Here is a 41,554-nt window from a genome sequence, read left to right as displayed (position 1 = left end):
TGGCGCGCAGGCACCAGTCGTTCTCCTCGCCGTAGCCCTTGCCGAAGGCCTCGGCGTCGAGGTCGCCGACGGCGTCGAGGGCGGCGGCGGTCATGTACATGCAGAAGCCGACGCCGGTGGGCACGGGCACGGCGCGGCCGCGGTTGACCTGCGCGGCCACGCGGTCGAGGTCGGGCCGGGCGATCTCCAGCGGCATGGTGTTGTTGGCGTTGAAGCGCGGGTAGGAGCAGATCGTGGCGTTGTTGGACAGCGGCGTGACGCTGCCCACGGGCAGCCCCGCGCCCATCCCTGCCCCGGCCTCTGCTTCCGTGCCGGACCCGGCCTGAGGGTCTGCCTGCGGTTCGGCGTGGGCGACGAGGCGGTCGAGCCAGTCGCCGAAGACTTCGGCGTCGGAGTTGAGCAGGACGACGGCGCGGCCCTGGCGCAGGCCGAGGGCGCGGTTGACCGAGCGGACGAAGCCGAGGTTGCGCTCGTTCTCGACGAGGTGGAACAGGCCGCGGCCGGCGAGGTCGGCGAGGTCTGCGGTGAGCTGCGGGTCGGGGGAGCGGTCGTTGACGGCGAGCAGGGTGAAGGGGGTGGCCTGGGGCGCCGACAGGCAGGCGTGGAGGGCGCGCAGGGTCTCGCCGCGGCCCTTGTAGACGGGGACGATGACGACGACGCGGGCCTGCGCGATGGGCAGGGCCCGGGGCAGGCGGTCCCAGTCGTCGGCCGCCGGGGCCTCCATGGGCGGGTAGGTGCCGAGATCCTCGGGGCAGCCCATCAGCCCGGCGGCCCGGCCGGTGCGCACGTAGTGCAGGAACGGCGACTCCCCGGGACCCAGCAGGTGCCCGTAGGCACGGCGGTAGAAGCGCGTCGAGAAGGTCTTGCTCGGGTCGCGGTCCTCCTCCTGGCCGTGGGACAGGAAGTGGATCGCCGGGCCGTTCTCGAAGCCGCGGGTGTCCGGGTAGCGCTTGAGGTACCAGGCCGCGTCGAAGAACGGCTCGATCAGGCGGGCCTGCTCGAACAGATCCGCGTCCTCCTCGGCGGGCGGCGCGCCGTAGCGCGGATCGACGGCGTCGCCCGCGAGGTCGTCGCCCCGCAGCAGGGCCCGGGCGAGGTAGTGGACGAAGGGCGCGAGGCCCGTCGCCTCGGCGGAGGGATGGTGCGCGCGGTAGGCCCAGCCGTTGAAGTCGGGCCTGGGGTTGCGGCCCTTCTTCCAGCCGGTGTCGCAGTAGTCGCGCACCGCGTCCTCCGCCTCGGACAGCTCGTAGCGCGCCCGGTAGAAGCCGTGGTCGAAATGCCCCGCCACCAGACGCGCCTGCAGGTCCAGGAGCGCGTCCCGGCCGAGGGTCTCCTGCCCGATCGCCCCCAGCCAGCCCGTGTCCTCGACCGGCGCCCGCGCCGGCCGCAGCCCGCAGACCCGCAGCAGCGCCGCCAGCGTCGAGCGCCCCGGGCCGGGATCGCGCAGCTCCCGCCAGCCCGCCTCGGCGAAGTGCAGGAACGGCTCGCGCCCGCCCACGTCCGGGTAGGTCGCCCGGTACCAGTCCGCGTCCACCGCCGGCAGGTTCAGCCGGTGCGGCTCCGCGAACGGCTCGGCCCCCGTCAGCCGGGTCTCGCCGACGTAGCGGAAGAACGGGTCGTCCGCGACCGCCCGGCTGCCGGACCGCGCCTGCACGTAACCGGCCGGGTCGAAGTCCGGCCGCGGACCGATCCGCGCCCGCCAGCCCTCCGCCACGTAGTGGCGCAGCAGCGCCGCGTCCGAGGCCCCGGCCAGGGCCTCGGCCTGCGGCTCGGGCAGGCGCTGCCGGTAATGGGCGGCGTCGAAGTAGGGGGCGAGCGTCTCGATCCGCAGGGCGAGCGCGGCCTCCGGGTCGGGCCGGGCGGGGCCGCCGTGGAGGACGTAGTGCACCAGCGGGTTCTGGGTGGCGAAGGTGATCCCGCGGCTGAGGCAGTAGGCCAGGGTGTCGAAGTGCGGCGCCGGCTCGCGGCCCTCGCGCCAGCCCGAGGCCATGTAGTGGTCGACCGGGTCGACGCCAGCGGCGGCGAGGTCGGGATTGCCGGCGAGATAGTAGGCACCGTCGACGAGGCGGCGGGCGAGGCGCTGGGCCTCGGCCGTGTCGGGCCTCGGCAGGGCGGCCGCCTCCCCCTCCCCGCCCGCCCTGCCGCGTCTGCGGGCGAGGGCGTGCAGGAGCGGGTTGATGCCGGCGCGGGCGAGGTGGGGGTGGCGGGCGAGGTAGGCGGCGGAGTCGAAGTCGGGGCGCGGGTCGCGGCCGGCGCGCCAGCCGTGGACGAGGTAGTCGCGCACCGGGTCGGCCGTGACCCCGTACCAGCTCGCGTAGAACGCCGTGTCGAAGTGTGGGGCCAGGACGGCGATCTGCGCGTCGGCAGCGACGACATCGTTCGCCGCCGGCAGGCCGCGGCGGGCCGCCAGCCGGATCAGCGGGTTGCCGCTCGCGCGGGCGGGCCCGGAGCGCGCCCAGCGATGGTACAGGCCGCGGATCTGCCTCAACGCGGGGCGCCCGCTCTGCGGCGCGACGGCCGCCGATCGCGGTCGGAGACCGTGCCGGACGCGGCGCTGGGGTCGAGACCTGAAGCTCGGGTGAGCATGTGTTCGCGCGGGCTGGATCGGAGGCGTGGCGGTGCGCCGGGCAAGGGGTCGCACCGACGGCCCATCGCCCTAACGGAACGCGCGCGCGGGGTAAACAACGGCGCCCCCTGCCCCACGTCCCGCGCGCCCGTCCGGCGCGGTCAGATCAGGTCGGACCGCCACGTGACGTTCTCCCGTACGATCCGCGCGGGGTTGCCGGCGGCCACGCAGTGGGCCGGCACCGTCCCGGTGACGACCGCGTGCGCGCCGACGATCGCGTTGTCGCCGATGGCCGACCCCTTGAGCAGCGTGGCCTGATTGGCGATCCAGACGTGGTTGCCGACCCGCACGGGCTTGGCCGGGTTCAGCCGCGCGCCGGTGTCCCGGGTGACGATGGAGTGGAAGTCGCTCGTCGTCATCCAGACGCCCGACGCGATCGAGCAGTCCGTGCCGATCTCGATCGCCTTCCCCTCGACGGGATTGAGGTGGACGAGCCCGGTGAAGCCGGTCCGGTCGCCGATGCGCAGCACCGAGCCGGGGCCGATATAGATGTTGGCCATCGACAGCCGGACGTCCTCGCCGACATCGAACCGGCAGTTCGACTCGATGACGATGTGCATGTCCTTGTCGGACACGCAGCCCCTGCCTATGCGGATGTAGTTGTTGTCACCGTTGACGTAGATTTTTCCCGCTTGGCTGTGCTGATCCCGCGAATCAATGTCGATGACATTATTCTCCCCTTTGTCGAAGATATTCAAAGACATAATTCGCTCTGCGGGATCTATGAACGCCCCTGGGTGCGACGCGGCCGGCGTCCCGGAGCGGACGGCCGCACATCGAACCCGCGGAAGAAAGCTCGCCTTCTGACATGACGATTGCGGTATCGGCGTGCCGAGATCGGGATCCGTCGACATTCGGCGGTCGTGCCGACGCCCCCGAGCCGGCAGCGGCGTTTCAGAAACGTCTCTAAGCCATCGGGCGCCGTCCTCACAACTCGCGCGGCGGATCGGGCGCCCGTGGCCGGGCCGGCGGCGGCTCTGCACGGCTCGGCGCGGCTCCGCGCGGCTGTTGACGCCGGAAGGCGCCTGTGACGTATGCCGTCAGCCAGCGAAATCATGGGATGAGGCCGTCCGGTGGCTGAGGACAACACCCTGACGAAGGCCCTGGTGGACGTTCGGGCGCGCAGGGCCGCGCTGCAGAGCGACTACGACCGGATCGCCGCCGAGCTGACCAAGCTCCGGGCGGCGGAGGCTGCGCTGACCTCGATCGTCGAGGGGATCCCGCTCGACGCCTCCGGTCTCCACGCGCCCGAGGGACCGCGGGCCGCCGCGGCCGACCGCGCCGCGCCCGCCTCCGGCGGACGGCGGGGCGCCCGCGGTCCCCGGGCCAACTCGGCCAAGGGGCGGCTGAAGGCGCTGCTCGGCTCGGCCGGCCCGCAGGGCCTGTCGCATGCCCAGATCGCCGAGCGGCTGCCCGACGTCGCGCCCAACACCCTCAACACCTACCTGAGCATGCTGGTGACCGGCGGCGAGGCGATCCGGAACGGCGATTTCTTCACCGCGGCCGCGCCCGACGGGGCCGAGGACGGTGACGCCGAGGCCGACGCCGATCCGGACGCGGACGAAGAGGTCCGGCACGACGCTGCCGCCGAGTGATCCCGCGAGTGATCCCGGCGCTGGAGGCGCGCGGCCCTCGGCCACTGCGCCGCGCGTGAGACCGCGGCGCTCCGGCCCGGTCAGGGCCGTCCGGCGCGGTCGGTGCCCGCCACGCCTCCGGGTCAGGCGGCCGCCGACATCCGCCGGATGATCGGCAGCATCAGCGCGCTCGGCGCGGCGGCCGGCACGGGGAAGATCGTGGCCGTCTGGTCCGTCTTCACCCGGGGCAGCCGCTCGATCACCGTCCGCAGGTTCGGGAGCGTCCGCGCCAGGATCGCGGCCAGCGTCTCGCCGGCGATCTTGGCCATGACGTATTCCAGGGTGTCGCGGGGCGCCTCGTCGATGGCGCTGGTCGACGGGTAGAAGGCCGCCACGGCGTCGCCGCGCTCCAGGCAGAACTGGCTCAGCTCGTAGAAGGCGGTGTTGTAGACGCGCATCATCTCGTCCAGGCAGGCGGGCTCGAACGGCGCGCGCTTCTGGCGGAAGATGCGGGGCGTCGCGAAATGGTAGAGCTGCGACGGGCGCATCGCCAGCGCCGCCAGCTGCGGGGCGGCCGGCTCGGCGGCGTCGTAGCGGAGGACCTGGCAGCGCCCGCCGGCGTCGCGGATCTCCCGGGCGATCGTCTCAGCCTCGGCGGCGCCGGACGCGTAGGTGATGCAGACCGCCCCGCCCCCGGCGGCGATCAGCTTGGCGGTCGCGGCGCCGAGTCCCCGCGACCCGCCGACGATCAGCGCGGACACCGCCGCGAAGGCGCCGGGCTCCACCAGCGCCGCGAGGTCCCGCAGGCTCTCCTGCTCCACCGGTCGCGGGCGGACGAAGCCCTCGACCCGGGCGACGAGGCCGGGGCCGACCGCGTCCAGCGTCACGGATTGCAGCATCGGCTGGAACCGCTTCACCGCGTAGCCGAGGCTCGAACCGGTGTCCGCCTCGGTGACGGTCACGTCGATCTTCGAGAGGATCGAGTGGAGGCCGGGCACGAACATGCCGACGAGGGTCGAGAGGCCGCCCAGGGCCGCGACCCGGCCGGGACCGAGGGCGCGGGCGAGGCGCGGCGCCAGCGCGGCGATCGCGGCCGGGTCCGGCAGCGCGAAGGCCCCGGCGAGGCCCGTCAGCGCCGACGGATCGCGGGCGACCGGCTCCGCGGGGATGGCGACGGGCGCGACCTCGACCGGTCGGGGCGGCGCCCGCTCCGCCGCGAAGGTTGCCTGGATCGTCAGGGTGCGGACGCCGGCCACCGCCACGGACAGGCGCAGCTGCCGCGCGTCCGCCTCGTGGACCGTCAGGACGGTGCGGTCCCCGACCAGCACGAACCGCTCGAACCGCATCTGCAGCGTCGCGAGCCGGTCGAGGGGATGGGCGTCCGCGCAGGCATCGAGGGCCCAGAGGGCGGCGTGGACGCCGTGGACGGCGCGCTCGCCGGCGAGCGTCCGCCGGGCCATCCGCGCGTCCATGTGCATCGGGTTCACGTCGCCGGTCGCCCGCGCGAAGGCGACCTGATGGGCCTCGGTCCAGGTCCGCGTCGTCGCGGCGGCCTCGTCCGAACCGGATCCGTTCATCGCGCAGCTCCTCCTCGGCCGGTCCCTGCCCGGTCCCCGCCTCGGCCGGGCCGGCCGCCGGATGCCCGGCCCCTTGCTTTATGGCACGCGATCTCGCAAGAGGGCGGCGCTCGCACGCACGGAAAGGGGCCGGTCGATCGCCGGAGGGCAGGCGTCCGCAGGGTGTCGCAGGGACCGGTATCGAGGATGACCACGGCTCGCGCCCTGTCGATCGGTTTCGTCGGAAACGTCGTCACCAACCCGTTCGGGAAGGTGGCGGGCCGCCTCGCGGATCTCGCCACGGTCTCGTGCGAGCATCTCCCCATCGGGCAGATCGAGCAAGTGCTGGCGGGACCCGCCGCCGCCGACGTCCTGATCGTGCATCTCGACCACCGCTGGTTCTTCGACGTCGCCCCGGACGAGGCGGCCGTGGACCGCGCGCGCGGCCTCGCCGACTTGGTCTCGGCGCGTCTCGCCCGCGCGCCGGGGACGATCATCCTCAACACCGTGCCGTTCGTGCCGGTCTCGTCCGTCGAGAGCGACCTCCACGACCAGCTTCAGGCGCTGGCGCGGGTGAACGCGGTGCTGTTCGACCTCGCCCGAGCGCAGGAGCGGGTCAGCGTCGTCGACGCCGCCGGCGCCCTGGCGCTGCTCGGCTTCGCCAACGCCTTCCGCGAGCGCAACCGGTACATGTACCAGATGCCCTACGCCCCGGCCGCCGTGGACGCGCTCAGCGAGCGCTACGCCGACGCCGTCGCGGCGCGGCTGCGGGCGCGGCGCAAGGTGGTCGTGGTCGACGCCGACAACACCCTCTGGGGCGGCGTCGTCGGCGAGGACGGCGTGGAGAACCTGGAGGTCGACAGCGACTATCCGGGGATCGTCCACACCCAGCTCCAGCGCCAGCTCCTGCGCCTGAAGGGCCTCGGGATCCTGCTCTGCGCGGTGACCAAGAACAACGAGGAGGATTTCCGCGCGGTCTTCGCCCAGCGCGCGATGCCGCTCCGCCTCGACGATTTCGTGGCCTACCGCAGCAACTGGACGGAGAAGAGCGAGAACATCCGCGACCTCGCCGCGGCCCTGAACCTCGGCCTCGACAGCTTCATCTTCCTCGACGACAACCCCTTCGAGATCGAGGAGGTCCGCGCCCGGCTCCCCGGGGTCGAGTGCCACCTGTTCGACCGGACGCGCCCCGAGCAGGCGCTCACCCTCCTCGACGGCATCGCGTCGCTGCGCGCCCGGAACGTCACCGCCGAGGACCTGGCCAAGACCGAGCAGTACCGCGGCGAGGCCCAGCGCCAGGAGCTGCAGCGCTCCGCTGCCTCGATGAACGAGTACCTCGCCTCCCTCGAGATCCGGGTGCACGTCGCCCGCAACAACCCGGGCTCCCTGCGGCGGGTCACGCAGCTGATCAACAAGACCAACCAGTTCAACCTGACGACGCGGCGCTACACCGAGGACGAGGTCGCCACCGCCATGCGGGAGGGCGGCGTCTACGCGGCCCGGGTGGTCGACCGGTTCGGCGACATGGGCATCGTCGGGGTCGCCATCGTCCGGGGCGGCGAACTCGAGACGTTCCTGATGAGCTGCCGGGCGCTCGGACGCCGCATCGAGGCCCAAATTCTGCGCCACGTCTGCCAGCAGGAGGGCGATCGGGACCTGAGGGCCCGGTATCGCCCGAGCGCGAAGAACCGGATGGTCGAGAGCTTCCTCGACGACAACGGCTTCGAACCCTTGAGCGCTGGCCCCGAGGGCAAGACGTACCGACTGACACGAGGACCGGATGACACCCCCTACATCCACATCGTCGCGGAGTGACCGCGGCGCCGTCGAGGCGGCTGCCCGCGCGACCTTCGCGCGGCTCGTCGAGACCTGGGGGCGCCCGGACCTGGAGAATCCCGGGCTCGAGGACGACGTCTACGAGCGGCTCGATTCCTTCGCGGTGGTCGAGCTCCTCCTCGAGACGGAATCCGAGATCGAGCGGACGGTCGGCCGCTACGTGCCGCTCGCCAACGAGAGCATCCTCGACAGCACGAAGTCGCCGCTCCGCCGCTTCCAGGGCTGGATCGACTACGTCGCCGAGACGGTCGAGCATGGCTGACCTGCGGTTCTCGCGCGCGACCCTCGCGGGGCTCGTCACCACGGTCGGCGCGCGCGTCCAGGCCTTCGACGACGAGGCGGCCGGCCTCGGGCTCGCCCCCGAGGAGGCGGAGCGCCTCAAGCGGGCCATGGGCTTCGCGACCCGGCACGTCGTCGCCGATCCCGCCACCACGACGGCGGATCTCTGCCTGCACTCGGCGCGCCACCTCCTGCGCGGCCTCGACCTGCAGCCCGACGCCGTCGACGGGCTGATCCTCGTCACCCAGACGCCGGATTACAGCTCCCCGTCGACCGCGATCGGGATGCAGCACCGCCTCGGCATGCGGACCGACACGCTCTGCTTCGACATCCGCCTCGGCTGCAGCGGCTTCGTCTACGGCTTGTCGGTCGCCTACAGCCTGGTCGAATCCGGCCTCGAGCGCGTTCTCCTCTGCGTCGGCGACGTCGCGAGCCGCATGGTCGCGGCCGGGGACCGGTCGATCACGCCGATCATGGGCGACGCCGGCGCCGCGGTGCTGATCGAGCGGCGCGCGAGCGAGAGCTTCTTCCAGCTCCACAGCGACGGCTCGGGCGAGAAGGCCCTGTTCATCCCGCACAGCGGCCTCCGGGCCGACGCCGAGGATGCGGGCAAGCCCGGCACCATGCACATGGACGGGGCGCAGGTCTTCAACTTCACACTCAAGCGCGTCCCGCCGCTGATCGAGGACATCCTGGCCTTCTCGGACACGCGCGCCGCGGACGTCGATTTCCTGGTCCTGCACCAGCCGAACAAGTACATCCTCAAGAACCTCCAGCGCCGCCTGGGGCTCGACGACAGCAAGCTCCCGACCGGCACTCAGTCGGTCTACGGCAACCAGAATTCGGCCTCAATCCCCGGCACGATCTCGGGCTTCCTCGCGGAAGCCTATGCGGGCCGGCAGGTGCGCTCGCTGCTCGCCGGCTTCGGGGTCGGCCTGAGCTGGGGAGCCTGCACGATCACCACCGACCGGATCTTCGCGCCCCCGGTCCTGACCTACGAGGAGACCACCCGATGACCGAGGGCGCATTCCTGGACGAACTCGGCACGATCCTCGACCAGCCGGGGCCGCTCGCCCGCGGGCAGAGCCTCGGGGAGATCGAGACCTTCGACTCGCTCGGCATCCTCAACATCATGGCGCTCTACGACACGCTGGGCCTCGAGGTGGATCCGCAGCGGATCGCCGGGGCGGCGACCACCGACGACCTGATCGCGCTGGCCGGCGCGAAGCTGCAGGCCTGAGCCGATGCCGGAGCCGATCGCAGAGTCGGGTGGGCACGTCCTCGTCGTCGGGGCCAGCAGCGGCATCGGCCGCGCCGTCGCCGAGCGCCTGCTCGCGGGTGGGGCGCGGATCACCGCCCTGGCCCGGCGGGTGGACCGGCTCGCGGAGCTGGAGGCGCTCGGCTGCGCCGCCGTCGCGGCCGACGTCACCGACCTCTCGGCGATCGGCGGCGTGCTGCAGGCGGCGGTGGCCGAGCGGGGGCTTCTGACCGGGCTCGTGTACTGCGCGGGCGTCCAGGTCATAAAGCCGATGCGCAGCCTCGGCGTGGAGGAGGTCGAGCGCCTCTATCGCACCAACCTCGTCGCGCCGACCCTGTTCGCCGCCGCCTTCGGCAGCGCCCGCGTCTCGACCCGCGACGCGGTGTTCTGCGCGGTCTCGTCCGTCGCGGCGCAGAGGCCCGAGCCGGCGATCGTGCCCTACGCCGCCTCCAAGGCGGGCCTCGACGCCCTGATCAAGGGGCTGGCCCGGGAACTCGCCCCCCGGCGCGCGGTCGGCGTCGCCCCCGGCTGGCTCGACACCGAGATGACCCAGGCCCATGCCCGCCTGTACGGCGCGGAGTTCAAGGAGGCGCTGGAGAAGCGCAGCCCCGCGGGCGCCGCGACGGTCGAGTCCGTGGTCGACGCCATCGCGTTCCTGATGTCGCCGCAGGCCCGGCACGTCACCGGCGAGATCCTGCGGGTCGACGGCGGGGCCGTGCTGTGACCGGGACGGCGCAGCGGCTCGCGCTGATCGGCGGCGGCGGCTTCTCCAAGGAGATCGCCGAGATCGCCCGCGCCCTCGGCCACACGGTCGAGGATACCTACTCGACCGCTCCGGAGGTCCAGGTCGGCCGCTACCGCGGCTATCTCGACGCGCTGCTCGCCGACCGGGCGGAGTATGACGGCGTCGTCCTGGCGGTCGGCGGCGTGAGCCGGCGCGCGATCCGGGCGCGGGCCGAGTTGATCGCGTGGCTCGACCGCCACGGCCTCCCCTGCCCCGCCCTCGTCTCGCCCCGCGCGATCGTGAGCCCGGACGTCGCAATCGGCGCCGGCGCCTTCGTGGCGCACGGCGTGATCGTCAACGCCGACGCCCGGCTCGGGCGCTTCTGCGTGCTGAACTCGGCGGCCATCGTCGGCCACGACACGGTCGTCGGCGACAACACCACGATCTCGCCGGGCGCCTTCGTCGGCGGCCGCTGCGCGATCGGCGCCGACAGCCTCGTCGGGCCGCTCGCCAAGATCCTTCAGGGCCTCACCCTCGGTCAGGGCGTCACGGTCGGCATGGGTTGCAATGTCCTGCGCGCCCTGCCCGACAACGCGACGATCTGGCCCCGGGCGGACATCGTCGCCCCGGCGCCGAAACCGGCCTGATCGGCCTCAGCTCCGCCCGATTGCTACGTCATTTCAGTCTTCCCGAATTCGATGTGTCCAGATGGTCGGTCTCGCGTCCGAACATCGCGAGGAGGTTCCATGAGCGCTGAGCCGCGATCGTTCGAGCAGCCGATCTACGTGACCCGTCCGATGCTGCCCGAACTCGCGGTCTTCACGAAGCATCTGGAGGCGATCTGGCAGTGTGCCGTTCTCTCGAATGGCGGACCGCAGCACGTGGAGTTGGAGAAGCGGCTCCACGCCCATCTGGGCGACGGCCACATCGCGCTGTTCAACAACGGCACCAACGCCCTGATGACGGCGGTCAAGGCCCTCGACCTCTCGGGCGAGGTCATCACCACCCCCTTCACGTTCGCGGCGACGCCGCACGTGCTCGCCTGGCACGGCATCCGGCCGGTCTTCGCCGACATCGAGGAGCATTCGATGACTCTCGATCCGGCCCGGATCGAGGCCGCGATCACGGAGCGCACCACCGGCATCCTCGCGGTTCACGTCTACGGTAATCCGTGCGACGTCGAGGCGATCGAGCGGATCGCGCGCAAGCATCGCCTCAAGGTGCTGTACGACGGCGCCCACGCCTTCGGGACCCGGGTCAACGGCCGGCCCATCGCGAGCTACGGCGACGCGACCATGTTCAGCTTTCACGCCACGAAGCTCTTCCACACCGCAGAGGGTGGGGCCGTGGTCACCAACGACGGCGACGTGAAGCGGCGGATGGAGCTGCTGAAGAATTTCGGAATCGCCGACGAGGTGACCGTCAAGGCTGTCGGCATCAACAGCAAGATGAACGAGATCCAGGCCGCCATGGGCCTGTGCCTGGTCGATGCGGTCGCGGCCGAGAAGGCGAAGCGGCTCGACCTCGCGCATGTGTACCGGGATCACCTCGGCGGTGTGCCCGGCATCACCGCCTCGCGGCCGCTCGACCTCGATACCGACAGCCTGCAGTATTACTGCCTTCGGATCGACCGGGCCGTCGCCGGCGTGAGCCGTGACGAGGTCTACGACCGCCTCAAGCACTACAATGTCTTCGCGCGCCGCTATTTCTATCCGCTGTGCAGCCAGTACGAGCCATACCGTCTCTTTCCCGACAGCGCGATCGACAATCTGCCGGTCGCCAACAGAGTCGGCGGCCAAGTCCTCTGCCTGCCCTTCTACGGCGAGCTCGGGACCGCCAACGCGGAGCGGATCTGCCAGATCCTCCGTCACATCGTGATCGACGGCGCCGTCGGCGCTGTGCACGCAGCCTGAGATCGGCCGGCGTCCGGACAATGAGTGTTTCCGGATCCGGCCCTTGAGCGCCCGATGCCCGGAGGGGTTGGTATGAGTGCCGTCCTCATCTCCAGTTTGCGCGCGCGCGTCAGCCTGTTTCTCGCAGGGAAACTGGTCGATGCCGAGTATTATCTGAACCGCTATCCTGACGTCCGCGCGGCCGGTGTCGATCCGGTCCGACACTTCGCCGAATGCGGTTATGCCGTCCCCATCCGCGCGGCGAACCCGTCCATGGAGCGGGCCATCATCAGGCTCTCGCCCTTCCTGGCGCTGGCGGCCGTGCTCCTGCAGATCCGGCGCGACGACTGGGTCCAGTGTTTCGTCGCCCATTATCAAGAGCTCTGGTGCGGCGACCTGGGACTGGAGTTCCGCTTCGCCCGCTGGGTTGCGCGTCTCCTGGCGGCCCGGGCTATGGGGTCCGGGCCCGACGCTGCGAATCTGGAGCGAATCGTCGGCACCACGCTCTCGATCGCCCGGATCGGCGACGAGCATCCCTGGCTCACGCTGCGGAGGATGGACCCGCCGGAGACGCATCGATTCAGCTCCCCGCGGGTGTGGGAAGGGCGCGGCGCGCTCGTCGCGCGCGAGGTCACGCTACCCCCGCTCTGGTGCGCGAGCGTCCAGAACGCCAGCGTCTTCGGAGCCATGCAGGTCGCTGCGAGCGGCCACTTCGTGAGCTACGAGCCCGCCGCCGATCCGAGTCTGTCCTTCGCGGCCGGCCAGTTCCGGCACGTCATCGCCTGCTACGCGGCACAGGACAACAAGATCGTGGCGCGCCTGCCCGACGCCGCGACAAGCCGCCTCGACGAGGCGATCCTGCTGGGCGGCCGGTGCAGCAACAACCATTTCCACTTCCTCATCGAGTATCTCTCCCGAGGCTACCTGATCGATCGCCTGGGTCTCCCCGACGACATCCCGCTGGTCATCTCGGACAATCTGTTCCCATCGCAGATGGAGGCCCTCGAGTTATTCTTTCCGGGTCGGAAGTTCGTCGCGGTATCCAGCCGTGAGCGGCTCGACGTCGGAAGGCTCCACATCCCGTCCCTCATGACGTATCTCCCGGACGCGCTTGAGGTCACCGACTGGAAGAAGGAGGGACTCCGCTTCGCGAGCCTGGACTGGCTGCAGCGGCGTGCCTACGAGGCCCTGAACCTCGAAGACGACGCACCGTCCCAGCCGTCCCGGATCTTTCTGGCCCGGCGGCGCGGCAGAAACATCGTGAACGCCGACGAGGTCGAGGCTGTCTTCGCGCGGCACGGCTTCGCGATCGTGGATCCGAGCACTCTGTCCTTCATCGAGCAGGTGAGATTGTTCGCGTCCGCAACCCATGTCGCCGGTCCTCTGGGCGCAGCGTTCTCGAACACGATCTTCTGCAGGCCCGGGACATCCGTGCTGGGTCTCGGATCACGCTACGCCGTCACCTCGTCGCTGTTCCAAAATCTAGCGGAATTGATGGGCTGTAACTGCATCCATCTCTTGAGCGACAAGAGAATGCGTGACTTTATTCGTCTGCGTGCGAACAAGATCTCGCTCCGGCAAGGAAGCTATGCCATCAACACGCGGCGCCTCGACGGCTTGCTGAGGACGTGGCTCGTGCCAGCCTGAGAGCCCGTCCGGTAAGGGTCTGAGGCGGGGTTGAGTGGCCGGGATGGCGATGATTCCAGGAGGGTGCTGAAGCCTGACCTGGAAGCGCCATGTGGACCCCGACCACCCGGCGGCAGCATAGCCGCGTGGGCCTTCGCTATGAAACCGACCTTACCGACGCCGAGTGGGCGGTGATCGAGCCACTGATGCCGAGGCCAGCGCCCTGTGGCCGGCCTCCGCTCTGGACGACACGGGAGGTCCTGAACGCCATCTTCTACGTTCTGAGGGGTGGGATCTCCTGGCGGATGATCCCCAAGGATCTACCGCCGCGCTCGACCACGTTCGGCTACTTCAGCCGCTGGCGCGACACAGGGCTGTTTGGCCGGATCAACCACCACCTGGTCATGGCCGATCGCGAGCGAGTCGGACGGGAAGCCTCACCATCTGCCGCGGTCCTCGACAGCCAAAGCATCAAGACGACGGAGAGCGGCGGCCCGCGCGGCTACGATGCCGGCAAGAGGGTCAAGGGGCGCAAGCGCCAAGCGCTGGTCGACATGGACGGGCGCGCGCTCGTCCTCGATCCTCAGCCTGCCGACGTACAGGACCGCGACGGAGCCGTGCCGGTGCTGCGCCTGTCGCGTCGGACCTTCCCGTTCATCGCCAAAGCCTTCGCCGATGCAGGCTATGCCGGCAACAGACCGGCGACCGCCACGATCATCACGGTCGAGATCGTGCGCAAGCCGTCCGATCAAGTCGGCTTTGCCGTGCATCCACGCCGCTGGGTGGTCGAACGGTTCTTCGCCTGGATCAGCCGCAATCGCCGCCTCTGGAAGGACCCAGAGGCGACTATCGCCTCGGCCAGAGCATTCCTCTACGCGGCAGCCGTCATGATCCTCGTCAGGCGACTGGCCCGCTCAGCCTGACTTCTCGGACGGACTCTGAGGCGGTTGGTTTCCGCGGAAGGTAGGTGGCTTCGCCCGCTGTACGGGTCCGGCTCAGCCCGGGTCGTTTGATGCCGGGATGCGTGACCCTCTCCGCGTCGGACCGACGGGCACACGACGTGTCGGCACCGCGGCAGACCGGCCCCGGAGCGTCGCGTGACAAGGGCCTTCGCGCGTGGCAGGACTTGCCGAAATCCGTGCGTTCGTCGCGTTCCAGCCACAGAGACGTATCCACCCCGTATGCACATGCCCATCGACCGGATCCGTGAAACGCGTCCGCTGGACAGCCGGCGGCGCTCGCATCTGCGGCTGGCTGAGCCGAGCGACGCGGCTCTGATCTACCGGTTGCGCTCCGACAACCGTCTCAGCCGTTTCCTCAACGCGCCACCCACCACGGTGGAAGAGCAGGCAGCGTGGCTTACGCGATACAAGAACGACGAGGCCGCGGGCAGACAGTACTATTTCATCATCGTTTCCGATGGTCAGGATCGCGGCACGGTCCGGATGTACGATTTTCGGATCATCGCCGGATTGAAGTCGTTCTGCTGGGGCAGCTGGATCATCGCCCCCCCTCCGGTCGTCGGCCTGGCAGGTTACTCCGCCCTCGCGATCTACGAACTGGGGTTCGAGCACCTCGGCTTCGAGCATTGTCATTTCGACGTGCGTCGTGAGAATGAGAGCGTGATCAATTTCCACCTCCGTTCGGGCGCGAAAATCGTCGACGAGGGCGAGCAAGATTATTTCTTTCACTTCAGCCGCGAAGCATATGACGCGTTCAGGTCGGCGCACGCGTCGACCATCGAGCGCCACTCTGCCTTGTCACAGGCCTCCTGATCGGAGCGGCGAGCGACTGTGCTGAGCACCCGATCTCAGCTGCACGATGCGCCGTTCGACGTCGAGGATAGATATCTCAGCGATGTTGGAGTGGCTTGCCTTACGGATCGCGCGCCGGATCGTCGACAGTGACTATTATCTGACACGAAATGCCGACGTGGCGGCGGCAGGCGTCGATCCGGTCGCCCATTTCGCGCGGCACTGGTCCGCGGCGCCATTGCGCGCGCCCAACGCGCGCATGGAGGCGCGGATCTACGCGTGGTCGCCCGTGCTCGTCGCCGTTCTGGCGATGCTCGGGCAGAGCCGTCAGGACATCACGGACTGCTTCCGCTACCGCATCAACCAACTCGCGACCCGGCGCGGTTTCGACCTGCAGCTTCGGCTCGCCCTCGCGCTCGCGCGCTTCCTCGCCGTGCGGTCCGCATCGCACGCACGTCCGAGCGGCGGAGCGGGCACCGGTCTCGGCTCGATCTACCCGGTGGTGCGGATCGGGCAGGATGCGGTGCCCTGGATCGACTGCCGCGGCATCGCGGAAGCCGGCGTGTTCGACTTCACGGATCCAGAGGTCGCTCTGTCCGCGCAGCCGCCGACCGCCCGTCGACTGCGCAGTCCGGAACTCTGGTGCGCGACGATCCGGGACGCGTCGCTCTTCGGCTTCGCTCAGATCGTCTCCCATTCCGCCTTCGTGGTCTACGAGCCGGAGGCGGACCCGGCGTTCCGCTACACGAGCCGCCAGTGCGAGTTCGTCATCACCTGTTTCGGCCCCAAGGGCGACCGGGTCCTGGCCCGTGTACCGCAGGAGGCGGATCGGGCGATCGATGCGGGCATCCTTCTGATCGGGCGATGCGGTGCGAACTATTTTCACTTCCTGATCGAGTACGCCACGAAGGGTTACATCGTCGACAATGCGTCGATACCGCAGGATGTGCCGCTCATCCTGAGCGACGATCTGTTTCCTCAGGAAATGGACGCCCTGAAGCTGCTCTTCCCGGGCCGCCCATTCACGGTCCGGCAGCACGGGCAGCGGCTGGACGTGAAGACGCTCTACGTTCCGTCTTTGATGACCTTCATTCCGGATACGCCCGACGTCGAGTTCTGGACGGTCGCCGCTGTCAATCACGCGAGCCTCTCCTGGCTGCGTGAGCGAGTGATCGAGGCCGTTCCAGCGCCCAGTACTCCGGCGGTCCGGAAGCTCTATCTCGGGCGATCCGCGGGGCGTAACATCACGAACGCCGCCGAGGTGGAGGCAGTGTTTCGCCGGCACGGTTTCGAGATCGTGAACCCGGGGCAGCTCAGCTTCGCGGAACAGATCGAGGCTTTCAGGACTGCGCGCTGCATCGCCGGGCCGATCGGTGCCGCCTTCGCCAATCTGGTTTTCGCATCCCCGGGCTCCCTCGTCCTGGGACTCGTGTCGCCGTTCGCCGTGCAGTTCTCGACGTTCGCCAGCCTCGCGAGGTTTGCCGGGTGTCGCTACTTGGCCGTCCCCGGTGAGCACGGGGCCTATCGCCCCGGGGCCGAGACGCGGCGCCGCTCGCTCGAGCTGACGCACGGCAATTACCGCATCGATCTCGATTACCTGGATACCGTGCTGCGGACCAATGTTTGAAATCTGGCTGTGCCGGCGCACGTCGTCGCGATTTGATCGACAGGGATGACAGCATGAAGACGCCATGGACCGATCTTGGCCTGCGGTTCGCTGCGCCGGGCTCGGGTCTGCTCCGGACGCACGCCATGCTGCCCACGCCGATCGTGCTGGCGGACCGTGTCCGGGTATATTTCTCGTCCTGCGATGCCGATCTGCGCGGGCGTATCTTCTCCGTTGACCTGAGCTTGGACCATCCGCACCCGGTCATTCATTTCGATCCCGCCCCCGTTCTCGATCTCGGAGCCGCGGGGTGTTTCGACGCAGACGGCGTCAATCCCTGTCATCTCGAACGCGTCGATGATATTTGGCGGCTGTATTACGTCGGCTGGCAGAGGCTGTCGGAGGACGTTCCCTATACCCTCTTGGCCGGCCTCGCGGTGAGCGAAGATCGCGGCAAAACCTTCAGGCGGTGGAAGACTGAGCCTGTCCTTCCGGCGACGCCCGACGAGGGCTACTTCCGGACTGCTCCGTTTGTCCGGCGGGTGGGGGAAGGCTTCCAGATCCTCTATATCGGCGGCAACCGCTTCGTTCGTAGCCCCTCCGGGAAGATGCTCCCGCGTTACGCCATCCGCCGGTCGAGATCCGCGGACGGGATTAACTGGGCGGCCCCGGCGGAGGATGTGCTGCTGCCGGATGAGGCGCGCGGCGAGATCGGCTTCGGCCGTCCGCGCGTCGAGACGCTCCCCGGGCAGGACCCTGTCCTGATGGTCTCGGTTCGAACCGAACAGAGCTACAGGCTGATGATGTGCCCGTGGGACGAGGGCTTGGTCGATCCGTCCCGCCTCGTTCCGGTCATCGATACCGCAGGACAGGCATGGGCGTCCGAGATGACGTGCTTCGGTGCGACCTGCCAAGTCGGCGAGCGGACCCTGCTCTTCTACAACGGCAACGGCTTCGGACGAACTGGGTTCGGTCTGGCCTACCGGGATCCGGCCGCGGCCGAGGACGGATTTCGAAGGATGTGAGGCCGGCCGCGTGTCGGGACAGGCGCTGCCGCGACCTGATCGACAACGGCTTCGGGAGCGGTGCAGGGCCCCCGACCCCGATGGCCAGGCCGTACGCGTCGGCGGGGCGATCACCGCCTCCGCGGGGCTCGGGTTGGCCAGGACCTCGGACGATTCGCCTCGCTACAATGCAATTGCGTAGGTGTCGTGCATCACGGCGCTGCCGCCGAACTCCTCCTTCTGGGTGAGAAGGCCCTGATTCAGGACGCGGCCGCCCTCCTCGGTCGAGATGCCGAAGTCGAAATAGCGCTTCGTCGGCTGGTAGGTCTTGATCAGCGTGCTGAAGAGGAGATCCAGCGCCCCCGCGTCCCGGCCCTGCCGGTTGGACGCGATGTACTGCGCATGCGCGACGTCCGCGGTCTGAAAGATCACGACGCCGCCCACCGTCTCGCCCGCCTGCTCGGCCGTGAACAGTTTGATGTTGTCCGGAAAGCGCCCCGCCAGCATCTCGATCTCCGGCAGGGTGTGAACCGGCGCGACGCCGTGGCGCTCCCGGAGCGTCTGCGCGAGGATGTCCCAGAACTCTGGCCAGCGGCTGTCGGTGCGGACGGTGAGGCCGGCCTTCTGCGCCTTGCCGACACCCCGGCGGCGGCGGGACGAGAGTTCGCCGGGCAGCCGGTAGTCGATCGTCGTGGTGACGTCCCTCCGGACCAGCTGGGCGCCGACACGGAACAAGCAGTAGAGGTCGGCCTCGGCGGGCCGGCGGTGATAGATCGACGGGACCGGCTTGTAGATCAGCTTCCTGGCGCCGGCCTGCCTGTAATGGTTGAGGCAATCCTCGAACAGCGTCAGGGTGGCGTCGGTCGATAGGCGGCCGGTCAGGAGTCCGCCGAACGTCAGGCCCTGATGGGAATGGATGGTGTCGCCGTCGACATTCGCGGGAAGCGTCGCCACCAGCGTATCGTCGCGGATGATGAGCAGCGAGGCGTCCGTGAAGCGGTCGGCGTGGTAATCCATGAAGCCGCGATCGAACAGGAAATGTCCGTTCAGAGCCGTGCCATTGTGCGCGTTCCAGGCCGAGGTTTGATCCTGGGTGAACCGCCGGACCGTCACGGTCATCGCTAGCGCGCTCGGCAGAAGCGCGTTGCGGCGATCTTGCGCGGCTCTGCCGGATTGCCTTGGTAGATCTTGTCCGGCTCCGTGGATTGCGCGAGGCTCGACGCCATGCTGATGTAGTTGTCGGGCGCGATCGTGACGCCGTGCCCGATGGCGGCGTTGACGCCGAGGAAGCTGTAGGCCCCGATCCGGCAAAAGCCCGAGATCACCACGTGTGAACTCACGAAGACATTGTCCTCGATGACCGAGCGGTGGCCGATGTGGTTGCCGCTCCAGAGTGTGACGTTGTTTCCAATCTCAACGAAGGGTTGGACGACGTTGTGCTCCAGGATAAAGCAGTTCTCGCCGATCGTGACATTGTGCCAGACGAAGGCCTTCGTGCTGACATACGACGTCAACCTGTAGCCCATGGACTTGACCTGCGCGCAGAGATCGGCACGGACGCGGTTGAGCTTCGAATCGCCGATGGCGACGAAGGCGTCGTACTCCTCGGGCGGGTAGGCCTGCTGCACCTGGGCGAGCGGGATCACCGGCAGATCGTGGTGATGCGGCTGCGTGATGTACGCCTCGCCGATCGAGAAAGCCTTCACTTCATGGCCGCTGTCGTGGGTGAAGTACTCATAGGCCATGCTGGCGATTTCGCCGTTGCCGAAGATGATCAGCGGTTTCATCGATTACGCCTTCATGATGAGGAGATCTTCGCGCCGGTTGGCCATGGGGAGATCCGGCGCCTGAGGCATGACGTAGGCGTCCGCACCGGCGGCCTGCGCCCGCTGGATGAGCGCCGTGAGAACGGCGTCGTCGATCTTGCCGGGGCTCAGCTCATTGTAGCGGACGTCCGGCTCGGAATCGGTCTGCGTGAAGGCCTTATGAAAGCGCCGGCCGGTCTCGCTCGCGAAGAAGCGGCGCCGCTTCGAGATGTTCGGGATGTCGCCGATCAGGGCTCGGCCGCCATCGGCGAGCAGTGCCACGATGCTGTCGAGGAAGGTGAAGGGATTGCCCTCCGCGAACACGTAGTGGAAGACGCTGTAGCAGAGGACGATGTCGGCTTGGCCGACCGCATTCCGGACGGCGTCCCGGTTCGCCGGGAACGCGCCGGCGATCTTCGAGGTCACGCCGGCGACGTCGGGCAGTTGCTCGAGCATCTCCGCGCTATCGACGAGGACCAGGTGGTGGTCCCGCTCGCGGCACAGATCAATGAGGCGATGCGGCAGCCCGGCGCATCCGGGCCCGATATCCACGATGGTGGCGCCGGTCCCGAGCAGGGCCGGGAGCTTGGCCGCGATGTCGCGCAGGATCGCCTCCTCGAAGCCGTCTCGATACGTCTCCGGGAAGCCGATCCGCTCGTTGGCGGAGAGGTGCGGGTTCTGCGCGAGGGCGCGGAATCCCTCGAACGTGAGGTCGACCTTGGCGAGATCGACGTCGCGGCCGGTCCGGAGCTTCTCCAAGGAACTCGGGCCGTCCTTGGGAGGCCCACCGGCGGCAGCGTTCAGGGGTGACGATGACACGGGGGCCTCCTGTTCCGTTTGGAATCGGCGTCCGAGCCCGGGCGGTCCCGGTCCCGAGACGCTCCAGCTGCCCGAACTGCGCGGCGCGGGGAACCGGCCGCGGATCTTAGGACTGCTGACGGCCCCGGGCTCAGCGGTCCGAGGCTGTAGATCTCACGCCGGGCCGTGGCGCTGGTTCGAGGCCATGGCCGCGCGGCAGGCGAGCACGACGTGCCGGATTTCCTCTTCCTGAAGATGGGGCCCGATGGGAAGGCTCAGGATCTCTCGCCCGAGGACGCGGCCCAGACGGCTCTCCCCCGCGATCGAGACGCCCGCATAGGCTTCGGCATCTGCCGGTGCGATCGGGTAATGAATCTGCGTGCCGACCCCCGCCTCGTCGAGCCGCGCTGCCAGCGCATCCCGCTGCCCGGACCGGACGACGAACAGGTGCCAGACGGGATCGGTGCGCGGATCGACCTGCGGAAGAGCGAGGTCCGTATCGGCGAGGCCGTCCCGATACGCGGCCGCGACGGCGCGGCGCCGGCTGTTCCAGTCGTCGAGATGGCGCAGCTTGATGCGAAGCAGCGCGGCCTGAAGCTCGTCGAGCCGCGAGTTCACCCCCTGCTGCCGATGCACGTATTTCTCGCGCGAGCCGTAATTGGCGAGTTCGCGGATCCGGCGCGCGACTGCGGTGTCGGACGTGGTCACGGCCCCGCCATCTCCCAGAGCGCCCAGATTCTTGCCCGGATAGAAGCTGAAAGCGGCGGCGTCGCCGAGGCTGCCCGTCCGCCGCCCGGCGAAGGTCGCGCCGTGGGCCTGCGCGGCATCCTCGATGCAGACGAGATTATGCCGGTGCGCGAGGGCGCGCAGCGCCTCCATGTCGGCCGGCTGGCCGTAGAGGTGGACCGGCATGATGGCCTTCGTCCGGCTGCTGACAGCCCGCGCGGCTCCGGCCGGGTCCATGTTGTAGGTCGACGGATCCGGATCGACGGAGACCGGCTTCGCGCCGACCTGGCTCACCGCTAGCCAGGTCGCGATGAAGGTGTTCGACGGCACGAGCACCTCGTCGCCGGGACCGATCCCGTAGGCGCGCAGGATCAGGATCAGGGCGTCCAGGCCGTTAGCGACGCCGACCGCATGCTCGGCCTCGCAATAGGCGGCGAACTCCGATTCGAAAGCTTCGACCTCCTCACCCAGGACGTATCGCGAACGGTCCAGGACGCGGTGCCACGCGGCGTCGAGGTCGGCGCGGACGGTGTCGTGGGTGCGGCCGAGATCGAGAAACGGAACCTTCATCGCGGGCCTCCCCTACCGGCTTCCCACGGCGCGCAAGAATGTGTCGTAGTCCCTGTAATAGTCGCTCTCCTCGTAATGCTGCGAGGCCAGGGAGAGACACACTGCCCCACCGGAGAACTCGTCGATATCGCGCCACACCATGCGCGGGACATAGAGGCCGATGTTGGGTCGATTGAGCAGAAACGTCTGGCGCGTGCGGCCGTCATCCAGGTGGACTTTGAAGCTGCCAGAGATCGCGATCAGGACCTGCTGCAGCTCTTTGTGGCTATGCCCCGCGCGCACCGCGCCGTGCGAGACATCGTAGATGAAATAGACGCGTCGGATGTCGAACGGCACATCCTTCTCGGCCTCGATGGGCGTCAGCGCTCCCCTGTGATCGAGGATGTGGCGAAACTCGATCAGGTGTGGCTGAGTCATCGTTCCCCCGCCGAAATGCCGGCTCTCTGACGTCGACCCTCGACCGCGAAACATACCATGGACCGTGCCGAGGCCCCTTCGCGTCCGGAGCGCGGTCCGATGTCGCGAAGCCCTCTAAGCGCAACGCGACCGATCCGCAACGGTCGGACTCTACTTCCGCGAGCCTTGTCGAACAAATGCAATTACTGATCTATTGTCCATCGGCTCGCCGCGGGAAGGGAAGAGCGCTGAGCAGCCGACCCACGACCGACCGTCCGGCGACCGCAGGCGCGACGGGCGGCACCTGCGGCGATAGGACTGGGGTTGGCTGCGCCAGAGATCGGAGGGCCGCGACCACCGCGCTCGGCGCGACGTGGTAGCTGGCGTGGAAGGCGTGGCCGTCCTCGTTCGTCGTCTGGCCGCGCAGGAACGTGATCCGCGCACCGCCGGCCTCGATGAAACTGGTATAGCCCCGGAAATTGAAGCTCAGGTTGGCGTGGATCAGGCCGAGGATCCGGCAATCCGGGCGGCAGAACAGTCCGTTGGTGAGCGCCGAACTCGACGAGCCGACGATGATGTCGGCGGCGTGGAACGCGTCGACCTGTTCGAGGAACGTCATCGTCTCCGGAGTGATGACCTCGAAGCCGTGCGGCCGGAGCGCCTCGGCGATCTCGACCTCGTTGACGAGTTGGCGCTGCGCGAAGGCCTTGCGCGAGATGAACAGCCGGCGGCCGGTGCGGCCGCTCAGGGCCCCGCGCGCGCGTGCGCTGTCGAGGATGCGGGTGCGCAGATCCACCAGGATGTCGGCGGGCCAGATCGTGTCGTAGACCGGCTGCCCCGGCCGCATCTCGAACGGGAAGAAGGCGGGCACCGGCGCGAGGCCGAGCCGGCCGAACGCCACCGGCCGGGGCGGCAGCTTGATGATCGGGCGGTCGCGCGTGTCGAGGAGCCGGACCACCTCCTCGTGGGTCGCCGGCATGTGGTCGTCGATGCAGAGCGGGATGCCGTCCGGGCAGCGAGGATCGTTGTAGGCGAGCATGCGCGGCACGAACTCGCAGAACCAGTGGCCGTAATTCCGGCTCTGGAGCCCGAACATCGACAGGCCGGCCTCGATCGACAGGCTGTCCTCCGGAATCTCGACGAGGGCCCGCCTCTCCCCGAAGGCCGCCATCACGATCTGGTCCGGGTTGACCCCGTCCTGGAGCAGCACGTCCCGCCGGCGGGGATGGGCGGCGAGGTCGTAGATCAGGTGGCCGTCCTTCACGACGAGGTTGCTGCGCGGGAAGGCGTGGCAGCCGTCGACGAACGCGAGGTACTGGCTCGGCGCCTCCAGATCCCCCGGCTCGGAGGTGAGGGGCGGCGGCGGCTCGGTGAACTTGAGCTCCGGTGCCTGGATCGGCCTGGGCGGCCGAAGCTCGGCGTAGTCGATGCCCGGCCGGCCGGCCAGGGACGCGGCGGCGACCATGTCGTAGCAGGCCAGGGGGCCGGCGCCGATCAGCCGGCGGGTCGTCTCGTGCAGGGCGACGGCCGCGTCGAATTCGCCGGCCTCGATCAGCGCGTCGAGCTGCAGCCGGCGCAGGTTCTTGATCTTCTTGGCGAGCGGGTCCCCGTCCCGCGAGACGAGACCGGGGGCGCCGCCGTTGAGGTCCAGGGCGAGGCAATAGAACTGGACGCTCGCCTCGGCCTCGCCGCGCAGCTCCAGCAGCCACGCCCTGTCGATCAGCTCCTCCATGATCCGCGGGCGCAGCCGGTTCGCATCCGCGGCGCGCAGGCGCGCGACGACCGGATCCGCCTCGGCGAAGCGTCCGCGGGCGCAGAGGTCGCGCAGGCGCGCCTCCGCGGCGGCCAGGGCCCAGCGGCCGCCATCGCGGCCTGCCAGGATGGCCGCGAGGTCGTAGGCCTGGGCCGCGAGATCGGGCGCGCCGCCCCCGTCCAGCCGGAACGCCAGGGCGTCGAGATGGCGGATCATCGTGCCGGGGCTGGTCCCCGCCGCCGCCGGGTCGGCCGCGAGCGCGCCGAGCCGGGCGATCAGGTCGGCCTGGCCGCCGCGATGATCTCTGATCAGGTCCAGGAAGTCTGACATGTTCCGCGTGCTCGACCGGCCCGTTCCCGGCCTCGACGTGGTGCCAACCTCGGACGGCCGCCGGCAGGAGCGGAGCCGCGCATCGGGCGTCGTGGCAGGAGCCCACCCTTAGCGTCCCGCCGCGGAACTGGTAAATCCCCGTCCCGAACGGGTCGGCCGTGGCTTCGCGCGCTGGCCGCCGCCCGCGGCGTCGGGCCGGCGCGCGGGCGGGAGACGAGGAAAGCATACGGATGCCCGAATCGGGGAGCCTTGAGATCGGCGGTGACCGGATCGCGTCGGTCCGGACGCTGGCGGCCGGCCGGCAGGCCGGGCGCGACGGGGCGCTGTGCGCCATGGAAGCGGTCGCCCATCTCGCCGGGGAGCCGCTCTCGGACCGGCCGGCCTGCGCGTCGCCCGTGATTTCCGCCTTCGTTCGCACGTGGAGCGACGGCCTGCCGCAGGCGGCGCGCGACGGCCGCATCCTCCCGCTGCTTCCCCGCCTCGTCGGGACGCGCGGTTCGGAACCCGTCGAGCGACGCCGGGCCGGGATGGTGGCCGACTGGCTCGTCCGCGTACATCTGCCGGCGTGGTTCCACCTCGCCAAGCTGAACGTCGAGGCCGACGTGCTGGCCGGCTTGCCCGAGATCCGCGATCTGGGGGATCTCGGCGGGCTGTGCGACGACCTCCGACGCGCCCGCAAGCAGGCGGCGATCGCCAACCTCACCCTGCGCCAGACCGGCCCCTCCGTGCGGGCGGCGGCCTGGGACGCCGCCCAGCGGGCGGCCTGGACGGCGATCCGCGACGACCTGGAAGCGGCCGGCGGCCCGATCCTCGCCGCCGCCTGGGACACCGCCTACGCGGCGGCCTACGCGGCGGCCCGCGCCTCCGGCAAGGCGCCCCTGGAGCCGACCCGGCGCGCGCTGGAGGACACCGCCCGGACGCTGCTCGAGCGCCTGATCGCGGCGGGCGAGGTCGGGTCCGACGGCGCCCTCGCCGCCGATCCGCGGCCATGAGCGGCGCCGCCGGCGAGCTGCCCGGGCCGGGGCTCGCGGGCGCCCGCTGCCTCGTGCTGGGCGGCGGCGGGTTCCTCGGGCTGAACCTGTGCAACCGCCTCGCGGCTGCGGGCGCAGAGGTCACGTGCTTCAGCCGCAGCCACCCGCAGGCCGAGGTCCTGGACCGGCGCGTCGCCCGAGTGTCCGGCCAGTTCTCCGACCGCCTCGCCCTCGCCAACGCGGTGGAGCGCCAGGACGTCGTCTTCCACCTGATCGCCGGCTCGATCCCCGAGAGCTCCAACCGCGACCCGTCGGCTGAGCTCTCGGCGGCGCCGATCGCCACGCTGCACCTCTTAGAGATCTGCCGCTCGGCCCGGATCGGGAAGCTCGTGTTCGCGTCCTCCGGGGGCGCGATCTACGGGATCCCGGCCGCCATCCCGATCCCCGAGCAAGCGCCGACCGACCCGATCTCGGCCTACGGCATCAGCAAGCTGATGATCGAGAAGTCGCTCCACCTCTACCGGCACCTTCACGGGATCGACTACCAGATCCTGCGGATCGCCAACCCGTACGGCCGCTTCCAGCTCGGCACCAAGCACCAGGGCCTGATCGGCAGCTACATCCACCGCGTCCTCACCGACCAGCCGCTGGAGGTTTGGGGGACCGGCGCGGTGGTGCGCGATTTCCTGCACATCGACGACGTGAGCGACGCCTTCCTGGGGGCCGTCGCCTATCGGGGGCCGCACAAGGTGCTGAACGTCGGCAGCGGCCGGGGCCTGAGCGTCAACGAGGTCATCGCCGAGTTGAAGGTGGCCTTCGGGCGGGACCACCTCCCCTGCGTGCACCGGCCGAGCCGCGCCGCCGACGTGCCGGCCAACGTGCTCGACACCGCGCTGATCCGGTCGGAACTCGGCTGGCAGCCCCGCGTCCCCCTGCAGGCGGGTCTCACCGGGACCATCACTTGGATGCGCGCCCACCTGGCCCGGTCGCGGGCGGCTGGCGTGCCCTCCGGCGCCGGCTGACCGGCCGGATGATCACGCCGCCCCGGAGCGGCCACGTTTGTCGGCGACAGCGCGCGGCATCGATCCGCGAGGAGACCCCATGTCCTTCCTGCACGATCTGCCGATCGCCGACCTGATCGCGCATTACGGCTACCTGGCGATCTTCGTCATCATCACCCTCGAGAGCGCCGGACTGCCCCTGCCCGGCGAGACGGTGCTGCTGACCTCGGCGGCCTACGCGGGCAGCACCGGCAACATCAACATCGCCGTCGTCGTGGCGATCGCCGCGACCGCCGCCATCCTGGGCGACAATGCCGGCTACTGGGTCGGCCGCCGCTGGGGCCTGCCCCTGCTCCTGCGCAAGGGCCACCTGATCGGGCTCGACCACGGCCGGCTCAAGCTCGGCCAGTACCTGTTCCGCCGGCATGGCGGGAAGATCGTGTTCTTCGGCCGCTTCACCGCGATGCTCCGGGCCTACGCGGCGGTCCTGGCCGGCGTGAACAAGCTCGACGCCCGCCGCTTCATGGCCTTCAACGCCCTCGGCGGCGTGGCCTGGGCCTCGATCATGGGGTTCGGCGCCTACCTGTGCGGCCGCTCGATCGAGAACGTGATGGGTCCCGTCGGCCTCGGGCTGCTGGCCTTCGTCCTGCTGGGCGCCGTCGCCCTGTGGCTGTTCATGCGCCGGCACGAGGCGCGCCTGATGGTCGCCGCCGAGGCCGAGATCCCGGGGCCGCTCGGCGGGGGGCTCGGCGAGGCGCGGGCCGAGCCTGTCCCGGGGCCTGTCCCGGCGCACGGCGGCGTGGACCCGGATAGCCGGGTCCAGGCGGAGTTCCAGAATCAGATCGCGGCGCTCCTGGCGGAGCGGGAGCGCGCGGCACCGCAGCCCACCGCGCGCGCGGCCGCCCAGACCCGGCGCGCGCCCTGGCCCCTGTGGTTCAAGATCCCCGTGCTGCTCGTCGCCGCCGGCGCCGGCATGGCGGTGATCTCCTGGCACGACGGCGTCACCGGCGGCTTCTACGGACGGCTCATCGGGCATGTCGGGATCCTCGGCATCGCCCTGATCGTCGTCGTCCCCGCCCTCCTCCTGCTGGTGGTCGGCCGGCGGCTCCCGCGTCTGGAGGACGAGGCCGACGCGGAGTCCGAGGAGGCCGTCGGGCTGGCGGCGTGACCGCCGCGCCGGGCGGTCCTCGCGCTCGGGCTGCAGGGTTGACCGGTCCGGGGGCCGATCGTACAGCCGGCCTCGACCCGACAGGGGCGCCCCGTCGCGCCGGCCTCCCGCCGGCGGCCGCGTGCCCGAGACCCGTCGGGCCCCGCGACTGAGACGGAGCCGACCTTGGGCGAGGACGTAGAGGCGCTGCGGGCGGAACTCGCCGAGACCCAGGCGCGGCTCAAGGAAGCGCAGGGCGAGCTGGCCCGGCTGGTGCGTCTCGCCGAGGCGGATCTCCAGCGCCGGCGTCCCGGCGAGCAGTCGAGCGTCGTCGCCTCGTCGGTGCGCCGCCCCGCCGCCAAGGAGGTCGCGGCCCGGATCGCCCGCTTTGCCCACCTCTATCGGGAAGCCGCCGAGGCCACCCCGGACCGCGCCCCGGTCGTGCCCGAGCAGACGATGCTCGCGTGGCTCGAGACATCCGGCCTGTTCGACCGACAGTTCTACCTCGCCTGCAACGACGACGTCGCCAATGCCGGGGCTGATCCGATGATGCACTACTACAATCACGGGTCGGAGGAGGCGCGCCTGCCCTCGACGCTGTGAGGCCGCTCGACGGCGCGGGCGCGCGGCGGGATGACCGGTCTCGAAAGTCTTCACTCGCCCCGTGATCGATCGTGACAAGTATAAAATCAGAAGAACGGCTGATAGACTTCGCGATCGTCTCTATCGGCCGCGTTGACCCTCCCCGTCCCATGATCTAGGGAGCGGCCGGACGGGGCGCGTGCGAGGGATCAGACCGATGCAGGACGGTGCAGGCGCGAGCGCGCCGGGCTCGACCGCGGCTCCGCCCGCGCTCGAGCCGTGGCAGGACGACTTCGCCACGATCTACGCCAGCGGCCTGTTCGACCATATCGGCTACGCGACGCGCTATCCCGATGTCGGCCTGACCGACCTGTCGCCCCTCGAGCACTACGTGAAGTACGGCGCCCGGCTCGGGCGCCGGCCCCGGGCCGACTTCACCGCGCCGCCGGACGAGACCTTCGACGGCAGCTTCGTCAATCCCTTCGCGGCCTGGATCCGGGGGCGCGCCGAGACCCAGCCCGCGCCAGCCTGGAACCGGCCGGTCGTCTCGGTCCTGTGCATCAGCTACAACCAGGCGGCCTTCATCCGGCAGACGCTGGAGAGCATCCTCGGCCAGGCCACGGATTTCCCCTTCGAGCTGCTGGTCGGCGACGACCGCTCCACGGACGGGACCGCCGAGATCATCGCCGAGTACGCCGCGCGCCACCCCAACCTCGTGGCGGTCCTGCGCAGCGAGAATCTCGGGCCGAACCGGAACTTCGCCGACCTCACGGCCCGTGCCCGCGGCGAGTTCGTGGCGATCTGCGAGGGCGACGATTACTGGACCGACCTGCGCAAGCTCCAGCGGCAGGTCGACTTCCTGCGGGCGCGCCCGGAATTCACCCTCTGCTTCCACCGGGTGCGCGTCGTCTACGAGGACATGCCGGGGGTCGACGAGCTGTACCCGAAGCAGTGCAGCCCGCAGCCGTCGCTGTCGGACCTCGTGGCGCACAACTTCGTCCAGACCAACAGCGTGCTCTACCGCTGGCGCTACCACGGCGAGGAGGCGTTCGTGTTCGACGAGGGCATCGCCCCCGGCGACTGGTACGTCCATCTGATGCATGCCGAGGTCGGGCGCGTCGGCTTCCTGCCGGAGGTGATGGCGGTCTACCGCAAGCACGCCGCCGGGATGTGGGCGACCTACGCCACCGAACTCGCCCGCCACAAGAAGCTCGGCAATTCCGAGATCGCGTTCTTCCGCAAGCTGCGCGGCCATTTCGGCGGCCGCTACGCGGCGGGCTACGAGGCCGCGCAGAAGTCGATCTTCCGGAGGCTGGCCGAGGCCTACCTCGACGAGGAGGACGTGCCGAGCCTCGGGCGCCTGATCGAGGCCAACCCCGACATCGCCCGGGACGCCTTGAGCGACATGGGCCTCGACGCGCCGGATGACCTTTCAGGAGAGCCGGAGGCCCTGCGCGCGTGGCTGCTGGAGCAGCTGACCGTCAGCGTCATCGTCACGGCCTACAACCACGCCGCCGATATCGGCCGCTGCCTCGACGCGGTGCTGGGCCAGCGCGGCCTGTTCCGGATGCAGGTCGTGATCGGCGACGACAAGTCCACCGACGGCACTGCCGCGATCGTCGAGCGCTACCGGGCACGCGACCCGGAGCGGATCTCGGTGCGGCCCCGGCCGCAGAACCTCGGCATGCTGCGCAACATGCAGGATTGCCTCGCCGCCTGCACGGGCCGGTACATCGCCTTCTGCGAGGCGGACGATTATTGGCTGTCGGACCGCAAGATCGCCATGCAGATGCGGATGCTGCGCAACGACCGCAAGCTGGACATGTGCTTCAACTGGGTGCTGCTCCACTACCCGGCGACCGGCTCCTACGTCCCGCACGACGAGCAGGGTCGCTATCCCACCGGCCCGATCAGCTTCCCGGTCCTGGCGAACTCGCCGCTCACCGCCAACTTCTCCTGCTGTTTCTACCGCGCCGAGGCCCTGCGCCGGGTGCCGGAGGCCTACTACGCGAACGCCTCGGCGGCCGACTGGCTGATGAACCTCTACGTCGCCGACAAGGGCCGGATCGCGTTCCTGCGGGAACTGCTCTCGGTCTACACGGTCCAGGAGAAGGGCCAGTGGTCGGGCCTGCCGGAGGACATCAAGAACGCCCGGATCGCCCAGTACCAGAAGGAGTTCGCCGGCATCTTCGGCGAGGGGCGCGGCTTCGAGAAGTACGAGGTCGGCTGCACGGTGGCCGAACTCGACGGCGAGCTGCCGGATTCCTTCGCCCGCGCGAACCTGGAGGCCCCCCAGGACCGGGTCTGGGCCGAGATCCGGGACGGGCAGGTGGTGCTGGCGGGCTGGGTCGTCTCGGCGAGCCGCGCCAAGGCGACGCTGATCGTGGAGGCCGACGGCGAGGTCCAGCGCATCCCCGCGGACGTCCACCGGCCGGATGTGATCGCGGCGGTGCTCGGCGACATGCCCACCACGATGGAGGAGGCCCGCTGCGGCTTCCGCTTCACCCTGCCTTACGCGCTCCACCTCGAGGTGCTGCTCTCCATCGAGGTCGAGCACGAGGTCGTGCCCTGGCTCTCGGTTATCTTCACCCACCGGGTCAAGCGGGCGGTCGAGCAGGGCTGATCGCGGGTTGGGCGTCGCGACACGCGGGGCCGCGCCTTTCGAGCCGGCCCTATCGCCGCCGACCGGCGAGGAGGTGTCGCACCCGGGCCAGCGGCGTGCGGGCGCGGGCCCGGTCCAGGGCCCCGCGGATCTCGGCGGCGAGCCGCGTCGCGACGATCTCGCGGGCGGGATCGTCGTAGTGGACGATGTCGTAGAAGGTCCCCTCTTCCCGGTCGCGGAAGATCCCGCTGAGGTCGAGGGCCGTGAAGGTGCGCCGGTACGGGCGCCGCGCCGCGAGCTGCGCGGTGAACGCCTCCAGCTTGGCGTATTGCCGGTCGAGATAGGCCAGGAACGCCCCCGAGGCGACGCCGCTTTCCACCTCGGTGAGGTGGCGCTTGCGCAGGATCGTCGGCTGCAGGACGCTGACGATCGGCACCCCGTGGTCGTGCGACAGCTTGGTCAGCCGGTGCGCCGCCAGTTCGTAATGGTGGACGATCGCGTCCTCCCAGCCGGGGCTCTGCCAGCCCACCTCGGCCCGCAGCCGCTTCAGCTCCTCGTAGATCAGCGTGATCAGCGCCTCGTAGGACAGGCCGTCCTCGCGGGCCCGCGGATCGTGCGTGTCGAAGAAGTGGTCGTAGAGCCGTTGGGTGATGAAGGCGTTGTAGGGGTGGCCCGGCCGGGGATCGTAGGTCCAGGGCTGGAACAGGTCGGTGCTGCCGCTCAGCACGAGGATCGCGTCGGGGCTATAGGTGACCAAGCGCGACCAGATCAGGTGCGTCATCTGCGTGAGGCAGCTCGACATCACCCCGAAATTGTAGACCTTCGCGCTCTCCAAGCCGTCGGCCCGCAGGATCCGCTCGATGCGGCCCGGCAGGGTGTTGGCGATGTCGCCGCCGTCGATCGTGGTCGAGTCGCCGACGACTAGGATCCGGGTCTCGCCCTCCGGCTTGCGCGCGCCGATCGGGACGGCGTTCAGGAAGCCGTCCGCGTCGAACGGGACGCCGTAATGGCTCGCCCCCGGCTTGCCGGCGAACTGGATGAACGGGCTCGGATAGCGCGTGTTCGAGTCGAGGTAGCCGAAATGGTGCAGGAACTTGCGCCGGCGCGCGGCGTCCGCACTCTCCGGCGGCGGCCAGATCGGCTCCAGATCCGGGACCGTCAGGACCGCCAGCGTCGCCGCCTCGAGCGCCGCGAGGCCGGCGACGTTGAGGCCGATCCCGTCATCGCTGTAGTCGGGCCGCAGCGCGCCCGCCCCCGTGGCCAGGACGGGATCGTAGTCGATGAAGTGGCCCCCGTATTCCTGCACGTGGTCGCGCAGCCACGCGTTGACCGCGCCGATCAGCGCGACCGGCCGCCCGGCCGCCCCGGGCGCGGCCGGATCGACCGGCAAGATCGAGCCGATCCAGGTCCGCACGTACAGGTCGCTGGTGTCCCGCAGCATCGCAGCGATATCGCCCACGATGCCGTCCAGCGTGGGCGAATGCGCGCCGTCGAGGATGTCGTCGCGGCCGCAGAGCAGGTGCAGGCCCTTGGCGCCGTAGAGGGCGATCTCCGAGCGGAGCCGGCGCGCCGTGTCCCGGACCGACTGGCCGGCGATGCCCCGGCCCACGGCCTGCGGTCCGGAGAACAGGGGCGGGTTCCGCGCCGTCCACCCGGCGGTCACCGAGTCGCCCAGGAACAGGATCGGCCCGAACGGGAACAGCGGCTTGTCCTGCATCGGCGTGCTCATGCCGTCGCGATCCGGGGCGGCTCAGCGCGCGGCGAAGACCTCGATCCCGTCGAGATGCAGGTGCTGCTCCTCGTCGAGATCGATCTTGAGGTAGCGGAACCGCGCGTTGTCGAACCGCAGGTGGAGGGGCAAGCCGGGATGGCAGTGGGCGTCCACGGCGTCGAAGACGAGGCTGTAGTCGTTGTCAGTCTCGCCCAGCCAGACCCGCATCAGCTGCGCCCGCTCGCTGAGCTGCCCCCAACGGTTGTAGATCCGGATCTCCGAGACCCGCTCGACCGCGCCGAGGTCGAGGACGAACCAGGGGTTCCGGTCGAGCCCGGTGTGGAAGAAGAACGACGGGTCGCCGGTGGTGCGCGCGCCGTAGGTGCCGGTCGTGCCCGACCAGGGCGAGGCAGAGCTCGCCGTCCAGGTCTTGCCCAGCGCGATATTCTCGGAGGGCCGCATCGCCACCAGCGTGTCCATCTCCAGCTCGTCGATCAGCGTCCGGATCTGCTTGGACGGCTGGCGCAGCGGCGGGATTTCCAGGTCGAGCTTGTAGATCAGGTTCGACAGGATGCTCTGGTCGAAGCGGTGGTCGATGAAGCCCTCGAGGTCCGGCAGGCCCATCTGGTTCGGGATGTCGGTGACGACCCGCGGATCACCGGCGTAGCGCAGCCACTCGGCCACGAGCCGGCGGGTGGCGGGGCTCACCATGAAGGCGATCCAGGAGGCCTGGATCTGGTCGGCGTCCCAGTAGCGCGCCGTGTCGCACTCCATCAGCACGAAGCAGTCGCGCTTGGTCCAGGCCCGCTGGGGCTTCCCGTGCAGCACGCCCACCGCGACCCGGTGCAGCGAGCCGTCGAGCCAGGTGAGCAGCGGCGCCACCGGCGGCAGCGGGTCGTCGCCGACCGCCTGCATGCCGGTGTCGCTGAAGACGACGAAGTCGCCGTCGCGGCGCTTCTCCAGCGCCTCGGCGATGACGTAGGGCTTCCAAGCCCAGTTGCCGGCCCCCCGGGACCGGTCGAGGATCTCGCGGTGCTCCCGGTAGAACGGCGTCTCGCGCAGCCGGTCAGGGGACCAGCTCTCGATCGTGTCGAAATCGCCCGTGGCGGCGGCCGAGGCCACCAGTCGGCGCTGGCTCTCGACGTAGTGGTACTTGGCGGCGAAGCTGACCAAGGTGGTGTGGCGCGGCCGGAACCGGCGCCGCAGCCGCATCAGCACCTCGGCCCGGTGCATGTCGAAGGCGTTGACCTGCAGGGCCTCGGGGGATGGGTCAGCGCTGGCCAAGTCTGTCCTCCGGCGGTGGCTCGAGGGCTTGTCACCGGTTTTGCCGGCTTCGGCAAGGCGGCCGCGGCGGGGCCGGGCTCAGGCGTCGTCGAAGGCGAGGTTCTCGGCCGGATAGGCGAGCATCAGCGCGCGGCGCTCGGGCGAGTTGTCCCACTCGCCGACCTTCGTGTAGCCGCCGGCGACGTCCAGCACCTCCACGACCCGCCCGATGGTCGGGATGCTCTTGAAATGCTGCGGCCAGCCTGAGGCGAAGTAGAAGACCTGCTCGACGTGCTCGGAGAGCTGGCAGACCCCCGGCCCGAACGTGCCGAGCCCGAAGACGAGGTAGCGCCCGTTCATGAGCGCCGCGACGTCGTCGATCAGGGAGCCGCTCTGGGTCTTCAGCGGCACGCCGATCTCGGCGATCCACGCTTCCAGCACCGGGATCACCGGGTTGAGCCGGTTCTCGAACACCATCTTGATCCGGGCGATGCGGCCCTCCGCCAGGAGCCGCCGGATCACCATCTGGTAGAAGGCGAGCGGCGGCTGCGGGTAGGTCGGCGCCACCCAGGTGCTGAAGATGTCCCCCGAGCGGATGTGGATCAGCAACTCGTCGTCGGGCTTGGCGGGGATCTCGACCGGCAGCCGGTTGAACAGCGGCCGGATGCAGGTCCGCACGATGTCCCGGGTCTCGTCGGGGCCGAGGGTGCCGGCGAGCTGCTGGATCCCGAGGTCGAAGTACATCCCCGACAGGAAGGCGCCCGCCTCCGGCAGCGGCTCCGAGCCGGGGATGAAGGTGAGGCCGCCGCAGGTCAGCGGGCCTGTCAGGCCGATCACCTCGCTCCGGTCGGGGGCCGGGAGTTTGATGTATTTCAGGTTCAGGTTGCGGGCGATGCCGATCGCGAGCAGCAGCTGGATCAGGCAGTTGCCGAAGGCACCGCACTCGTAGAGCGCGAGCCCGACCAGTGCGCGGGAGCGCGGCCGCTCGGCGCTGACGAGGCGGTAGGAGACGTAAGCGTTCGCGCCGGGCCGCTCGTCGGCCATGTCGAAGGGCACGTCGAGCACGCGCCGCAGGGCGATGAGGTCGAAATCCGCCCAGTCGCACAGCACCCGCACTGCAGGCGGCTCGCCTCCGGCGGGCTCGTCCGGGATGACGCGGACGTGGCGTGCCCAGGCACCCTCCCCGGGCACCAGCACCAGGGCCTCGGCCCCGCCCCGGGCCGCGTCGAGGTCGGCCGCGCGCCAGGCCTGCCCGTCGTCGGAGAGGGCGAGGCGCGGCGGCGCCGCGCAGGCCGCCGCGAGCTCGACCCGGCGGACCGGGCAGCGGAAGCCGAGATCGACCTGGAAGCTCGGGGGGCCCGCCGGGCGGTCGGTCTCGCCGGCCGCGGGTGCCGCGCCGAGCCAGGGCCGGCCGAACGCCGCATCGATCAGGTCGCCGTTCATCGCGTCTCGCGCTGCGCAGGGAGCGGTCCGGGGCCCGCGCCCCGAGCCCCTCTCTTCGCCGGCCGAGCCCACTCTGTCGAGGCGGACGCGTGTCCCGTGACCCCGTCGCAGGGCGACGGGGCGTGCCCGTCGGCTAGCCGTCGAGTCCGAGCATCAGCCCGAGATTCTGCACAGCCGCCCCGGAGGCGCCCTTGCCGAGATTGTCGAGGCGCGCCACCAGCACCGCCTGCCCGTGCTCGGCCGAGCCGAACACGCGCAGCTCCAGCCGGTCGGTGTCGTTGAGATCCTCCGGCTCGATCTTCTCGCGGTGCGCGCCGGTTCCGGCGCCCGGTACCACCTCCACCAGCCTCTGCCCGGCGTACCAGTCGCGCAGGGCCGCCTCGAGGTCGGAGGCCGTGGGCCGGCCCGGCAGCGTCTCAAGGTGGAGCGGCACGCTCACCAGCATGCCCTGCCGAAAGTTGCCCACCGACGGCACGAAGATCGGCCGCCGGGTGAGCCCGCTGTAGCGCTGCAATTCCGGCAGGTGCTTGTGGGCGAAGCCGAGGCCGTAGAGCTGGAACGGCGGCGCCGTGCCCTGCTCGTAGGCCTCGATCATGCTCTTGCCGCCGCCGCTGTAGCCGCTGACCGCGTTCACGCTGATCGGGTGGTCGGCCGGGATCAGGCCGCCCTCCACCAGCGGGCGCAGGAGCGCGACGCCGCCGGTCGGGTAGCAGCCCGGATTGGCGACACGCCGGGCGCGGGCCACAGCCGCGCCCTGCTCCCGGGTCAGCTCCGGGAAGCCGTAGGTCCAGCCCTCCGCGACCCGGTGGGCCGTGCTGGCGTCGAGGACGCGCGGGCCGCCGCCGGGCAGGCTGTCGGCCAGTGCCACGGTCTCCTTGGCGGCCTCGTCCGGCAGGCAGAGAACGACGAGGTTGACCTCGGCGAGCAGCGCGCGCTTTGCCGCCGGATCCTTGCGATGCTCCGGCGCGATGCTGCGCAGGGCGACCCGCCCGTCGCGCTCCAGGCGCTCGCGGATGCCGAGACCGGTTGTGCCGGCCTCGCCGTCGATGAACACGGTGGGCTTCGTCGCGCCTGCGCCAGACATCGCTCGTCTCGCTCTCTCGAAAAAAGCCTTGCCGCCCGAGTCGGGCACCGCGGCGGGGAATCAGGTGCGCGCGGTGCGACAGCCTGTCAACGACCGTGCCGCGGCCTGAAAACGCGAAAGGGCGGCTCCCGCAGGAACCGCCCTCTCCGTGACACCGGCGTGACCGGGTATCAGCGCTTCGAGAACTGGAAGCTGCGGCGGGCCTTCTTGCGGCCGTACTTCTTGCGCTCGACGACGCGGGCGTCGCGGGTGAGGAAGCCCTCACGCTTGAGCGGGGCGCGCAGCTCCGGCTCGTAGTAGGTCAGGGCCTTCGACAGACCGTGGCGCACCGCGCCGGCCTGGCCGGAGAGGCCACCGCCCGCCACCGTGACGGTGATGTCGTACTGATCGACGCGGCCGGCGATCTCCAGCGGCTGGCGCAGGATCATGCGCAGCACCGGGCGGGCGAAGTAGGTCTCCACCGGGCGCTTGTTGATCGTGACCGTGCCGTTGCCGGGCTTGATCCAGACGCGGGCGACCGCGTCCTTGCGCTTGCCGGTGGCGTAGGCGCGGCCCTGCGCGTCCAGCTTCTGGACGTGGACGGGGGCCTCGTTGGCGGGGTCGACCGCGCCGGTGTTCGACCGGTTGAGGTCGGCGAGGGACTGCAGGGTCGCCATGATCAAGCGCTCACGTTCTTGCGGTTGAGGGCGCCGACGTCGAGCGCCTGCGGCTGCTGGGCCTCATGCGGGTGCTCGGTGCCCTTGTAGACGCGGAGATTGCCGAGGATCTGGCGGAAGAGCGGGCCGCGCGGCAGCATGCGCTCCACGGCCTTCTCCACCACGCGCTCGGGGAACCGGCCCTCGAGGATGAACTTGGCAGTCCGCTCCTTGATGCCGCCCGGATAGCCGGTGTGGTAGTAGTAGCGCTTCTGGACGTACTTGCGGCCGGTGAACTTCACCTTGTCCGCGTTGACGACGATGACGTTGTCGCCGCAATCGACGTGGGGCGTGTAGGCGGCCTTGTGCTTGCCGCGCAGGCGCATCGCCACGATCGACGCGAGGCGGCCGACGACGAGGCCCTCCGCGTCGATCACGATCCACTTCTTGTCGACCTCGGCGGGCTTCAGCGAGGTGGTCTTCATAGCCAAATCCCAGGGGTTCCGACGGACCGGACCCCGACGCGTCGGGATCCGCGGACATCGGGGTGCCGAAAAACGAGCCGCCGCGTGGGGCACACGCGGCGGCGGTGCCGGGTGCATAGACGGCCGCGGATGCCGGGTCAACAGAGAAATGCAGGATCCCAGAAAAGCTATTTCGTTCAGTATGTTGATGATTGCGGTATCAGAATACCGCTAGCCGTCGGAGCGCCGGCCGCGCTCCGCGATGGTCAGCTTCTGGACGCCCTTGGCCGCCAGCACCGGTTTCCGAGCGCTGAGGATCCGGGAATTCACGCCGGTCCAACCGATCTCGCCGGAGAGCCGGCCGTACTCGATCTTGGGGCAGCGGTTCATGATCACTGTCAGGCCGCGCGCCTCGGCCCGGGCGGCGGCCGCGTCGTCGCGCACGCCGAGCTGCATCCAGATCATCTTCGGCGGCGGCATCAGCGCCAGCGCCTCGTCGACCAGCGGCCCGGCGGCGGCGGAGTTGCGGAAGATCTCGACCATGTCGATCGGCTGGTCGCCCAGCCCGGCCTGGACCTCGGCGAGGGAGGCGGCCACCCGGCGCCCGAGCAGATCCTGGCCGGCGAGGCCGGGATTGACCGGCGTCACCGCGTAGCCCCGGTCGAGCAGGTATTTCAGGACGATCCAGCTCGGGCGCGCCGGGTTCGCCGAGGCGCCCACCAGCGCGATCGTGCGCGTGCCGTTCAGGATCGTGCGGATCTGCGCGTCGGGGTAGCGGGCGTGCCGCTCCGCGAGCGCTGCCGCGTCGCTGGTCGCGGGTGGCCGGTTCTCGTGGCCCGTCTCGGCCCCCTTCTCGTCCATGGCTTGTTCCCTCGTCGTCCCGATGATCGCGGGTCGTGTGGCGTTTCTCGCCGCGCCTCTCGCCGCGTCTCCTGCCGCTTTATGGCCCGGCGTCTCGCCGCTGTCCCGGCGTCGGCGCGGCCGCCGTCACAGCCGCCAGACCTCGTAGCCCAGCCGCGCGAACGGCGCCTTCTCGAAGAGCGCCTTCACGTCCACGATCAGGCCGCCGGGCTTCACCCGGGCGGCGATCGCCTCAGGACCGAGCCGGGCGTAGTCGCGGTGCGGGACCGCGATCACCGCGGCGTCCGCGGCGTCGGGTAGGTCGGCCCAGTCGACGAGGTCGATGCCGTACTCGGCCCGGGCCTCCGCCGCGCCGGCGCGGGGATCGTGGACCGACACGGCGCAGCCGAATTCCTCGAGTTCCCGCACGAGGTCGGCGACCTTCGAGTTGCGCAGGTCCGCGCAGTTTTCCTTGAATGTCAGGCCGAGGACGATCACCCGCGGCCGCCCGGTCCCGCCGCGCCGGACGATCCGCTTCACCGTGCTGCGGGCGACATGGGCCGCCATGCTGTCGTTGATCCGCCGCCCGGCCAGGATCACTTGCGGGTGGTAGCCGATCATCGCGGCCTTGTGGGTCAGGTAATAGGGGTCGACGCCGATGCAGTGGCCGCCGACCAGCCCGGGGCGGAACGGCAGGAAGTTCCACTTGGTCCCCGCCGCCGCGAGGACCTCCTGCGTATCGAGGTCGAGCTTGTCGAAGATCAGCGACAGCTCGTTCATGAGCGCGATGTTCAGGTCGCGCTGGGTGTTCTCGATGACCTTGGCGGCCTCGGCCACCCGGATGGACGAGGCGGCGTGGAGCCCCGCCTCAATGATCGACCCGTAGAGGGCCTTGAGCCGCTCCAGGGTCTCGGGCGTGTCGCCGGCGACGATCTTCACCACCCGGGCGAGGCTGTGCTCCCGGTCGCCCGGGTTGATCCGCTCGGGCGAGTAGCCGACGAAGAAATCCGTCTTCCAGCGCAGGCCCGAGGCCCGCTCCAGGACCGGGATGCAGACCTCTTCGGTGGCCCCCGGATAGACGGTGGACTCGAACACCACGGTCGCGCCCGGCCGCATGTGCCGGCCGACGAGGTCTGAGGCCCGGATCAGCAGGTCGAAATCGGGGCACTGGGCCGCGTCCACCGGGGTCGGGACCGTGACGACGATCACGTCCGCCGCGCCCAGCGCGGTCGGGTCGTCGGTAATTGCGAGGTGCGCGGCGGCCCGGAACGCCTCCGCGTCGATCTCCCCGGCCGGGTCGTGCCCGGCCCGGTAGGCCGCCACCTTGTCGGCGGCGCGCTCGTAGCCGATCGTGACCCGTCCCCGGCCGAACGCCAGGGCGAGCGGGAGCCCGACATAGCCCAGGCCGACGATCGCCACGCTCACCGCCGAGCGGTCTGCCGGGTCTTCCCCTGAGCCGTCTGCCGCCCCGTCAGCCACGCCGGATCCCTCTGCGGGCTCGGAGGGCGCCGATGACGATCCGGCCGCCGGGCGCGTATAGGGGCGGTCCGCGCCGGCGTCGACTCGCCTCGGCCCGGGCGGAGCGCGGTCCGGGACCGCTTACGGGGCGAGACCATGGGGGGTGAGGATGCCCGATCTCCGCTGGACCGAGGGGCCGGTCCACTGCACCGACCTCGTCGACGGGACCGGCAAGGTCTTCGGCTACGTCGGCCCCTGCGCCGCGGGCACGCGCGGCTACGTCGTCCAGTCCGGGTCGGAATGGCCGCCGCGCCCGGCCGCCTTCGCCGATCACCCCGCGGCCGCGGCGGCCCGCGCCTGGGTCGAGGCCGCGGTGTCGGCGCGCGCCTTCCGGCCCGTCCGCATCCTCCGGGAGGACGGCGCGCCGGAGGCCTGATCGTCCGGCGCGGTTCAGGAACTCGTCAGGTTCGCTCGGCTTTGTTGTGGCGTGGAGTGGAGGCGCCCGATGGCCGAAATCTGCATCACGGAAGACCAGAACGGGCGGTGGACCGTCTACACCGCAGGACTGGTGGTGACCGATCTGACGCGCGAGGCCGCCGAGGCCTTCGCGGCGAGCTACCGCCGCGTCACGGCCGGCTGAGCGACGGGCCTTTCCGGCCCGCGGGTTGGCCTCCCGGAGCGCCGGCGCGTTCGGGCTCCGGTGCGCGTCGTGCTATGAGGTCCGCCGAGCCCCGATCGCCCAGTCGCGGGCAATGAGGTCGATCATCATGCGCCTGTTCATGCTCGCCGCCGCCCTGCTGGCGCTGCCCGCTCCCGCCTCGGCGCTGTGCCGCTGCACGTGCGTCCGGGGCGAGATGAGGGCGATCTGCCAGGAGACCGACCTTACGGTCCCGATCTGCCAGGGGATCTGCGAGACCACCATCCGGCCGGAGCGGGTGATCGTTCCGCTGGCCGGCGGCCGTCAGGCCTTCGAGCCGGCCCAGTCGACGAACCCCTCGCCCGGTGGCCTCGCGACGCAGGATCCCAACCTGGACACCAATCCGAACGGCACCGTGCTCGGCACCCCGAGCCAGCTCTCCGGCAGCGTCGGGTCGAGCCTGTCCTTAGGCAGTGGCCGCTGAGCCACGAAAGAGCCCCGCGCGGCGGGTGCCGGCGGGGCTGAAGGTTGAGGACGCCCGGTGCGTTACGCCGAGCGACTGCGCCTAGAGTAGCATCATCCTGCGTGATGTGAAGCTCTCGCGAAGAGAAACCAAGACTATTTTTACCGGCCGCTCTCGAAGAAACGAGAGATCCCCCGCTCGGCCGGGCCGGGCGGGGTCGATCGCAGCGGACGCGCAACATGAGACCGCGCGTATAATTGGTCCGAGACCTGTCCGACTTAGGACTGGGTCTTCAGATAGGCGATGAGGTCGTTGATCTTCTTGTCGTCCGCGATGCCCTGGAAGATCATCTTGTTGCCAGGCACCTTCGTCTTCGGGTTCTTCAGCCACTCGTGCAGGTTGGCCTCGTCCCAGGTGATGCCGGAGTTCTTCAGGGCGGCGGAGTAGTTGTAGCCCTCGTAGGTGCCAGCCTTGCGGCCGACGACGCCCTTCAGGTCCGGACCCACGCCATTCTTCTGGAAATTGTGGCACGCCTTGCAGGGGGCGAACGCCTTCTCGCCGGCCGCGGCGTCGCCGGCGTCCTGGGCCTGCGCGGCGAGAGGCATGACAACGGCGAGAACTGCGCCGATTGTGAGCATACGCATGTATTAACCCCAATCCAGAAGATAAGCTTCGCGTTTCTGGCAGAAAAAACGCGCGATGCAAGCGAAAAAATCTGAGCTCGAGCGCAGATTATATTGTGCGCTGCCTCACATCATCTCGGAGCCCGTGCCGGCCGCGATGGCAGATCTTCGGCGATCGGTCGCTGTCCGGTGGCGAGTCGAGGCCCGTGCACGGCTCGTCACGCCCGCGGTGGGGCACAGAGTTGTCGGAGCCGGCGAACCTGAGAATTCTTCCAAGTTTGGCATGTCGGGATGTTGACGTGCGCCGAGGCGCGATAATCCATCCCGCGTCGGAAAATTTCTCGCGCTGTCGAGGCCGAGGGCGCACGAGAAAGGGCCCACCGCGGCGAGGCATGCAAGGAGGACGATGGGCGCGCTCGGTTCTAGGGTTTGGACTCGATCAGCACCAGAAGGCGATGACGGCGGCCAGAGCGAGGGCCGAGGCGTAGTTGCGTGCGAGCTTGTCGTAGCGGGTGGC

38 protein-coding genes and 1 pseudogene are annotated in these 41,554 nt (G+C 70.0%); 21 read left to right on the top strand and 18 right to left on the bottom strand.

All coding sequences use genetic code 11. The features are described from left to right. Positions 1-2,488, bottom strand: a 2,488-nt coding sequence (locus BM314_RS27935; protein WP_139237893.1) for a glycosyltransferase, incomplete at its 3' end; no start/stop codon positions are given. Between the two features lie 239 nt (positions 2,489-2,727). Beyond that, complete coding sequence (locus BM314_RS27930; RefSeq protein WP_244540066.1) at positions 2,728-3,186, bottom strand: acyltransferase; 459 nt, start codon at positions 3,184-3,186, stop codon at positions 2,728-2,730. 513 nt (positions 3,187-3,699) lie between these two features. Between BM314_RS27930 and BM314_RS27925 the strand changes: the two genes are divergently transcribed. Beyond that, positions 3,700-4,221 (top strand): hypothetical protein, encoded by a 522-nt coding sequence (locus BM314_RS27925; RefSeq protein WP_091981771.1) that lies wholly within the window; start codon positions 3,700-3,702, stop codon positions 4,219-4,221. 122 nt (positions 4,222-4,343) lie between these two features. On the opposite strand, the gene BM314_RS27920 is transcribed toward BM314_RS27925, so the two are convergent. Then, positions 4,344-5,777, bottom strand: coding sequence for an SDR family NAD(P)-dependent oxidoreductase (locus BM314_RS27920; RefSeq protein ID WP_091981768.1), 1,434 nt, complete (start codon positions 5,775-5,777; stop codon positions 4,344-4,346). Positions 5,778-5,963: 186 nt separating this feature from the next. Here BM314_RS27920 and BM314_RS27915 point away from each other — a divergent pair, with 186 nt between their 5' ends. The 12 genes from BM314_RS27915 (at position 5,964) to BM314_RS27860 (ending at position 17,756) form a co-directional block, all read left to right on the top strand. Next, a complete protein-coding gene (locus tag BM314_RS27915) occupies positions 5,964-7,571 on the top strand; it encodes an HAD-IIIC family phosphatase (protein ID WP_091981767.1) in 1,608 nt (535 codons plus the stop codon). Beyond that, positions 7,537-7,854, top strand: coding sequence for a hypothetical protein (locus BM314_RS27910; protein ID WP_091981764.1), 318 nt, complete (start codon positions 7,537-7,539; stop codon positions 7,852-7,854). The genes BM314_RS27915 and BM314_RS27910 overlap by 35 nt, the downstream gene beginning before the upstream one ends. After that, a complete protein-coding gene (locus BM314_RS27905; RefSeq protein ID WP_091981762.1) occupies positions 7,847-8,887 on the top strand; it encodes a ketoacyl-ACP synthase III in 1,041 nt (346 codons plus the stop codon). Before BM314_RS27910 ends, BM314_RS27905 begins: the two co-directional genes overlap by 8 nt. Beyond that, positions 8,884-9,111 (top strand): hypothetical protein, encoded by a 228-nt coding sequence (locus BM314_RS27900; protein ID WP_010685059.1) that lies wholly within the window; start codon positions 8,884-8,886, stop codon positions 9,109-9,111. Before BM314_RS27905 ends, BM314_RS27900 begins: the two co-directional genes overlap by 4 nt. Positions 9,112-9,115: 4 nt before the next feature. Next, the gene (locus BM314_RS27895; RefSeq protein WP_244540065.1) at positions 9,116-9,853 is read left to right on the top strand and encodes an SDR family NAD(P)-dependent oxidoreductase; all 738 of its coding nucleotides are present in this window, start codon (positions 9,116-9,118) and stop codon (positions 9,851-9,853) included. Beyond that, positions 9,850-10,500, top strand: coding sequence for an LbetaH domain-containing protein (locus tag BM314_RS27890; RefSeq protein ID WP_056529723.1), 651 nt, complete (start codon positions 9,850-9,852; stop codon positions 10,498-10,500). The genes BM314_RS27895 and BM314_RS27890 overlap by 4 nt, the downstream gene beginning before the upstream one ends. Positions 10,501-10,599: 99 nt before the next feature. Then, complete coding sequence (locus tag BM314_RS27885) at positions 10,600-11,766, top strand: DegT/DnrJ/EryC1/StrS family aminotransferase (RefSeq protein WP_091981760.1); 1,167 nt, start codon at positions 10,600-10,602, stop codon at positions 11,764-11,766. A 72-nt stretch (positions 11,767-11,838) separates the two neighbouring features. Beyond that, positions 11,839-13,392: a glycosyltransferase family 61 protein gene (locus BM314_RS27880; RefSeq protein WP_170868197.1), complete on the top strand. Its 1,554-nt coding sequence runs from the start codon at positions 11,839-11,841 to the stop codon at positions 13,390-13,392. Between the two features lie 89 nt (positions 13,393-13,481). Further along, a complete protein-coding gene (locus BM314_RS27875) occupies positions 13,482-14,294 on the top strand; it encodes an IS5 family transposase (protein WP_091981754.1) in 813 nt (270 codons plus the stop codon). Positions 14,295-14,552: 258 nt separating this feature from the next. Then, positions 14,553-15,146 carry a GNAT family N-acetyltransferase gene (locus BM314_RS27870; RefSeq protein ID WP_091981752.1) on the top strand — a complete coding sequence of 198 codons (594 nt, stop codon included), beginning with the start codon at positions 14,553-14,555 and terminating at the stop codon, positions 15,144-15,146. 82 nt (positions 15,147-15,228) lie between these two features. Next, positions 15,229-16,752, top strand: a complete 1,524-nt coding sequence (locus BM314_RS27865; RefSeq protein ID WP_170868196.1) for a glycosyltransferase family 61 protein — start codon at positions 15,229-15,231, stop codon at positions 16,750-16,752. A 53-nt stretch (positions 16,753-16,805) separates the two neighbouring features. Further along, on the top strand, positions 16,806-17,756 hold the full coding sequence (locus tag BM314_RS27860; protein ID WP_091981748.1) for a glycoside hydrolase family protein: 951 nt from the start codon (positions 16,806-16,808) through the stop codon (positions 17,754-17,756). A 162-nt stretch (positions 17,757-17,918) separates the two neighbouring features. On the opposite strand, the gene BM314_RS27855 is transcribed toward BM314_RS27860, so the two are convergent. The 6 genes from BM314_RS27855 to BM314_RS27830 form a co-directional block, all read right to left on the bottom strand. After that, positions 17,919-18,854: a GNAT family N-acetyltransferase gene (locus tag BM314_RS27855; protein ID WP_091981745.1), complete on the bottom strand. Its 936-nt coding sequence runs from the start codon at positions 18,852-18,854 to the stop codon at positions 17,919-17,921. A 2-nt stretch (positions 18,855-18,856) separates the two neighbouring features. Beyond that, positions 18,857-19,522 carry an acetyltransferase gene (locus tag BM314_RS27850; RefSeq protein WP_091981744.1) on the bottom strand — a complete coding sequence of 222 codons (666 nt, stop codon included), beginning with the start codon at positions 19,520-19,522 and terminating at the stop codon, positions 18,857-18,859. A gap of 3 nt (positions 19,523-19,525) precedes the next feature. Continuing rightward, complete coding sequence (locus BM314_RS27845; RefSeq protein ID WP_244540064.1) at positions 19,526-20,359, bottom strand: class I SAM-dependent methyltransferase; 834 nt, start codon at positions 20,357-20,359, stop codon at positions 19,526-19,528. A gap of 153 nt (positions 20,360-20,512) precedes the next feature. After that, positions 20,513-21,634, bottom strand: coding sequence for a DegT/DnrJ/EryC1/StrS family aminotransferase (locus BM314_RS27840; protein ID WP_056529700.1), 1,122 nt, complete (start codon positions 21,632-21,634; stop codon positions 20,513-20,515). Positions 21,635-21,646: 12 nt separating this feature from the next. Next, positions 21,647-22,051, bottom strand: a complete 405-nt coding sequence (locus tag BM314_RS27835) for a sugar 3,4-ketoisomerase (protein WP_056529697.1) — start codon at positions 22,049-22,051, stop codon at positions 21,647-21,649. Positions 22,052-22,241: 190 nt separating this feature from the next. Then, positions 22,242-24,113 carry a glycosyltransferase family 61 protein gene (locus BM314_RS27830; RefSeq protein ID WP_091981739.1) on the bottom strand — a complete coding sequence of 624 codons (1,872 nt, stop codon included), beginning with the start codon at positions 24,111-24,113 and terminating at the stop codon, positions 22,242-22,244. Positions 24,114-24,343: 230 nt separating this feature from the next. On the opposite strand from BM314_RS27830, the gene BM314_RS27825 reads away from it, so the two are divergent. From BM314_RS27825 to BM314_RS27805, 5 genes and pseudogenes are all read left to right on the top strand, one after another. Further along, positions 24,344-25,105, top strand: a complete 762-nt coding sequence (locus BM314_RS27825; RefSeq protein WP_091981737.1) for a hypothetical protein — start codon at positions 24,344-24,346, stop codon at positions 25,103-25,105. Then, a complete protein-coding gene (locus tag BM314_RS27820; RefSeq protein WP_091981735.1) occupies positions 25,102-26,106 on the top strand; it encodes an NAD-dependent epimerase/dehydratase family protein in 1,005 nt (334 codons plus the stop codon). The genes BM314_RS27825 and BM314_RS27820 overlap by 4 nt, the downstream gene beginning before the upstream one ends. 79 nt (positions 26,107-26,185) lie before the next feature. After that, positions 26,186-26,821: pseudogene (locus tag BM314_RS31150) on the top strand (DedA family protein); the annotation flags it as partial. A gap of 597 nt (positions 26,822-27,418) precedes the next feature. Then, positions 27,419-27,835 carry a hypothetical protein gene (locus BM314_RS27810; RefSeq protein WP_010685040.1) on the top strand — a complete coding sequence of 139 codons (417 nt, stop codon included), beginning with the start codon at positions 27,419-27,421 and terminating at the stop codon, positions 27,833-27,835. 196 nt (positions 27,836-28,031) lie between these two features. After that, positions 28,032-30,437 (top strand): glycosyltransferase family 2 protein, encoded by a 2,406-nt coding sequence (locus tag BM314_RS27805; RefSeq protein ID WP_091981729.1) that lies wholly within the window; start codon positions 28,032-28,034, stop codon positions 30,435-30,437. 49 nt (positions 30,438-30,486) lie between these two features. Here the strand turns inward: BM314_RS27805 and BM314_RS27800 are convergent, their stop codons facing one another. The 8 genes from BM314_RS27800 to BM314_RS27765 form a co-directional block, all read right to left on the bottom strand. Then, the gene (locus tag BM314_RS27800; protein ID WP_091981726.1) at positions 30,487-32,145 is read right to left on the bottom strand and encodes an SGNH/GDSL hydrolase family protein; all 1,659 of its coding nucleotides are present in this window, start codon (positions 32,143-32,145) and stop codon (positions 30,487-30,489) included. A gap of 21 nt (positions 32,146-32,166) precedes the next feature. Beyond that, positions 32,167-33,411 (bottom strand): discoidin domain-containing protein, encoded by a 1,245-nt coding sequence (locus tag BM314_RS27795; RefSeq protein WP_091981724.1) that lies wholly within the window; start codon positions 33,409-33,411, stop codon positions 32,167-32,169. Between the two features lie 78 nt (positions 33,412-33,489). After that, positions 33,490-34,833 (bottom strand): coagulation factor 5 8 type domain-containing protein, encoded by a 1,344-nt coding sequence (locus tag BM314_RS27790; RefSeq protein ID WP_091981721.1) that lies wholly within the window; start codon positions 34,831-34,833, stop codon positions 33,490-33,492. A 133-nt stretch (positions 34,834-34,966) separates the two neighbouring features. Further along, on the bottom strand, positions 34,967-35,917 hold the full coding sequence (gene argC, locus BM314_RS27785; RefSeq protein WP_091981719.1) for an N-acetyl-gamma-glutamyl-phosphate reductase: 951 nt from the start codon (positions 35,915-35,917) through the stop codon (positions 34,967-34,969). Positions 35,918-36,087: 170 nt separating this feature from the next. Continuing rightward, positions 36,088-36,573 carry a 30S ribosomal protein S9 gene (gene rpsI, locus BM314_RS27780; RefSeq protein ID WP_012318176.1) on the bottom strand — a complete coding sequence of 162 codons (486 nt, stop codon included), beginning with the start codon at positions 36,571-36,573 and terminating at the stop codon, positions 36,088-36,090. Between the two features lie 2 nt (positions 36,574-36,575). Then, positions 36,576-37,037 (bottom strand): 50S ribosomal protein L13, encoded by a 462-nt coding sequence (gene rplM, locus BM314_RS27775; protein ID WP_056529664.1) that lies wholly within the window; start codon positions 37,035-37,037, stop codon positions 36,576-36,578. A gap of 210 nt (positions 37,038-37,247) precedes the next feature. Further along, entirely contained in the window at positions 37,248-37,877 is a 630-nt protein-coding gene (locus BM314_RS27770) for a CoA-binding protein (RefSeq protein WP_091981717.1), read from the bottom strand. A 126-nt stretch (positions 37,878-38,003) separates the two neighbouring features. Beyond that, entirely contained in the window at positions 38,004-39,275 is a 1,272-nt protein-coding gene (locus BM314_RS27765; RefSeq protein ID WP_244540067.1) for a nucleotide sugar dehydrogenase, read from the bottom strand. 208 nt (positions 39,276-39,483) lie between these two features. Between BM314_RS27765 and BM314_RS27760 the strand changes: the two genes are divergently transcribed. The 3 genes from BM314_RS27760 to BM314_RS27755 all read left to right on the top strand — a co-directional run bounded on the left by BM314_RS27760 (position 39,484) and on the right by BM314_RS27755 (position 40,435). After that, the gene (locus BM314_RS27760; protein WP_091981712.1) at positions 39,484-39,750 is read left to right on the top strand and encodes a hypothetical protein; all 267 of its coding nucleotides are present in this window, start codon (positions 39,484-39,486) and stop codon (positions 39,748-39,750) included. A 69-nt stretch (positions 39,751-39,819) separates the two neighbouring features. Continuing rightward, positions 39,820-39,954, top strand: a complete 135-nt coding sequence (locus BM314_RS31335; protein ID WP_020096204.1) for a hypothetical protein — start codon at positions 39,820-39,822, stop codon at positions 39,952-39,954. 127 nt (positions 39,955-40,081) lie between these two features. Then, positions 40,082-40,435 (top strand): hypothetical protein, encoded by a 354-nt coding sequence (locus BM314_RS27755; RefSeq protein WP_244540063.1) that lies wholly within the window; start codon positions 40,082-40,084, stop codon positions 40,433-40,435. Between the two features lie 257 nt (positions 40,436-40,692). On the opposite strand, the gene BM314_RS27750 is transcribed toward BM314_RS27755, so the two are convergent. Further along, a complete protein-coding gene (locus BM314_RS27750; RefSeq protein ID WP_091928470.1) occupies positions 40,693-41,058 on the bottom strand; it encodes a c-type cytochrome in 366 nt (121 codons plus the stop codon). Between the last annotated feature and the right edge of the window lie 496 nt (positions 41,059-41,554).

It is taken from the genome of Methylobacterium sp. 13MFTsu3.1M2 (assembly GCF_900112625.1).
GTDB lineage: Bacteria > Pseudomonadota > Alphaproteobacteria > Rhizobiales > Beijerinckiaceae > Methylobacterium.
This window is presented reverse-complemented; position numbering and strand designations above follow the sequence as displayed.

What these genes read in the sequence shown, in the direction of transcription:
- BM314_RS27930 (WP_244540066.1), bottom strand. Translation starts at nt 3,186, where the DNA reads ATGCACATCGTCATCGAGTCGAACTGCCGGTTCGATGTCGGCGAGGAC.
- BM314_RS27920 (WP_091981768.1), bottom strand. Translation starts at nt 5,777, where the DNA reads ATGAACGGATCCGGTTCGGACGAGGCCGCCGCGACGACGCGGACCTGG.
- BM314_RS27915 (WP_091981767.1), top strand. Translation starts at nt 5,964, where the DNA reads ATGACCACGGCTCGCGCCCTGTCGATCGGTTTCGTCGGAAACGTCGTC.
- BM314_RS27910 (WP_091981764.1), top strand. Translation starts at nt 7,537, where the DNA reads ATGACACCCCCTACATCCACATCGTCGCGGAGTGACCGCGGCGCCGTC.
- BM314_RS27905 (WP_091981762.1), top strand. Translation starts at nt 7,847, where the DNA reads ATGGCTGACCTGCGGTTCTCGCGCGCGACCCTCGCGGGGCTCGTCACC.
- BM314_RS27900 (WP_010685059.1), top strand. Translation starts at nt 8,884, where the DNA reads ATGACCGAGGGCGCATTCCTGGACGAACTCGGCACGATCCTCGACCAG.
- BM314_RS27895 (WP_244540065.1), top strand. Translation starts at nt 9,116, where the DNA reads ATGCCGGAGCCGATCGCAGAGTCGGGTGGGCACGTCCTCGTCGTCGGG.
- BM314_RS27885 (WP_091981760.1), top strand. Translation starts at nt 10,600, where the DNA reads ATGAGCGCTGAGCCGCGATCGTTCGAGCAGCCGATCTACGTGACCCGT.
- BM314_RS27880 (WP_170868197.1), top strand. Translation starts at nt 11,839, where the DNA reads ATGAGTGCCGTCCTCATCTCCAGTTTGCGCGCGCGCGTCAGCCTGTTT.
- BM314_RS27875 (WP_091981754.1), top strand. Translation starts at nt 13,482, where the DNA reads ATGTGGACCCCGACCACCCGGCGGCAGCATAGCCGCGTGGGCCTTCGC.
- BM314_RS27870 (WP_091981752.1), top strand. Translation starts at nt 14,553, where the DNA reads ATGCACATGCCCATCGACCGGATCCGTGAAACGCGTCCGCTGGACAGC.
- BM314_RS27865 (WP_170868196.1), top strand. Translation starts at nt 15,229, where the DNA reads ATGTTGGAGTGGCTTGCCTTACGGATCGCGCGCCGGATCGTCGACAGT.
- BM314_RS27860 (WP_091981748.1), top strand. Translation starts at nt 16,806, where the DNA reads ATGAAGACGCCATGGACCGATCTTGGCCTGCGGTTCGCTGCGCCGGGC.
- BM314_RS27855 (WP_091981745.1), bottom strand. Translation starts at nt 18,854, where the DNA reads ATGACCGTGACGGTCCGGCGGTTCACCCAGGATCAAACCTCGGCCTGG.
- BM314_RS27850 (WP_091981744.1), bottom strand. Translation starts at nt 19,522, where the DNA reads ATGAAACCGCTGATCATCTTCGGCAACGGCGAAATCGCCAGCATGGCC.
- BM314_RS27840 (WP_056529700.1), bottom strand. Translation starts at nt 21,634, where the DNA reads ATGAAGGTTCCGTTTCTCGATCTCGGCCGCACCCACGACACCGTCCGC.
- BM314_RS27835 (WP_056529697.1), bottom strand. Translation starts at nt 22,051, where the DNA reads ATGACTCAGCCACACCTGATCGAGTTTCGCCACATCCTCGATCACAGG.
- BM314_RS27830 (WP_091981739.1), bottom strand. Translation starts at nt 24,113, where the DNA reads ATGTCAGACTTCCTGGACCTGATCAGAGATCATCGCGGCGGCCAGGCC.
- BM314_RS27825 (WP_091981737.1), top strand. Translation starts at nt 24,344, where the DNA reads ATGCCCGAATCGGGGAGCCTTGAGATCGGCGGTGACCGGATCGCGTCG.
- BM314_RS27820 (WP_091981735.1), top strand. Translation starts at nt 25,102, where the DNA reads ATGAGCGGCGCCGCCGGCGAGCTGCCCGGGCCGGGGCTCGCGGGCGCC.
- BM314_RS27805 (WP_091981729.1), top strand. Translation starts at nt 28,032, where the DNA reads ATGCAGGACGGTGCAGGCGCGAGCGCGCCGGGCTCGACCGCGGCTCCG.
- BM314_RS27800 (WP_091981726.1), bottom strand. Translation starts at nt 32,145, where the DNA reads ATGAGCACGCCGATGCAGGACAAGCCGCTGTTCCCGTTCGGGCCGATC.
- BM314_RS27790 (WP_091981721.1), bottom strand. Translation starts at nt 34,833, where the DNA reads ATGAACGGCGACCTGATCGATGCGGCGTTCGGCCGGCCCTGGCTCGGC.
- argC (WP_091981719.1), bottom strand. Translation starts at nt 35,917, where the DNA reads ATGTCTGGCGCAGGCGCGACGAAGCCCACCGTGTTCATCGACGGCGAG.
- rpsI (WP_012318176.1), bottom strand. Translation starts at nt 36,573, where the DNA reads ATGGCGACCCTGCAGTCCCTCGCCGACCTCAACCGGTCGAACACCGGC.
- rplM (WP_056529664.1), bottom strand. Translation starts at nt 37,037, where the DNA reads ATGAAGACCACCTCGCTGAAGCCCGCCGAGGTCGACAAGAAGTGGATC.
- BM314_RS27770 (WP_091981717.1), bottom strand. Translation starts at nt 37,877, where the DNA reads ATGGACGAGAAGGGGGCCGAGACGGGCCACGAGAACCGGCCACCCGCG.
- BM314_RS27760 (WP_091981712.1), top strand. Translation starts at nt 39,484, where the DNA reads ATGCCCGATCTCCGCTGGACCGAGGGGCCGGTCCACTGCACCGACCTC.
- BM314_RS31335 (WP_020096204.1), top strand. Translation starts at nt 39,820, where the DNA reads ATGGCCGAAATCTGCATCACGGAAGACCAGAACGGGCGGTGGACCGTC.
- BM314_RS27755 (WP_244540063.1), top strand. Translation starts at nt 40,082, where the DNA reads ATGCGCCTGTTCATGCTCGCCGCCGCCCTGCTGGCGCTGCCCGCTCCC.
- BM314_RS27750 (WP_091928470.1), bottom strand. Translation starts at nt 41,058, where the DNA reads ATGCGTATGCTCACAATCGGCGCAGTTCTCGCCGTTGTCATGCCTCTC.